Source organism: Ruegeria sp. CDSB022 (genome assembly GCF_059611145.1).
The window spans coordinates 1-56749 of record NZ_JBXWOZ010000011.1; the positions used below are offsets into that span (position 1 = coordinate 1).

The 56749-nt window shown below is 57.2% G+C and carries 57 protein-coding genes and 1 riboswitch (1 of these 58 cut by a window edge); of the genes, 17 read left to right on the forward strand and 40 right to left on the reverse strand.

Translation table 11 applies throughout. The annotated features are described in order from the left end of the window. Positions 1-167: 167 nt before the first annotated feature. The gene (locus AC2FIZ_RS14970; RefSeq protein ID WP_142637291.1) at positions 168-470 is read right to left on the reverse strand and encodes an SH3 domain-containing protein; all 303 of its coding nucleotides are present in this window, start codon (positions 468-470) and stop codon (positions 168-170) included. Between the two features lie 310 nt (positions 471-780). On the opposite strand from AC2FIZ_RS14970, the gene AC2FIZ_RS14975 reads away from it, so the two are divergent. After that, positions 781-1110 carry an arsenate reductase family protein gene (locus AC2FIZ_RS14975; protein ID WP_281973422.1) on the forward strand — a complete coding sequence of 110 codons (330 nt, stop codon included), beginning with the start codon at positions 781-783 and terminating at the stop codon, positions 1108-1110. Positions 1111-1248: 138 nt separating this feature from the next. Here AC2FIZ_RS14975 and AC2FIZ_RS14980 read toward each other — a convergent pair whose 3' ends face one another. Continuing rightward, positions 1249-2163 carry an NAD(P)-dependent oxidoreductase gene (locus AC2FIZ_RS14980; RefSeq protein ID WP_281973421.1) on the reverse strand — a complete coding sequence of 305 codons (915 nt, stop codon included), beginning with the start codon at positions 2161-2163 and terminating at the stop codon, positions 1249-1251. 75 nt (positions 2164-2238) lie between these two features. Between AC2FIZ_RS14980 and AC2FIZ_RS14985 the strand changes: the two genes are divergently transcribed. Further along, on the forward strand, positions 2239-3132 hold the full coding sequence (locus tag AC2FIZ_RS14985) for a LysR family transcriptional regulator (protein WP_496729335.1): 894 nt from the start codon (positions 2239-2241) through the stop codon (positions 3130-3132). A gap of 198 nt (positions 3133-3330) precedes the next feature. Here the strand turns inward: AC2FIZ_RS14985 and AC2FIZ_RS14990 are convergent, their stop codons facing one another. The 3 genes from AC2FIZ_RS14990 to AC2FIZ_RS15000 are packed head-to-tail and all read right to left on the reverse strand — an operon-like array spanning position 3331 to position 5607. Beyond that, the gene (locus AC2FIZ_RS14990) at positions 3331-3819 is read right to left on the reverse strand and encodes a DUF8737 domain-containing protein (RefSeq protein WP_142637299.1); all 489 of its coding nucleotides are present in this window, start codon (positions 3817-3819) and stop codon (positions 3331-3333) included. A gap of 55 nt (positions 3820-3874) precedes the next feature. Beyond that, on the reverse strand, positions 3875-4447 hold the full coding sequence (locus AC2FIZ_RS14995; RefSeq protein WP_142637301.1) for a carbonic anhydrase: 573 nt from the start codon (positions 4445-4447) through the stop codon (positions 3875-3877). Positions 4448-4494: 47 nt separating this feature from the next. Next, a complete protein-coding gene (locus AC2FIZ_RS15000) occupies positions 4495-5607 on the reverse strand; it encodes an NmrA family NAD(P)-binding protein (protein ID WP_496791267.1) in 1113 nt (370 codons plus the stop codon). A gap of 81 nt (positions 5608-5688) precedes the next feature. Here AC2FIZ_RS15000 and AC2FIZ_RS15005 point away from each other — a divergent pair, with 81 nt between their 5' ends. Continuing rightward, positions 5689-6276 (forward strand): TetR/AcrR family transcriptional regulator, encoded by a 588-nt coding sequence (locus AC2FIZ_RS15005; protein WP_185956695.1) that lies wholly within the window; start codon positions 5689-5691, stop codon positions 6274-6276. 414 nt (positions 6277-6690) lie between these two features. Here AC2FIZ_RS15005 and AC2FIZ_RS15010 read toward each other — a convergent pair whose 3' ends face one another. From AC2FIZ_RS15010 to AC2FIZ_RS15030, 5 genes are all read right to left on the reverse strand, one after another. Continuing rightward, positions 6691-7710 carry an alpha/beta fold hydrolase gene (locus AC2FIZ_RS15010; RefSeq protein ID WP_496791268.1) on the reverse strand — a complete coding sequence of 340 codons (1020 nt, stop codon included), beginning with the start codon at positions 7708-7710 and terminating at the stop codon, positions 6691-6693. Positions 7711-7713: 3 nt separating this feature from the next. Beyond that, positions 7714-9153: a glutamine synthetase family protein gene (locus AC2FIZ_RS15015; protein WP_496791269.1), complete on the reverse strand. Its 1440-nt coding sequence runs from the start codon at positions 9151-9153 to the stop codon at positions 7714-7716. Between the two features lie 103 nt (positions 9154-9256). Continuing rightward, a complete protein-coding gene (locus tag AC2FIZ_RS15020; protein ID WP_074739464.1) occupies positions 9257-9655 on the reverse strand; it encodes a cupin domain-containing protein in 399 nt (132 codons plus the stop codon). Between the two features lie 4 nt (positions 9656-9659). After that, the gene (gene gloA, locus AC2FIZ_RS15025) at positions 9660-10094 is read right to left on the reverse strand and encodes a lactoylglutathione lyase (RefSeq protein ID WP_085823161.1); all 435 of its coding nucleotides are present in this window, start codon (positions 10092-10094) and stop codon (positions 9660-9662) included. A gap of 19 nt (positions 10095-10113) precedes the next feature. Then, a complete protein-coding gene (locus tag AC2FIZ_RS15030) occupies positions 10114-11205 on the reverse strand; it encodes an aromatic ring-hydroxylating oxygenase subunit alpha (RefSeq protein WP_142637313.1) in 1092 nt (363 codons plus the stop codon). Positions 11206-11687: 482 nt separating this feature from the next. Here AC2FIZ_RS15030 and AC2FIZ_RS15035 point away from each other — a divergent pair, with 482 nt between their 5' ends. Next, entirely contained in the window at positions 11688-12176 is a 489-nt protein-coding gene (locus AC2FIZ_RS15035) for an Lrp/AsnC family transcriptional regulator (protein ID WP_281973425.1), read from the forward strand. A 196-nt stretch (positions 12177-12372) separates the two neighbouring features. Here AC2FIZ_RS15035 and AC2FIZ_RS15040 read toward each other — a convergent pair whose 3' ends face one another. The 5 genes from AC2FIZ_RS15040 to AC2FIZ_RS15060 all read right to left on the reverse strand — a co-directional run bounded on the left by AC2FIZ_RS15040 (position 12373) and on the right by AC2FIZ_RS15060 (position 16324). Beyond that, positions 12373-12933 (reverse strand): tyrosine-type recombinase/integrase, encoded by a 561-nt coding sequence (locus AC2FIZ_RS15040; protein ID WP_345741761.1) that lies wholly within the window; start codon positions 12931-12933, stop codon positions 12373-12375. A 181-nt stretch (positions 12934-13114) separates the two neighbouring features. Further along, positions 13115-13525: an Arm DNA-binding domain-containing protein gene (locus AC2FIZ_RS15045; protein WP_496791270.1), complete on the reverse strand. Its 411-nt coding sequence runs from the start codon at positions 13523-13525 to the stop codon at positions 13115-13117. Positions 13526-13849: 324 nt separating this feature from the next. Then, positions 13850-14248 carry a (deoxy)nucleoside triphosphate pyrophosphohydrolase gene (locus AC2FIZ_RS15050; RefSeq protein WP_142637315.1) on the reverse strand — a complete coding sequence of 133 codons (399 nt, stop codon included), beginning with the start codon at positions 14246-14248 and terminating at the stop codon, positions 13850-13852. Then, entirely contained in the window at positions 14245-15471 is a 1227-nt protein-coding gene (argJ, locus tag AC2FIZ_RS15055) for a bifunctional glutamate N-acetyltransferase/amino-acid acetyltransferase ArgJ (protein WP_496690230.1), read from the reverse strand. The genes AC2FIZ_RS15050 and argJ overlap by 4 nt, the downstream gene beginning before the upstream one ends. A gap of 4 nt (positions 15472-15475) precedes the next feature. Then, positions 15476-16324 carry a peptidylprolyl isomerase gene (locus AC2FIZ_RS15060; protein WP_142637319.1) on the reverse strand — a complete coding sequence of 283 codons (849 nt, stop codon included), beginning with the start codon at positions 16322-16324 and terminating at the stop codon, positions 15476-15478. Between the two features lie 176 nt (positions 16325-16500). Here AC2FIZ_RS15060 and secA point away from each other — a divergent pair, with 176 nt between their 5' ends. The 3 genes from secA to AC2FIZ_RS15075 all read left to right on the forward strand — a co-directional run bounded on the left by secA (position 16501) and on the right by AC2FIZ_RS15075 (position 21827). Then, positions 16501-19218, forward strand: a complete 2718-nt coding sequence (secA, locus tag AC2FIZ_RS15065) for a preprotein translocase subunit SecA (RefSeq protein ID WP_496791271.1) — start codon at positions 16501-16503, stop codon at positions 19216-19218. A gap of 100 nt (positions 19219-19318) precedes the next feature. Further along, positions 19319-20245 (forward strand): hypothetical protein, encoded by a 927-nt coding sequence (locus AC2FIZ_RS15070; RefSeq protein WP_142637323.1) that lies wholly within the window; start codon positions 19319-19321, stop codon positions 20243-20245. Positions 20246-20270: 25 nt separating this feature from the next. Further along, complete coding sequence (locus AC2FIZ_RS15075) at positions 20271-21827, forward strand: phosphate ABC transporter substrate-binding/OmpA family protein (RefSeq protein ID WP_496708265.1); 1557 nt, start codon at positions 20271-20273, stop codon at positions 21825-21827. 3 nt (positions 21828-21830) lie between these two features. Here the strand turns inward: AC2FIZ_RS15075 and radC are convergent, their stop codons facing one another. From radC to dnaK, 13 genes are all read right to left on the reverse strand, one after another. After that, positions 21831-22586, reverse strand: a complete 756-nt coding sequence (radC, locus tag AC2FIZ_RS15080) for a RadC family protein (protein WP_271950544.1) — start codon at positions 22584-22586, stop codon at positions 21831-21833. Between the two features lie 35 nt (positions 22587-22621). Then, a complete protein-coding gene (locus AC2FIZ_RS15085; protein WP_496791273.1) occupies positions 22622-23356 on the reverse strand; it encodes an ABC transporter permease in 735 nt (244 codons plus the stop codon). Beyond that, positions 23353-24081 carry an ABC transporter ATP-binding protein gene (locus AC2FIZ_RS15090; protein WP_496791274.1) on the reverse strand — a complete coding sequence of 243 codons (729 nt, stop codon included), beginning with the start codon at positions 24079-24081 and terminating at the stop codon, positions 23353-23355. The genes AC2FIZ_RS15085 and AC2FIZ_RS15090 overlap by 4 nt, the downstream gene beginning before the upstream one ends. Further along, on the reverse strand, positions 24078-24752 hold the full coding sequence (gene tenA, locus AC2FIZ_RS15095; protein WP_496791275.1) for a thiaminase II: 675 nt from the start codon (positions 24750-24752) through the stop codon (positions 24078-24080). The genes AC2FIZ_RS15090 and tenA overlap by 4 nt, the downstream gene beginning before the upstream one ends. Next, positions 24749-25684, reverse strand: coding sequence for an ABC transporter substrate-binding protein (locus AC2FIZ_RS15100; RefSeq protein ID WP_496791277.1), 936 nt, complete (start codon positions 25682-25684; stop codon positions 24749-24751). The genes tenA and AC2FIZ_RS15100 overlap by 4 nt, the downstream gene beginning before the upstream one ends. A gap of 19 nt (positions 25685-25703) precedes the next feature. Then, positions 25704-26669 carry a ThiF family adenylyltransferase gene (locus AC2FIZ_RS15105; RefSeq protein WP_496791278.1) on the reverse strand — a complete coding sequence of 322 codons (966 nt, stop codon included), beginning with the start codon at positions 26667-26669 and terminating at the stop codon, positions 25704-25706. After that, entirely contained in the window at positions 26666-27262 is a 597-nt protein-coding gene (locus AC2FIZ_RS15110) for a thiamine phosphate synthase (protein WP_282027501.1), read from the reverse strand. The genes AC2FIZ_RS15105 and AC2FIZ_RS15110 overlap by 4 nt, the downstream gene beginning before the upstream one ends. After that, complete coding sequence (locus tag AC2FIZ_RS15115) at positions 27259-28023, reverse strand: thiazole synthase (RefSeq protein ID WP_142637339.1); 765 nt, start codon at positions 28021-28023, stop codon at positions 27259-27261. Before AC2FIZ_RS15115 ends, AC2FIZ_RS15110 begins: the two co-directional genes overlap by 4 nt. Before the next feature lie 2 nt (positions 28024-28025). Further along, positions 28026-28220 carry a sulfur carrier protein ThiS gene (thiS, locus tag AC2FIZ_RS15120; protein ID WP_142637341.1) on the reverse strand — a complete coding sequence of 65 codons (195 nt, stop codon included), beginning with the start codon at positions 28218-28220 and terminating at the stop codon, positions 28026-28028. Further along, a complete protein-coding gene (locus AC2FIZ_RS15125; protein WP_282022161.1) occupies positions 28204-29181 on the reverse strand; it encodes an FAD-dependent oxidoreductase in 978 nt (325 codons plus the stop codon). The genes thiS and AC2FIZ_RS15125 overlap by 17 nt, the downstream gene beginning before the upstream one ends. Further along, positions 29178-29981: a bifunctional hydroxymethylpyrimidine kinase/phosphomethylpyrimidine kinase gene (thiD, locus tag AC2FIZ_RS15130; protein ID WP_282022160.1), complete on the reverse strand. Its 804-nt coding sequence runs from the start codon at positions 29979-29981 to the stop codon at positions 29178-29180. The genes AC2FIZ_RS15125 and thiD overlap by 4 nt, the downstream gene beginning before the upstream one ends. Positions 29982-30028: 47 nt before the next feature. Continuing rightward, positions 30029-30135: riboswitch (TPP riboswitch) on the reverse strand. 166 nt (positions 30136-30301) lie between these two features. Continuing rightward, complete coding sequence (gene dnaJ, locus AC2FIZ_RS15135; protein ID WP_142637347.1) at positions 30302-31450, reverse strand: molecular chaperone DnaJ; 1149 nt, start codon at positions 31448-31450, stop codon at positions 30302-30304. 74 nt (positions 31451-31524) lie between these two features. Beyond that, positions 31525-33432, reverse strand: a complete 1908-nt coding sequence (gene dnaK, locus AC2FIZ_RS15140; RefSeq protein ID WP_281973405.1) for a molecular chaperone DnaK — start codon at positions 33430-33432, stop codon at positions 31525-31527. 211 nt (positions 33433-33643) lie between these two features. On the opposite strand from dnaK, the gene AC2FIZ_RS15145 reads away from it, so the two are divergent. After that, positions 33644-34246 carry an alpha-ketoglutarate-dependent dioxygenase AlkB family protein gene (locus AC2FIZ_RS15145; RefSeq protein ID WP_281995828.1) on the forward strand — a complete coding sequence of 201 codons (603 nt, stop codon included), beginning with the start codon at positions 33644-33646 and terminating at the stop codon, positions 34244-34246. On the opposite strand, the gene AC2FIZ_RS15150 is transcribed toward AC2FIZ_RS15145, so the two are convergent. After that, the gene (locus AC2FIZ_RS15150) at positions 34243-35064 is read right to left on the reverse strand and encodes an ABC transporter permease (RefSeq protein WP_142637353.1); all 822 of its coding nucleotides are present in this window, start codon (positions 35062-35064) and stop codon (positions 34243-34245) included. The two genes, AC2FIZ_RS15145 and AC2FIZ_RS15150, sit on opposite strands and share 4 nt — an antisense overlap. A 122-nt stretch (positions 35065-35186) precedes the next feature. Between AC2FIZ_RS15150 and cysQ the strand changes: the two genes are divergently transcribed. From cysQ to AC2FIZ_RS15185, 7 genes are all read left to right on the forward strand, one after another. Next, positions 35187-35984 (forward strand): 3'(2'),5'-bisphosphate nucleotidase CysQ, encoded by a 798-nt coding sequence (gene cysQ / locus AC2FIZ_RS15155; protein ID WP_142637355.1) that lies wholly within the window; start codon positions 35187-35189, stop codon positions 35982-35984. After that, positions 35984-36784, forward strand: coding sequence for a 3-deoxy-manno-octulosonate cytidylyltransferase (locus AC2FIZ_RS15160; protein ID WP_271950570.1), 801 nt, complete (start codon positions 35984-35986; stop codon positions 36782-36784). Before cysQ ends, AC2FIZ_RS15160 begins: the two co-directional genes overlap by 1 nt. Before the next feature lie 48 nt (positions 36785-36832). Continuing rightward, the gene (gene galE / locus AC2FIZ_RS15165) at positions 36833-37816 is read left to right on the forward strand and encodes a UDP-glucose 4-epimerase GalE (protein WP_281995826.1); all 984 of its coding nucleotides are present in this window, start codon (positions 36833-36835) and stop codon (positions 37814-37816) included. Continuing rightward, positions 37776-38870: a glycosyltransferase family 2 protein gene (locus tag AC2FIZ_RS15170; RefSeq protein WP_282027500.1), complete on the forward strand. Its 1095-nt coding sequence runs from the start codon at positions 37776-37778 to the stop codon at positions 38868-38870. The genes galE and AC2FIZ_RS15170 overlap by 41 nt, the downstream gene beginning before the upstream one ends. Before the next feature lie 146 nt (positions 38871-39016). Beyond that, on the forward strand, positions 39017-40003 hold the full coding sequence (locus tag AC2FIZ_RS15175) for a glycosyltransferase family 2 protein (RefSeq protein ID WP_142637363.1): 987 nt from the start codon (positions 39017-39019) through the stop codon (positions 40001-40003). Next, positions 40000-41700 (forward strand): DUF5927 domain-containing protein, encoded by a 1701-nt coding sequence (locus AC2FIZ_RS15180; protein ID WP_282027498.1) that lies wholly within the window; start codon positions 40000-40002, stop codon positions 41698-41700. Before AC2FIZ_RS15175 ends, AC2FIZ_RS15180 begins: the two co-directional genes overlap by 4 nt. A gap of 6 nt (positions 41701-41706) precedes the next feature. Next, positions 41707-43152, forward strand: coding sequence for a nodulation protein NodH (locus tag AC2FIZ_RS15185; protein ID WP_282027497.1), 1446 nt, complete (start codon positions 41707-41709; stop codon positions 43150-43152). Here the strand turns inward: AC2FIZ_RS15185 and AC2FIZ_RS15190 are convergent. From AC2FIZ_RS15190 to hslO, 8 genes are all read right to left on the reverse strand, one after another. After that, positions 43136-43654, reverse strand: a complete 519-nt coding sequence (locus tag AC2FIZ_RS15190) for a L,D-transpeptidase family protein (protein WP_142637369.1) — start codon at positions 43652-43654, stop codon at positions 43136-43138. The two genes, AC2FIZ_RS15185 and AC2FIZ_RS15190, sit on opposite strands and share 17 nt — an antisense overlap. Before the next feature lie 57 nt (positions 43655-43711). Further along, the gene (locus AC2FIZ_RS15195; protein WP_142637599.1) at positions 43712-44497 is read right to left on the reverse strand and encodes an ion transporter; all 786 of its coding nucleotides are present in this window, start codon (positions 44495-44497) and stop codon (positions 43712-43714) included. Between the two features lie 20 nt (positions 44498-44517). Next, positions 44518-45747 carry a class I SAM-dependent RNA methyltransferase gene (locus tag AC2FIZ_RS15200; RefSeq protein ID WP_281995821.1) on the reverse strand — a complete coding sequence of 410 codons (1230 nt, stop codon included), beginning with the start codon at positions 45745-45747 and terminating at the stop codon, positions 44518-44520. Positions 45748-45785: 38 nt separating this feature from the next. Next, complete coding sequence (locus AC2FIZ_RS15205; RefSeq protein ID WP_281973396.1) at positions 45786-47618, reverse strand: ABC transporter ATP-binding protein; 1833 nt, start codon at positions 47616-47618, stop codon at positions 45786-45788. Continuing rightward, the gene (locus tag AC2FIZ_RS15210) at positions 47615-49453 is read right to left on the reverse strand and encodes an ABC transporter ATP-binding protein (protein WP_281973395.1); all 1839 of its coding nucleotides are present in this window, start codon (positions 49451-49453) and stop codon (positions 47615-47617) included. Before AC2FIZ_RS15210 ends, AC2FIZ_RS15205 begins: the two co-directional genes overlap by 4 nt. Positions 49454-49643: 190 nt before the next feature. Further along, entirely contained in the window at positions 49644-50795 is a 1152-nt protein-coding gene (locus tag AC2FIZ_RS15215) for a CCA tRNA nucleotidyltransferase (RefSeq protein ID WP_425595917.1), read from the reverse strand. After that, the gene (locus tag AC2FIZ_RS15220; RefSeq protein ID WP_142637601.1) at positions 50795-51400 is read right to left on the reverse strand and encodes a CoA pyrophosphatase; all 606 of its coding nucleotides are present in this window, start codon (positions 51398-51400) and stop codon (positions 50795-50797) included. The genes AC2FIZ_RS15215 and AC2FIZ_RS15220 overlap by 1 nt, the downstream gene beginning before the upstream one ends. Beyond that, on the reverse strand, positions 51384-52361 hold the full coding sequence (gene hslO / locus AC2FIZ_RS15225; RefSeq protein ID WP_142637378.1) for an Hsp33 family molecular chaperone HslO: 978 nt from the start codon (positions 52359-52361) through the stop codon (positions 51384-51386). The genes AC2FIZ_RS15220 and hslO overlap by 17 nt, the downstream gene beginning before the upstream one ends. Positions 52362-52437: 76 nt before the next feature. Here hslO and AC2FIZ_RS15230 point away from each other — a divergent pair, with 76 nt between their 5' ends. Then, complete coding sequence (locus tag AC2FIZ_RS15230) at positions 52438-52881, forward strand: NUDIX hydrolase (RefSeq protein ID WP_271950593.1); 444 nt, start codon at positions 52438-52440, stop codon at positions 52879-52881. Here the strand turns inward: AC2FIZ_RS15230 and AC2FIZ_RS15235 are convergent. Beyond that, positions 52878-54212 (reverse strand): PP2C family protein-serine/threonine phosphatase, encoded by a 1335-nt coding sequence (locus tag AC2FIZ_RS15235; RefSeq protein WP_496791281.1) that lies wholly within the window; start codon positions 54210-54212, stop codon positions 52878-52880. The two genes, AC2FIZ_RS15230 and AC2FIZ_RS15235, sit on opposite strands and share 4 nt — an antisense overlap. Positions 54213-54299: 87 nt before the next feature. On the opposite strand from AC2FIZ_RS15235, the gene AC2FIZ_RS15240 reads away from it, so the two are divergent. After that, the gene (locus AC2FIZ_RS15240; protein WP_425595915.1) at positions 54300-54629 is read left to right on the forward strand and encodes an Hpt domain-containing protein; all 330 of its coding nucleotides are present in this window, start codon (positions 54300-54302) and stop codon (positions 54627-54629) included. 125 nt (positions 54630-54754) lie between these two features. Here the strand turns inward: AC2FIZ_RS15240 and ilvA are convergent, their stop codons facing one another. Both ilvA and AC2FIZ_RS15250 read right to left on the reverse strand, forming a co-directional pair. Next, positions 54755-55981 (reverse strand): threonine ammonia-lyase IlvA, encoded by a 1227-nt coding sequence (ilvA, locus tag AC2FIZ_RS15245; protein ID WP_496791282.1) that lies wholly within the window; start codon positions 55979-55981, stop codon positions 54755-54757. A 57-nt stretch (positions 55982-56038) separates the two neighbouring features. After that, on the reverse strand, positions 56039-56749 hold the 3' portion of the coding sequence (locus AC2FIZ_RS15250; protein WP_281973390.1) for a hypothetical protein. 15 nt of this gene lie beyond the right edge of the window; 711 of the gene's 726 nt are visible here — the last part of the coding sequence; the start codon falls outside the window, past its right edge; the stop codon is at positions 56039-56041.

The following is a 56749-nucleotide window of genomic DNA, read 5'->3' on the forward strand; positions in this document are numbered from 1 at the left end:
ATACCCCTGAAACTCACGGGTATGAATCACGCAGGCGGGATGACGGCAACCAAATTAATAGGTCCAGAACCTAAGCCCATGTTGAACGATGCCAATTGAACAGAAAGGGCAATTTCCATCGACATTTCATGGTCGCTGTTAACATGGCAATGCTGATCTCCATTGTATCAAATTTTTCGCAAATATGCCCAGGAGACATACCCTTTGAGCCCACGCGCACGCACCAAAGAAACGCGGCACCAACGAGTGCCACCGGTTTGCTCGCAACTGTGAACACGTAAGGCGGTTCCATTTGGCAGACCAACAATCACATTGTAGCCTGTTCCGGGTCCACCACGCATTTTCAGCATGTCACCGTCTTCGACGCCAAAAACCTCGTATCGTCCGAGTGAGGCGGCCGTTGCTGGTGCAGCGTATATTGTGGCCCCCAGGAACATTGCCGCTACGGGTAAGAAGATTGCACTGCGCATCGCGTTATCCTGCTTGTTGCCTCATCTACAATCGTAGCGATTCAGCTCGCCAAGAGGAATAACCCTAAGACAGGAATGCGCAAATTGGCCAAAGTCTGGTGGCTATGACTGCCACGCCCGGTTCGAAGGGCCGCAACGCAGTATCTCGATTGTCAGGCGATTTACTGGAATGGGTTGATCCAGAAACCTCAAGGAACGACGAACAATGTTCGTAGCGTGGGATACATGTGGGCAGCTATGCCAGATCAAATGGTTGCGTTGGAGGGGTTGATGCGTGAGGTTGCGAGATGGCTGCAAAAGAGACCGCGACATGATGATCTATGGATTGAACACCTGCGCGATTTGCCAGAAGGCCCGAAAGGCGTTGGAGGCAGAAGGCAAGGAAGTCACTTTCCGCGATGTCAGGGCGGAACCTCTGACCGAAGCGGAGCTGGCTGAGCTGATTGCAGAATTCGGGGACTTGCTGGTGGACCGAAAATCGAACGATTACCGAGCGCTTAATGACTGGCTAAAAAATTCGGAAGTAGAGGCACAGATTTCGGCCCAACCCAAGGTGATGGCGCGCCCGGTAATACGCGATCGGGATGTGTTGTATCTTGGCTGGGATGAGACGATTCAAGTCGCTTTGCTACAGAGCTGAGTTTTTAAAAAAAATGCATAATTAGCTTAACGAAACCCGCTGAAATGCTGCACATGGCCGAATGCCCGCTCTCGGAGTGCCGTTCGGTAGATCGTGGTAGCTGCAGAACGTCTGCAATGGGCGGAGAGCCTTTTTGCATCAGGCATCGGTCATATGCTGGACCAGTGAGGTCAGCTGTCTGTCGCCATGGCCATCGTCCCAAGCCGTCTTGGTTCGGTCATGCATCAACCGGATGAAATCAGCGGGAGCATTAAGTGAGAGATAGGTCTTCAACGCATCCTCTTGCGCCATCGCGTAAACCTTCAGAGAGGCTTCTGCATTGTCGTAGTCCTCGGTCGGAACGGTTCTGGCAAAGAGATCATGGTAGTCCTTGACCAATTTGATCGTGGCAGGAAGTTGGTCGGCATAAACTTGCATCGGGATGCCCGCTTTCTGACAAACAAGTGCACCGTATATCATTCCGAACATAAACCCCTGCCGAACCGTGAAGAGGCCGGCGAAGAGCGCGGCAAGCGCCGCTGGCTTCTCTCCAACATGGGCGGACTTTCCACCCAAGTTTCCGATGACGCTGCCATAACGGTCCCAGGTACCGGCACTGCCGACCGTCAGGATTGTGGTTTCGTCACCGCCAATGCCAGAAGGGTAGGCATTGATCATGCCAAGCATGTAGCCAGCCCCCTGTTTCTCCAGGATGGCGACCAGTCTATCGGCATCCGAGGTATCGCCTGTGCTCATGTCGCAGATAGTCTTACCCTCTAGCGAAAGACTCAGCCCGTTGACTAGTTCAACTGTTTCCGTGTGGCTCTTGATACAAATGATGACAAAATCAGACGCCGCGATGGCATCATTCGGTGAGGAGCAGATGGTGGCGCCAACCTCAGCGAAAACCTCTGCCTTTTCCGGCGTGCGGTTCCAAACGCTGACATCGTGACCTGACTTGAGCAGGCAATGCGCCAGCGCTGACCCCATGTTGCCCAGTCCCAATACAGCAAGTTTCATGATCTTAGCCTCCTGTGTCCGCCAATGAGTTCCAGCACCAGCATGCGCCGGCATGGGGAGATGACATAGTTGTAAATTTTTCTATATTGTTAGATGGTCTAACTTATGGATTGGCGCACGCTTCCCTCGTTGACATCTCTCAGAGCTTTCGCCGCCGCCGCCGAGTTTCAAAATCTGACCCGGGCGGCAGAGGCACTGAACGTGACCCATTCCGCAGTCAGCCAGCAAATCCGCGGGCTAGAACAACAACTCGGCACCCGGCTTATCACTCGTACCCGGCACGGTATTTCTCTGACATCGCAAGGCGAATTCCTGTCGGCTGGTTTGCTTGAAGCCTTCGCTGAAATGGCCTCTGTGACCGAGAGGGTGACGAGTGCAGAGTCGGTTCGACCGTTGGTGGTCAGCGCGACTCCGATGTTTTCAAGCGCGTTCCTCATGGCGCGGCTGTCGACGTTCATTGATGAATTCCCCAATATCGAATTGAGGATCGATTCAACGATCCAGGCTGTCGATCTCAAGCCGGGCGGAATTGATATGGCCGTCCGATACGGAACAGGTCGCTGGTCAGGGCTTGTCTCGCAGATGCTGCTACCTGGTTGTCTGACGGTCGTCGCGTCCCGCGAACTGATCGGAAACAGGGTGCTCAAAAACCCTGTAGAATTGCTTGATTTCACACTTCTTCAGGAACAGGCGTCGGTCGAGTTTGATCTGTGGCTGGAAAAGGCTGGCATCCCGCCCGAAGCGGAACGGAAAGTGATCCGCATGCCGGGCAACATGCTGTTGGATGGCATCCGCCGAGGTGACGGTATCGGGGCGACAGTACCGGCCTTTGTCTCTGACGAGTTGAAGTCAGGACAACTCGTGGCGCTGTTTGATGATCCAATACCACGGATCGGCTATTACCTTGTCACGCTGTCTGGTCCGGTTCGGCCAGTGGCAAAACTGTTCATACAGTGGCTTTCAAAATCAATTACCGAATATGAGAAAAGCCTGTTCCGATGGCCGCCCGCTCACCTGTTGTAGACGATAAAGAGCACCGGTTAGAGTCAAATAGGGTCTGGCTTACAAGGTAACGACCCGACAATGCTGCGCTACGACTGAAGGTCCGCTCTGTGGATGCCGCACCGCTGCGTTAATGGCAGGGGCGAAGGTCCGGTGTGGGCCGTGAGACTCAGTGGGGCAGGCAGCAGCACTGCCTGCCTGAGAAGCACATTTGTTCTGTCATGCCGACGCCGCCTTGGGCCATTCTGCCTTCAACAGCCGTGCAAAGATCATCACATGCGTGACCAAAAGTACCGGGACAAAGAATGTTGGAATGAACCAAGTGGGGCCAAAGTAGTTAATTGCCTCGGCTTGGCGCAAGGCGTTCACCAGATCTACAGTACCTAGGATGTTGAAACCCCACACCAACGGAAGGGCGGCCACTGATCCCCATCGCAAAGCGATAAGCGCGGCGATTGCCAGAAACGCCGAGAGTAAATCGCCATAGCTGGCGCTGGTTGCGAACGCCTCGGGCAACCCTCCGTTGTTGAGATTTGGTACCAAGAAGCTCATTCCGATGTGTCGGAAAGCATGCGGCAACAGCAGGATTGAGAGCGCTGCCGCCGCCGACAGCCGTGCAAGCCAGGGTGCAACGTACCACGCCGCGATCAGAGCAAAGACAAAGAGACTCATCGCGAACTGAAGAAGGAATATCACTGTGGGCGTCATCTGATCGGTCCTTTCGATATGCGTTTGTTTACGTGAATTGGAGGTAGGCAGACCTTCACCCTCGAACCGCAGTTTGCGATACGCTCACCTCGGCCCGGATCGCCCCCAATGATGCGGCCGGAGCAATCTCGTGGGCTGTTCCAGTGGCGACATCATAAAGCAAGGCTGAGACGGTGATCGCGTCCGGTACCTCCGGTGCTACCGCTAGGCGCTTGATGTCTGCGAAAAGGTCGCTTTCCTGATCCGTGATCGCGTACTCGGACACATCTATCCCAAGCTTTTTCAGCAGCGCGTCCTGAAGGTCTGGATTGGACAGCCGCTGGGCTCCACATTGTGTGTGCTGCATCAGGATTACGTTGAACGCCTGTTCGCGGCCCTCCGTCATGACGCTCACCAGAAAGGCGAGGGTGGCGATTTCTTCGATTGCAGCGCGTGTAACCCGTCCGCCATTGTTTCGGATTACAACCGCATCACCAAGCTCCAGTCCGAGGATGTGCGCGGGATCGACCCGGGCATCGCCGCAAGTCAGCACAACCGTTCGCAACTTTGGCAGGATCGGCAGGTTAGCACTGTCAAAGCCCGCCGCGAATTCTTGGTTTCGAGTGATAAGTTCGTCCTGAATGTTCATTCAGAGGTCCTTTCGTCTTGGGGGACAATCCTTCGTCTTGCGTAGTGTCAGGCGACACGCATCGGTGCGGTCTTTCTGGCGGTGGGCTGGTGACTTTCCGCCCACGCGGCGTCGTCTTGGCAATACGACGGGGAAGAAAGCTGTACATAGTCTCGCTGCATCTGGGCGCGATCAAGATCGAAGGGGCGCGTCGTGAGGATCTTTAGAAAGCTGCCGATCGCGCCAATGCTGCCTGGTAGGCTGCGCGCCAGGCCCGGTTGATCAGCGACCTTGCGCCGTACAATGCTTTCGAAGGCTTCAGGTTCGTGCCCGCTGACTTGGAACACGTCTTCGGTTGGGGCGTTCACCGCGAAGGCGCCTCGCCGGTACTCTTCTGAATAGATTGCAAGCTGGGTGACTGCCGCTTCCGAATAGTTTGCTGGGCGAAGGGCTTTCAGCGCCTTGACCATCATACGCTCGGAAATGTCGACATAACGTACCCGCCGCCCCAGCGCCCGGCCCATTGCTTCAGCGATCTCGTTGGGTGACAACAGCGTTGGGCCCGTGGGACGATATGTCTTGCCTGCATGGTGTGCCGGATCCGTCAAGGCACCGACAACTACGCTGGCAATGTCTTCGTTTGAGGGGGCGGCATTCTTCTTCACGTCGCCGTCGCCGAGCGGCATCGTGAACTGCCCAAGATGGGCCGCCATGCCCAGTACCATCAGGTAGTTTTCAGCAAACCAGCCGACATTCACCGTGGTTACGGACATCTCGGGGCGCATGCCGATCAGGATGTCGCCCAAGTAAACTTCGCGTGTAAACAGTGATGGGTGATCTACGCTCGAAAGCCATTGGCTAAGTGTAACGACATGTTCAACCTTTGCTTCGTAAGCCGCAGCGGTGAAGACTGCGTTGAAGTGCAGCCCGTTGGGTGCCGTCGGGGCGCATTGATACGCCCGCTGCACGCCTTTCATGGCTTTGCGCATGTCGCTCAGCGAATACTGGTCACCCACGAATAATTCAGCGCCCGCGCGATCTAGCATGTCAGAACGATGATCTCTCTGTCGTATGAACGCACGGACTTGGTAACCCTTGGCTCTGAGCTGATGTGCAACTTGCAGTCCGGTCTTACCGCTTGCACTTGTGACAAGGATCTTGGGTTTGGTAGGCACGGGCACGCTCCTTTAGATGATGCTTGCAATCTATAATTTAGATGATACATATAATCTTAAATGTCAACCCCGTCTGGGAGCGCGAAAATGCCGAGGATGTCGGAAGCGGAGAAACAGCGCAGTCACAACAGGATACTGGATGCTGCAGCGCAGTTGTTCCGCGAACGCGGGGTCGAAGCGACCAGCGTCGCTGACGTCATGAAGGCAGCCGGAATGACACATGGCGGTTTCTACCGGCACTTCGAGTCGAAAGAGGATTTGATCGCGACAGCCTTCTGGCACGCAGTCGACGATGTGGTTTCCGACATGGAGCGCGAAGAAACCAGCGAAGGGCGAAAGAAGGAGCGCCAAGGCTACATAGCTAAGTATCTTTCCCAAGCTCACGCTCAAGATAGTCGGAACGGATGCCCGTTGGCGGCGATGGGAACAGAGCTTGCCCGCACAACGGGCGCGCCCCATCAAGTGGGCGCACAGGCGTTAGATCGCATGGCGGCCCTTTTGCAGGACACGTCGGAAACCCGTTCGGGTCAGGGCTTAGCTGCGATGGCGCTCTTGATGGGCACGATTACCCTGGCTCGTCTGACGGAATCCGAAGAAGAGGCAGACCGAGCGCTGGAAGCAGGGCGCACAGCCATAGGTTTGCTTCAGGATTATTGGCCGAAAGAAAGATCCTAACTATCGCAGAGTATCCCGAGAATTTGACGGCTATGTTGTGGTTTGCCGTCACCCGCTGTTCGACAATGCTGCAAGGTGCACGAACGGCAGCAATGCGCAGGCTGCGCTGCAGCGTCGAGTGGTGAGGCAAACGGCTGGTTTGGGCCGTACAGGACAGGGTTTATCTTGGCTTGGCGAGTCATTCTGCGCCGCATCCGACGGTAGCAGTGAGTCCAATGTTTCGAATGCCGCGACTGGCATCGACGTCTGTTATGCGCAGTAATGCGGACTTGGCAACATCGAACGAATTACCCAGAGCGTAACTATAGCTAATCCACTGCGATTGCAGTTCTGTTGCCGAATTGCTGCCCTTCATTTGAAGGAATGTACCAGTCGCTAATGAATGAGTACAATCTCTCATTTATTTACAAGGTCTTATTCTTCTAAGAGCTCGCGGATATTAACGTCCAACTGTGCCGCAAAGCCTTTGTCGTTACCAGGATTGGCGGCGCAATGACCCCATGGCGAGTCGTAAGGACGGAAGATGGCGTTAGGCATGTGGTGGGCCTCAATTTCATTGTCTTCAGGAGGGAAATAGAGGTCCTGAGTGCAGGGCATCAGGATGGCACGCGCCTTGATGGCACCCAGCGCCAGTTTGTAATCCCCATTGTAAAGTGGCCCGGCAGAGATGTCGCCAGCCTGCCAGGTGGCAAGCTTGGCCAGTAGATTGTTGGCATCCCAGCTTTGTACATGGTCCTGTTCCCAATCTTGCATCAGCTCTTCAATGGATTGGAATCCAAGCTGCTCATAAAGCCCCTCGCGGTAAAAGGTCTGAGAGAAAGCCCAGCCTGCGTAGACCCGACCGAAGGCTTTGAGCCCGGCCTCGGGCGGGCTGTCATAATTGCCGCCGTTCCAATTCTGGTCCGCGCAAAGGGCGGCCTTGACCCCTTCGAGGAAGACGAAATTATGCGGTGAGGTTTTGGCCGAGGCGCAGAAAGGCAAGATCGCTTGTACCATATCCGGGTATTGCGCCGCCCATTGATAGGATTGACAGCCCGCCATTGACCAGCCGGCGACCAGCGCGATCTTTTCGATGCCGAGGTGATCTTGGATCAACCGATGCTGCGCCGCGATATTATCCCACATCTGCACCAACGGAAATCGCGGGCCGTCTTGAGGGGAGGGCGTATTCGAGGGCGAAGACGAACGGCCATTGCCGAACAAATTTGGACTGACGATGAAGTGGCGGCTTGGGTCAATAGCGCGACCGGGGCCGAAGAACCCTTCGTTCCGAGTATTTGTCCCCGTGTAGAAGGTCGGTAGGACGATGACATTGTCTCGGGTGGCCGACAACGTGCCGTAAGTTTGATAGGCAAGTTTGGCGTCGCGCAAAACCTGACCCGATAGAAGCGGGAAGTCTCCAAGGTCGAATGTCCTAAACTCATCCACGACCATCTTTCAGTACAGCCTCAGATACTCTTGCACTTCCCAGTCAGTGACCGATTGGTGATAGCGCTCCCATTCGTCGTTCTTGTACTCGAGATAGGAGTTGCGCATCACGCGCCCCATCACATGTTCGGCCATCTCGTCATGACGCAGAGCCTCAATAGCGTTGAACAAAGTTCGCGGAAGCCTGCGTATACCGAGCTCGGCAAGCTCGGATTCAGTCTTTGAGTACAAATCAAAATCTGTTGGTTTGCCCGGATCGATCTTGTTTTTGATGCCTTTTATTCCGCAGCTCAAGTGCATCGCCATCGCGAGATAGACATTCATTGTCATGTCACAGGCGCGATTTTCGATGCAGTGGCGGCTTTGCGGAAGGCGGAACTGGGCGGATCGGTTGTTGAAGCCGTAGGTGATATTTGTCGGGGCCCATGTGACCGTGCCGCCTTCAAAGCCGCCAACACGTGGCACCAGACCGTTATAGGAATTCACCGTCGGACAGGTGATCGCGGTGATTGCTTCTGCATGCTGCATCAGTCCGCCAACTGCCCAGCGGCTTTCGTCACTCCAATCGCCATCCGGCGTTTCGAAAATGTTCTCGCCCGGACGGCTTTCATGCTGCATCGACATGTTGATATGCGCGCCAGACCGCCAATCGCCCACTGTCGGTTTCGGCATGAAAGTGATGAACATCCCGTGCTTTTTTGCGACTTCTTTCAGGGTGATGCGCAGGAATGCCAGCCGATCAGACATTTCCAGCATGTTGGTGTAGTGGAAATCCAGCTCGAACTGCGAATACGCACCCTCGGCCACCACGTCATGCAGGTTCCAACCCAGACCCTCGATGATGTCGATCATGTCTTTCAGAAACGCCATCGAGTCGATCGAGTATTCAACGTCATAGCCAAACGCCTGACGGCGGGGCCGAAGGCCGCTTGCAGGGTCGTCGTCAAACGCCTTCACCGGCTGACCGGCGTCGTCGTATTTCATCACAATGAATTCGGGCTCGACCCCAGCATAACCTGTGTACCCTTCCTGCGCAGCCTCGTGCATGGCACGTTTCAGGGCCTGACGCGGGCAGACATTATAAGGCGCATCTTCCCAATAGAGATCCGAGAAAATAATCGCCATCGATGTGTCCCACGGACAGACGTAGACGGCATCGAGATCCGGAACCACTACCTGATCGCTGTCGGCGGGGCTTAGCTCGGGCACGTACGAAATCGAATGCACCGCGAATTGTGGCCCTTTCCCAAGGCATAGCGGTTCAAAATCACTCATCGGTACGGGTTTGGTTTTTGGAATACCGTGCAGGTCAATCCAGGCAGCCATCACGTATTTGACGCCAGCCTCCTCCAGACGTTGCCGTACCTCTGCGATACGCGGGCGGTTACGCTCGACAGCTTCATGGAAAGTCTCGTAGTAGATGCGGGTGCTGGCATTGTCCTTGGGCATTCGGCGTCCTCCCATCGAATGGCAATCAGATTTGGTTCACCGAAGGTGATCCCTCAGTGTTGGTGCTGGTTTCGGTTGTTCTGTCGCTCAGCGGTTAAGATGTTCAGCCAGGGACAAAATCGTCAGGGTCGATGCCCGGAACCTGCGTGATCCCGGCAAGCTGTTTCCAGTTGTGAGGGTAGGCGGCATAGAAGATCACGCATTTGCCATCCGACTCGTAGGAAATGTGGTTGTCCTTGGGGACAAACAGCACGTCACCGCGATTGCAAACATAGCTTTCGCCATCGCAAACCAACCGGAAAGTACCTTCAAGGCAATAAATGATTTCGTCGCAGGTCAGATCCCACGGCACCTTGATGTTGTTCAGGACGTTGATACCGCCGCACATGGACTTGCTGAATTCGCTGGTCACCATTGGTTTGATGTAAGTGTCGCTGTCGCCCATCGAGTCGTAGCGATTTTGAACCAGATCGAATTTGAAAAGTTGAGGTGTGTCACCCATTTGGTCAGCCTTCCTGTGCCAGGTGTTTCAGTATGGATTCGTTCAATTCGACCTTGTAACCGTCAGGGTCCTCGCAAAAGGCGATGACCCTTGTGCCGTTTTTCATTGGCCCCGGTGGGCGGGTGATGTTTACCCCGGCCGCAGCCAGCTGTTCGCACGCGGCATAAACATCTGGCGTTTCGATGCAGATGTGACCCCAACCGTCGCCTTTGTCATAAGGCGTGCCCTGATCCCAATTGGCGGTCAGCTCCAGCGTGGGAAACTCGGCCTCGGGCCCATAGCCGATAAAGGTATTGGTGAATTTGCCTTCGGGGTAGTCCGTGCGCCGCTGCACTTCCATACCCAGAATTCCGCAATAGAAATCCAGTGACTTCTCCATGTCGGTGACCCGCATCATCGTATGGGCCAGACGAAACCCTTTGGATATGGACTTGTTCATCGATATTGTTCCTTCTTGCTTAAGTACCGGCCACGTCGCGCTCGATCAGATCCTGAAAGGCGCGGACGCTGTCCTCCCAAGCGGGCGACAACAGGCCCCCATCCTCGGCGACCGGGGATTTGCGGCCCTCAAACATGCGTTCAACCATCTCGTGATCTTCCTTGTGGACATCCCACCAAAGGTTTCTGAGGGCTTGTACTTCCTCGGCGCTCAGTTCCTGGCCTTCTGTCGTGTAAAGTGCTCGGTACTGGCGCATCTTTCCGGGACCAATGGGCACGTTCAGATATACGCCCAGCTGATCCGGAAAATAGCGGCCCAGAATAAAATTGGGGTACAGGGTCAGATAGCGAGAGCTGACCCCCAGACTGCCGGATGTGCCCAACTCTTCGTTCAGATCCACCGCGCTGCCGATGCAGGTGCCATCGGTGATTGTATAGTGGTTTTCCAATGGTTGATCAGTGGTTGAGGCATGGACAAACTGAACGTGGTAGGGCTCAATAAAGTTCTCCATGATCAGCTTCCAGTTGGTGCTAATCTCACCAAAGTCGAGCAGGCCAATTGGTTCCACTCTGGTGAAATCCATCCCCTCCAGCCGGCTGATCAAAGGCGCGGCATAGTCTTCGAAATCAGGCGCGTTCCCATCCAGATTGACGAAGATCCAGTCATGCCAGACATGGGTGCGTACAGGCTTGAGGCGATGATTTTTGATGTCAAAGCCGTCGAACTCCTGCTTGCCGGTTCCGGCAAAATGAGGTGCAGCCCGCAGGCGGCCATCCAGGTCATAAGCCCAGGCATGATAGGGGCAGCGGATCAGCTTGCCGACATTCTTGGGCTTGTCGACCAATGTCATACACCGGTGCAAGCAAACATTGTGAAACACCTGGATGTCGCCGTCACGACCGCGCACCGCCAGCAGTGGTAAGTCTGCGCAGGTAACCGGATGAGCATCACCGGGGTTAGCCATCTGATGGGCAAACCCGATGAACACCCAGTTCTTGGCCAGGACAGTCTGGCATTCCCGCTGCCAGAACTCTTCGCTGCGATACGCCCCGGCGGTCAGCCCGTGCTGAGGCCCTCCAATGGCCTGAGTTCTATCCTCGGCAATTGTCATTTGTCCTCCCTTCGACACTGCCACCTGTACCCGTCGGTCCAACGACAGGCGCATGGTTTTACCGTTTCTCGCGGTCTTCCTACTTGCGGACTCTGTCCCGCCGCGCCGGGAATTGAAGTTTCGACTGCGAATATCGCATTAGCCGCCTAACATTCTTTCGATTTTCGCGAATATTTTGGGATTTTGGGGCACGAATCAGAAATAATCTGGTCAAAAAACGGCATGGAAGTGCGAATTTCGAATAACCAGGTCGTGTGGATTGCGAGAGCCGCAATTTCAGCGGGATTTTACAGAAAATTTGGCAATAGGCCCGCGTCACGGTCCTTGGAAGCTGCGGTGTCGAGGGCAAAAGATGTCGTTTTCTGCACTTCCTGCCACAGAATTCTTAGGAGAGAATTGCGAATTTCGATGTCCTCACCTAGTCTCAGCTACGAATGCAGCAATCGAGCATCGGGTATATGGCAGTCAAAAAGCAATCAAACGTGCGCGCCTCCGCACAGAGCATTAGGTCCCCAAAGGATGACTTGAACCAGCAGATCATCCGGCTATTGCAGCAAGATGGTCGGATGGCTTTTTCGGAAATTGCACAGCAGTTGAATGTGTCCGAAGGAACCATCCGCAACAGGGTGAGCGGTCTGCGAGACAACAACATGTTGCGGATCGTTGCGATGTCGGATCCGGTGGCCACAGAATACACAACCGACGCGATGATCGGGTTGAATGTGGCCGCTGGCGTGACCCCACGCCAGGTGGCGAAGCGCCTTGAAAAGAACCCAAGGGTTGTTTTCATCCTGTGGGTCGCGGGACGTTACGACCTGATCATTGAACTGGTCAGTGACCACGGTGACGCATTGAAGGAATTTCTAGAGCATGAAATCCATGCGAGTGACGATATCGCCAATGCCGATGTTATGCCGGGGCTGAAGAATTTCAAGAATCAGTTTCTGCTAAAGCAGGATGTGAAGGAGTGAAGAGGAAGAAGCCGATCGCTGACGTTTCTAATGCGAAAGGGTTTCAACAGGGTTTTTGGGGAGATGTTCAGCGCCGATCTTAATGCCGACCCCGACAGCCATCCGTCTTCCGAACTGCGCGAACGATGTTGTCTAATATTTCGCTTTGAATGTCAGATCCTGCAGCGAGTTACCGCTTGGGCTTCGGGCGGACGGTTCAGAAATCATCATGGATGCTTTCTTCCTCGCCAGTTACATAACGAGCCCATTCGTTCATGATTAGTCGACGTTGCTCCAGATAATCCGTCCTGCGATACGCCCTTTCGACCTGACTTCCTGCAACATGGCCAAGGCTGGTTTCTGCGACTTCCCTTGGCGCATTGGTTCGGTCCGCCACCCAATCCCGAAAGCTGGATTTGAACCCATGAGGCCTATATGGCAAACCTGCCTTGCGCATATGTTGCCCCATCGTCATATCCGAAATCACTCCTTTGCGAAGGCCGGGGAAGAGAAAACCATCACGGTAGAAGGGTTTGGTGAGGTCAACCACGCGCTGGGCTTCGCCGGACAAAGGCACGCGAAAATCCGCCGTTTGGCCTAACCGGCCCTTCATCTGATGCGCAGGGATTGTCCAAATGTCATCTTCAATTTGATCGTATCTCATAAAGCGGAGTGGACCTGAGCGGGCTGCCGTCAGGATCAGCATCCGCAGGGCCAGATTGGTTGTCGTGGGCACTTCTAGGGTTCTGTAGAATTCTGGAACGTCAATCCACGGCATGGCAGCAATGTGTTGTGGCGTATGCCTAGATTTACCAAGAAGCGCTTTGGCTTTTTCGGTGGCTTGCAAATCTACGTCCAACCCTAGCGCCGCAGCGTGCCTTAGAGCGATGCTGAGGCGATTAATGGCTTTCCGGGCAGTTTTCCCCCTTTGGAGTGCCAAATGGGCCTCAGAGCGTCTCTTATGTCGATCTGATCGATATCTGAGCCGGGGATCTACCCAGTTTGGGTAAGACATGTAATTCTAGAGGAGAAAACCAGCGCCCAGCTTTACCGTCGCCTTTGAGTTCGGCCTTCCGACTTTCGAACGCGTCCAATGCGACATCCGCCAAACAATGTAAATTGCGTTCAGCCTCACGCCGTTGTTTTTCGCGTTCTTTGATTGGATCAAGACCCTTCCGGGCAAAGGCGCGCCACTGTTCCGCGTGTTCTCTTGCTTCTTTGAGCGATACATCTGCAATGGACCCAAGGCCCATTTCACGCCTGCAACCGTGTACCGTGATCCTGAGGAACCATTGCCCGCCGCCATCTTGGCGCTTGTGTAACCACAATCCGGCACCATCGTTGTGCTTACCGGGGCCTGCTGCCTTCACCGCTGCGGCCGAAAGTTTATGGATAGGCCGCGCCATCCGTCCACCCTTCTATCCGCCTTATTGTCTGCGGTATCCTGCTATATCCTGACACATAACGGAATAGCTAAAGTCTTAGGGTGTTGGTTTTTATAAGAAAGTGGAATGTCGTGGGGTATGGTGGTGCAAGGTCTAAATGCCGTGTGGGGGCACCAAACTCCAAACATCTCCCTACTTTTCAAGCGATTGCACTCGTGCGCTTTTCCGTTTCTTGCCTGCGCCTAAGCGCTGCAATATGTTTAAATCGCGCGCTGAATTCCAGCGTCCAGACAAGATCGAACCGGGACCCTAAAGCCAATCCCGCAAAATCGGGATCAACGGCACATCTGCCGCAGGCATCGGGTAACTGCGCAGATCATTCGCACGCACCCATTTCAGCGCCTGTCCTTCCTTCGATTGTGGAATGCCTTCCCATTTGCGGCAGGCAAACAGCGGCATCAGCAGGTGAAAATCATCATAGCTGTGGCTGGCGAAGGTCAGCGGCGCAAGGCAGGAGGACCATGTGTTGATGCCCAGTTCTTCGTACAGTTCGCGGATCAGGGCGACCTCGGGCGTTTCGCCGGGTTCGATCTTGCCGCCGGGAAACTCCCAAAGTCCAGCCATGGATTTGCCTTCGGGGCGCTGCGCCAGCAGCACCCGGCCCTCGATGTCTATCAGGGCGACCGCAGAAACCAGAACTGTTTTCACGACCGGTAATCCGCGTTGATCTCGATATAGCCATGGGTCAGGTCGCAGGTCCAAACGGTGGATTTACCCGCGCCCAGCCCCAGATCGACGCCGATTACAAGGTCCTGAGCTTTCATGTATTCGGCGGCGTCTTCCTCGCGGTAATCGGGACTGACCCAGCCTTTTTCGGCCACAAGGATGTCTCCGAAAGAAATGCTCAGCAGGTCACGGTCGGCAGCTGCACCCGATTTTCCGATGGCCATGACGACGCGGCCCCAATTCGGGTCTTCGCCCGCAATGGCGGTTTTTATCAGTGGTGAATTGGCAATCGCCAATCCATGCACCTTGGCGTCGGCATCGGTGACAGCCCCGGTCACACGAATTTCTACGAATTTCGTGGCGCCCTCGCCATCGCGTACCACTTGTTGGGCAAGGTCCAGCATCACGGTTTCCAAAGCCTCAGCAAAGGCGGCATTGTCTGTCGCATCCACCCCCGAAGCCCCAGTAGCACACAGCAGCAGGCTGTCCGACGTCGAAGTGTCGCTGTCGACAGTGATGCAGTTGAAAGTGCGGTCAGTCTGCGTACCCAGCATCTGCTGCAACGCGGATTGCTCGACCTGGGCGTCGGTGAAGATATAAACCAGCATCGTCGCCATATCAGGCGCGATCATGCCAGAACCCTTGGAAATCCCCGCAATAGAGACTGTTCTTCCATCAATCTCGACCTGCGCCGAAGCTCCTTTCGGAAAGGTATCCGTGGTCATGATGGCCCGCGCTGCATCTTCGATTGCGTGGCGACTGAGGCCGGATTTCAGGGCCTCAAGCTGCGCCACGATGCGGCCATGCGGCAAGGGTTCACCGATCACACCAGTTGACGAGGTAAAAACCCGTTCGACCGGCACGCCTGTGGTCTCGGACACTGCTTGCGTCACCTCGGCGACCGAGCTTTGGCCATAATGCCCGGTAAATGCATTGGCATTGCCCGAATTCACAAGGATCGCCGCCGGCCCGTCACTTGGCCCGCCGATCTTGTCCTGACAATCCAGCACGGGTGCCGCGCGTGTGGCCGAGCGGGTAAAGACCCCAGCCACTGAAGTGCCTGGATCAAGGACCGCCAGCATCACATCAGTGCGGCCTTGATAGCGTACGCCGGCTTCGACGGTCGCAAAGCGCACACCGTCAATCGCGGGCAATTCGGGAAACGCCGCCGGGGCCAGCGGAGAGACTTTGGTGATCGAGGCCACGGGGTTACTCCTGAATCAAGTCCAACTGACGCACGATGCCCGGGGTCACATCTTCGAGCGCAGGACGTTCGATCTGTGCAGCCTGGGTCAATTCGCCGATACGGGCCTGAATAGCTTCACTTTGCAGATCCTGTGCCAGCTCGTCGCGTACCGCATCAAGTGCGGGCGCTTCGGATTTGCGCTTGTCATTTAGAATGATCACGTGCCAGCCAAACTGTGTCTGCACCGGGTCCGACACCTGATCCTTCTCAAGCGCGACAACGGCGGTTTCAAACTCGGGAACCATCTGCCCCTTGCCGAACCAACCCAGCACCCCGCCATTCGGGCCGGAAGGACCGGTTGATTTTTCTTTGGCCAGCTCGGCAAAGTCGGCGCCATCATCCAACTGAGCCTTAAGGTCTTTGGCCTCATCCTCGGTCTCGACCAGAATATGGCTGGCATTAAACTCATCTTCGCCTTCAAACTCGGCAAAGCGCGCATCATAGGCGGTCTGAATGGTTTCTGCCGTTACAACTTCGTCGATCAGGGCATTTACGGTCTGAACCGCCAGCAACGACCGCGTCTCGTTCTCGATGGCCAAGGCGTTCAGATTGCTCAGCCCTTCTTGCTCCTGGCCCAGCAACTGCTGCTGAATCAGCTGCTCGATGATGAAATCATACAGAACATCATCTTCGACCTGCTGGTAGTTGGGGGGCAGTGTCGCAACTGTTGCGATCACATGCGCCAGAGTGATTTCTTCACCGTTTACGCGGGCGACCACCGTGCTGGCATCGGGCTTGGTTTCGGCGGCCAATGGCAGCGCCATCACCGTTGCAAGGGCCAGCGATGGCAGAAAAGTGAGGCCTTTGGGCATGGAATCATCCTATTTCTTTGCCACGGCAGGGCGCAGCGTTGACACTCTGGAACCTGCCGCTTACATCGCTTTGAAGCCTTGGACAGGGCCGCCTTTCACCCACCGTATCTATGGGTTGCGCGCAAGGTGGGCAAGCCTGTCAAAACCAAGACAAGAACAGATCCGCTGGAGTGAACATGCTGGGACTCGGAACGCTCGCCAAAAAGGTGTTCGGAACACCGAACGACCGCAAGATCAAGGCGACCCGCCCCCTGATCGAACAGATCAACGCGCTGGAACCCGAGTTCGAGAATCTGTCGGATGAAGGCCTGATCGCAAAGACCGCCGAGCTGCGCAAACGTGCGCTGGAAGGCGAAAGCCTGGATGATCTGCTGCCCGAGGCGTTTGCAAACGTACGCGAAGGGGCAAAACGCGCGCTGGGCCTGCGTGCCTTTGATGTGCAGTTGATGGGCGGCGCCTTCCTGCATCAAGGCAATATTTCCGAGATGAAAACGGGTGAAGGCAAGACATTGGTTGCGACCCTCCCCGCCTATCTGAACGCGCTGACCGGTAAGGGCGTGCACGTGGTCACGGTGAACGAATACCTGGCCAAGCGCGACTCGGAATGGATGGGCAAGGTGTTTGCCGCCGTGGGCATGACCACCGGTGTCATCTGGTCAGGGCAGCCCGATGCCGAGAAAAAGGCTGCTTATGCCTGTGACGTGACCTATGCCACCAACAATGAGCTGGGTTTTGATTACCTGCGCGATAATATGAAGGCGGAACTGGATCAAATTTACCAGAAACACCACAATTTCGCGATCGTGGATGAGGTCGACTCGATCCTGATTGACGAGGCGCGGACGCCGCTGGTCATTTCCGGGCCCTCCGAGGACCGGTCGGACCTGTATACCGCGATTGATGCGCTAATCCCGTCATTGGGAGAAGATCACTTCACGCTGGACGAAAAGTCCCGGAACGTGACCTTCACGGATGAGGGTAACGAGTTTCTGGAGCAACAGTTGATTGCCAACGGCCTGATCCCAGAAGGCCATTCGCTGTATGATCCTGAAAGCACCACGGTCGTTCACCACGTGAACCAGGGCTTGCGCGCGCATAAGCTGTTTACACGTGACAAAGATTACATCGTGCGGGACGGCAATGTCGTTCTGATTGATGAGTTCACCGGTCGCATGATGCCAGGTCGTCGCCTGTCGGAAGGTCTTCATCAGGCCATCGAAGCCAAGGAAAACGTGCAGATCCAGCCCGAAAACGTAACATTGGCCAGCGTGACGTTCCAAAACTATTTCCGCCTGTATGACAAGCTGGGCGGCATGACCGGCACCGCGCTGACCGAGGCTGAGGAATTTACCGAAATCTACGGTCTGGGCGTTGTCGAAGTACCAACCAACAAACCGATCGCGCGTCTGGATGAGGACGATCAGGTCTTTCGTACCGCAGCCGAAAAATACGGCGCCATGATCGACGAGACAAAGGAAGCCCAGAAAAACGGACAACCGGTCCTTCTGGGCACCACTTCCATCGAAAAGTCCGAATTGCTCAGCCAGATGCTCACCAAAGAGGGTATCCAGCACAATGTTCTGAATGCCCGCCAACACGAGCAAGAGGCGCAGATCGTTGCCGATGCGGGCCGATATGGCGCAGTAACCATCGCCACCAACATGGCCGGTCGCGGTACTGATATTCAGCTGGGCGGCAATGTGGAAATGAAGGTTCTGCAGGCGCTGGAAGAAAACCCCGATGCCGACCCGGCCCAGTTGCGCGCCACCGAAGAGGCGCGCCATGCCGAAGAAAAGGAAAAGGTTCTGGCCGCAGGAGGCCTTTACGTCATGGCCTCGGAACGCCACGAAAGCCGCCGTATCGACAACCAGCTGCGGGGCCGGTCCGGCCGTCAGGGTGATCCGGGCCGCACCGTGTTTTACCTCAGCCTCGAAGACGACCTAATGCGCATCTTCGGCTCGGAACGGTTGGACAAGGTTCTGACCACGCTGGGCATGAAAGAAGGTGAGGCCATCGTCCACCCTTGGGTGAATAAATCGCTGGAGCGGGCGCAATCCAAGGTCGAAGGTCGCAACTTTGACATGCGCAAGAACGTCCTGAAATTCGACGATGTGATGAACGACCAGCGTAAGGTGGTATTCAGCCAACGGCGCGAAATCATGTCCGCCGACGACCTTTCCGAAATCGTATCAGACATGCGCGAACAGGTGATCGACGACCTGATCGACGAATATATGCCGCCGAAATCCTATGCCGATCAGTGGGATACCGAGGGTTTGCACGCAGCGGTCAAGGAAAAATTGACCATTGACGCCCCGGTTCAGGATTGGGCCGCTGAGGAAGGCGTAGATGACGAGCAGGTGCGCGAACGGCTGATCAACGCCGCTGACGAAATGATGGCGCAAAAAGTGGCCGCGTTCGGCCCCGAGAACATGCGCAACATCGAAAAGCAGGTCTTGCTGAACACGATCGACAGCAAATGGCGCGAACATCTGCTGACGCTGGAACATCTGCGCTCGGTCGTGGGCTTCCGCGGCTATGCCCAGCGCGACCCGCTGAACGAATACAAGAACGAAAGCTTCCAGCTGTTCGAATCCATGCTGGATTCGTTGCGCGAAACCGTGACCCAGCAGCTGTCCCGCGTGCGACCGCTGACCGAAGAGGAACAGCGCGAAATGCTGACCCAGATGCAAGCGCAGCAGGCACGGGCGCAGCAGGCGGTAGATCAGGCCGCTGGTCACGCCGAAGCGGTGGCCGAGGCCGAAGCCTCGGGTGATGCGCGGCCTGGATTTGTCGAAGACGACCCGGCAACTTGGGGAAACCCGTCGCGCAACGACAAGTGCCCCTGCGGTTCAGGCAAGAAGTTTAAGCATTGCCATGGCCGATTGACCTAACGTCACCACAATCGAGACACAATGAGTCCGCCTCACGGCCACATATTAGCCGTGATTCAACTGCAGGGTGCGAATCGCTCCTTCAACTGGGGAGGGTGTCTTGTTTGTAATTAAGAACTACGTAACCACTGGCGGCACCGTTGCTTGTGCATTGGCCATTGGCTACCTCATGCAGAACGGAACCCCTGCGCAACCGCGAGGGGAGCGGGCTTCTGTTGATGTGGCATCAGTTACAGATCAGGCTTCAATCATCCCCGGGTTAAGCGAAGTCGTTCTGACCTCATCTGCACCGGTTCACGGAACAAGCAAAGAGACTGGGTCCGACAACCGTTTTATCGAATCCAGTCGATCAGAACCAGTCAATCCCATTGACTGCACCCTCAGTGCGCGCGCTACTGCCGTTCCCGGTGCTGCCGCCCGGCTGGTCGTCAACGCCCCCTGCCACAGTAATGAATCTGTGGAAATTCACCATAGCGGTCTGACAGTCACACAGCGCACCGACGCAGTAGGGCGCATGGACATGACAATCCCGGCCCTGTCAGAATATGCGATCTTTCTGATCTCGTTTGAAGACCAGCATGGAACAGTCGCAACCACCCATATCGCTGACATTGCCAATTACGAACGCATTGCACTGCAATGGCAGGGTGAAACTGACCTGCAAATTCATGCGCTGGAATTCGGGGCCAGCTATGGCGGCAATGGCCATGTCTCGGCCGAGACCCCGACCGAAGGCGCCGGACAGGTAGTGCGTCTGGGCAATACCGGAACCGGGGACATGAAAAACATCGAAATCTATTCGTTCCCTGCTGGTCTTTCCAACCAAAACGGGTCGATAGAAATCACTGTCGAAACCGAGGTGACTTCGGAAAATTGCGGGCGCGACCTGAACATCCAGTCGCTTGAATTGCGGGATGATCGGTTGAGATCAAAAGACAGGACGCTGAGTTTTCCTGAATGCTCCCGCACCGGAGAGTTTCTGGTGTTGAATAATCTCTTCCAAGACCTGACAATCGCCGCAAACTAAATCCGCAGGCAGGCTCGGGCATCTTATGACATTCTTTCGTGTGGCAGCGGCTGCACTGGCTTCCGTTACAATCGCGTCGGGCGCACAGGCGCAAGACATCTCGCTTAGATCGCATGACGGCAAGGTCGAAGTCACCGGTGACCTGCTGGGATTTGACGGCGAGTTCTATCGTGTGGCAACACAATTCGGCACGCTGACAGTTGATGGGTCCGGTGTGACCTGTACCGGACCTGCCTGCCCAAGCCTGACCGATTTTGTGGCTGAAATCCGATTTGCCGGATCTTCGGTCATGGCGGAAAAGGTTCTACCAGCGCTGATTGTTGGCTTCGCACAGCAGCAAGGGTTGTCGGCGACTCCAAACAGGCTGACCGCCAACACATTTTCTTACGAACTGCACCAACCCGGGAGGGCAGCACCGCTGGGTCGGTTCTTCTTTGACGCAGGGAACACTGAGCGCGGATTTAGGGCGCAGGCAGAAAACCAGGCTGATATTGTTCTGGCGTTGCGCGAAATCCGACCCGAAGAGGAGCAAGCCGCACAAGCGGTAGGCCTTGGCGATCTGACCCGCACCCGCCGGGCCCGCGTCATCGCGCTTGACGCTTTGGTACCAATCGTTGCCAACTCGAACCCGTTACAGCAAATCTCGCTTGCGGAATTAACCCGGGTGTTTTCGGGCGAGATTACGAGTTGGGCCGAGTTGGGCGGACCCGATGCGCCAATTTCACTGCACCTTCCGGAAGCCGGTTCGGGTCTGGCCCAGAATGTCGAAGACAGGCTTCTGGCACCCTCCGGCACAGCCCTTTCCGAGGCGGCCATTCGGCATGACCGCAGTACTGATCTGGTACGTACCGTTGCTGCGGATCCCTTTTCAATAGGTGTGGCAAGCCAAGCCGAAGCCAGCACCGCGCGTGCCCTGCCTTTGACCGGCGGGTGCGGTCATGCGCTGGCGGCTACTCGGCAGTCAATCAAGACCGAAGATTATCCGCTGACCTCACCTATGTTTTTATACCTGCCGGACAGGCGATTGCCGCGTTTTGCACGTCAATTCCTGGCCTACACCCAAGGAACCGAGGCGCAGATGGCAATACGCGAGGCTGGCTTTGTCGATCAAACCCCCGAGACTATGGGTCTTGGGGTGCAAGGGGATCGACTTGCCAATGCTATCGCGTCGGGCGGATCAGAAGTTGGTTTGGAGGAACTTCAGCGGCTGGTCGAGATTTTCAGACCCATGTCCCGCCTGTCACTGTCCTTCCGGTTCGAGCCCGGTTCCTCGCGCCCGGATGCGCAGTCACGGTCCAATATCCGACATCTTGCCCTTCTTTTGGAATCCGGGACCCTCGATGCCCGAAAGCTTAGGTTTGTCGGCTTCAGCGATGGCGAAGGGGCAGCGTCAACCAATGCGCGGATCGCATTGTTGCGGGCAAAAACCGTTCGCAATGCCGTATTGGCCGAGATTGAAACCGCTATCGGGGACAGCATCGAAATCACGGTCGACGCCTTTGGCGAGGCCATGCCAATGGCCTGCGACGACACGGAATGGGGCCGAAAGGTCAACCGCCGGGTCGAGGTCTGGGTTCAATAGCAGCTACAGATAACCCTCGGACCTAAAGCTCAGCTCGTTCGACTTTCCAATGATCAGATGGTCATGCAGCGTCAGGCCCAGTGCCAGGCAGGCATCCTGAATTCGGTTGGTCATGTCGATATCCGATTGCGACGGGGTCGGGTCACCTGACGGATGGTTATGCACAAGTATCAACGCCGAGGCATTCAGCTCCAGCGCCCGTTTGGCAACCTCACGCGGATAGACAGGGACATGATCCACCGTGCCCTTGGCCTGTTCCTCATCAGCGATCAGCACGTTTTTGCGATCCAGATAGAACACACGGAATTGTTCGGTCTCACGATGGGCCATGGTGGTGTGGCAATAGTCCAGCAATGCGTCCCATCCGGAAATCACATGTCGCCTCATCACCCGTGCGCGGGCCATGCGATGGGCGCAGGCCTCAAGGATTTTCAGATCGGTGATCACGCTATCCCCGACGCCTTTGATTTGGCGCAGCCGTTCCTCGGGCGCGGTCAGCACCCGATTGAAATCGCCGAACGTTTCCATCAGCGCACGCGCCAGCGGTTTCACATCCTGCCGGGGGATTGAACGGAACAGGACCAGTTCCAACAGCTCATAATCCGGCATGGCGGCGGACCCGCCAGACAGGAACCGTTCGCGCAGCCGCTTGCGATGATCTTTGATGTAGGAGGGTAACCGACCCGTCGGCAGCGGCTGCGCGGGGGCTTCGTCTGTATCGAATAGCATTGGGGCTTCGGAAAAGGCGTCCTGTGTCATGCTCTCAGCCTGACGCAGAATCGGTTTCCAGATGGTTAACGCACCTCACCTGCCATGCGGGCAGTGGCGCGGCGGACAACCATATGCAACACGATGGAAAACACTCCCAAGGTCAGCATCGCGGCGAACATCAGATCGGTCTTTGCACGGCCATTGGCCAACAGCATCAAATATCCCAACCCTTGCGACGAGCCGACCCATTCACCAATCACCGCCCCGATCGGCGCATAGACGGCGGCCAGCCTCATCCCCGACGCCAGCGAGGGCATCGCCGCCGGAATGCGGATATACCACAGCACTGCACGCGGACTGGCCTGCATCGTGCGCGCAAGGTCCAGATAGCCCTGCGGCGTCCGCATCAGCCCATCGAAGAAAGACGAGGTGATCGGGAAATAGATGATCAGCACCGCCATCGCGACCTTGGACCAGAGGCCATAGCCCAGCCAAAGCGTCAACAACGGGGCCAGCGCAAACACCGGCAGAGCCTGCGTGAACACCAGCATCGGCTGTACCAGCACGCGCGCCGCCCGCGAATTGGCCAGTTGCAGCGCAGTGACCACACCCAGAACCGTCCCAAAGGCCAATCCAATCACCACTTCGACCGCAGTGATCCAAGTGTGTTCGGCAATCAGCCAACGGTTCTGCCACCAGATCTCGGCCACCACGGCGGGGCTTGGCAGGATGAACTTAGGCAAGCCGGTCGTCCAGACGATCCCCTGCCAGATGGCAATCGCGAACACGGTGGCTGCAAGGGCTGAGAGATATTTCATGCGACCGCCTCGCGCAGCAAGCGCAACAGCGCACCTTGCGTTTCCAGCGTCTCAAGGTCGTCCACATGGCGCGGGGCCGGGGCATGCGGCGGCTCACAGGGGGTCAGGCCCTGCTGTGTCATCACCATGATGGACTGGCCCAGCCGGGCGGCCTCACCCGGGTCATGTGTCACCAGCAAAACGGTCCGGCCCTGCAACGCCTCGACTGCAAGATCCTGCATATCGGCACGGGTGCGGGCATCCAGCGCCGAGAACGGCTCATCCAGCAGAACAATCGGGCGATCTTCCATCAGCGTGCGGGCTAAAGCGACGCGTTGGCGTTGGCCGCCCGACAGTTCGGCGGGTTTCTTGGTCATATGATCCTGCAATCGCATGCGCTGAATCAGACGGTTGCGCCGCTCCAGATCGACCGACTTGCCCCGAAGCCGCGCACCTAACGAGACATTTTGTGCGACCGTTGCCCAGGGCAGCAGCAAATCATCCTGCGCCATATAGGCCACGCGGTCCTGCATCGGAGCACCGTCGCCTGCGGTGATCTGCCCGGTGAACACGGCACCTGTATCAAGCCCGGCAATCAGACGTAGAATTGTGGTTTTACCAACGCCCGATCCGCCCAACAGGCAAGTCCACTGCCCGGCCCCAAGGGTCAGGGTAAGCGGCGCGAACAGTGTCGCGCCGTCAATCGTGGCCGTGCCTGTGATGCTCAGATCGGGCGCCGGGGTCATGGGGTCAGGCCCATTTGCCAGAAGTTGACTTCTAGCTCGGTTGCCGTGCGGAAGGTCTGGCACAGGCGGTCCCAGCGTGGGGAAGTCTGAATATCCGCACCAATGCGCCTTGTTAGAGCCTGATCCAGCAGATCTCCGACCGCTTCGCACGCGCCTTGGTAGTCGTCACTGGCATAGGTATCAATCCAATCAAGATAGACCTCGGATGTAGCTTCAGCGGCCAACCGCGTGCCGATTTCGCCATAGCCCATCACACAAGGGGCCAGAGCCGCCAGCAGGTCGAGCAAATCACCGCTATACCCGGCCTCAAGCACAAAGCGCGTATAGGCCAGGTTTTCGGCGCGTTCAGGGGTTGCGAACAGCTCCTCATGGGAGATCCCAGCCGCCTCACAGATACCGATATGCAGCTGCATTTCCTCGGCAACCAGCGCATTTACCGTGGCTACGGCGGTCAGCATTTCCGAATGAGTCTCGGATTTGACAACCGCCAGTGCCCAAGCACGGGAAAAATGGATCAGGAACACATAGTCCTGTCGCAGGTAATGCAGGAACGCCGCGCGCGGCAGCGTTCCGTCTTTCATCCCTTCCACAAAGGTGTGGCGAGTGTAATCCCGCCACGGCCCCTGCGCGGCATCCCGCATCAATGCGAAAGCTTTGCCGTAATTGCTCATTGCGCGGTCACATCGATGGCAATGTCGCTGACCGGGTTCAGGCTGTCGATCATGCCGCTGTTCTTCAGGAACTCCTCGAACCGCGCATAGCGACCCGCATCAAACGCCGCCGGACGCAGTGCGAACCGGGGCAGCGTGTCGATCCAGGCGCGGGCATTAAGCTCATCCTTCAGCTCGGTCGAGGTGGCCGCGAAGATTTCCCAGCTTTTTTCCGGGTTGTTGACGATATACTGGGTCGCTTTCTCGGTCGCGGCCAAGAAACGGGCGATTTTGTCGGCATCCATCGTATCGGGATTGGCGACATAAATCAGCTCGTCATAGGGTGGGATGCCTTCCTCTTCGATATAGAAACAGCGACCCGCGACACCTTCGATATCCATCTGGTTCAGCTCAAAATTCCGGAACGCCCCGATAACTGCATCCACCTGACCGGTCATCAGCGACGGCGACAGCGAGAAGTTGACGTTGACCATCTCAATCTCATCCAGACCGATATCATGCTGCCCCAGCAGGGTTGTCAGGATCGCCTCTTCGACACCGGCGACCGAGAAACCGATTTTCTTGCCCCGCAGATCGGCCAGCGACTTGATCGGGCCATCATCCAGCACCAGCAGGCAGTTCAGCGGGGTGGCAACCAGCGTGCCGACCCGTTTCAGCGGCAAGCCCTCATGGATTTGCAGATGCAGCTGAGGCTGGTAGGACACTGCCAGATCGGCCTGACCAGCGGCCACCAGACGCGGCGGCGCGGAGGGGTCCGCGGGCGGAATGATTTCAACCTCAAGCCCCTGGTCGGCGAAATAGCCGTTTTCCTGTGCGACGATAATTGGACCATGGTCAGGGTTTACAAACCAATCCAACAAGACGGTCATCTTATCCTCGGCCCAGGCCGGCGCGGCAGCCAGCAGGGCGATTGCAGCGATCAGTTTCTTCATGTTTCGCGGTTCCTTCTGTTCACGAAGTTGAGGCTGCGACAAGAACAATCTCGCCCGGCCAATTCGGTTGAATTCGTTCGGCAGCGCGCCAGGCGCGCAATCCGGTAGCACAGCACAATGCCAGTCTTTTGCCCTTATTAGGGTCGATATCGCTCAGATCATCCGGCGATATCCGTTGCGCGTCAGGATGTACCGGGCGCGGGGATTCCTCGGGGCTGCGCAGCTCGATGATATGGTCATCTGTCGTCAGCTGCCCGGCCGAGAGAAACCGGAAACAGCTGTTCGGTTCGGGCGCATTATCAAAGCGGAAGGCCGTGCTGCGGAGTGTCCGACCATCGTACTGAACCATCTGACCCAGCACCGAGGGCGTCAGCCCAAGGATCAGGTTCAGCGCCATCTGTGCCTGCATCGCGCCGACCGTCCCGACGACCGAACCCAGAACACCAGCGGTGGCGCAGCTTGCCCCGCTGTCCGGCGCATCCGGAAACAGCGCCCGCAAAGACGGAGCGCCGCCGCAGAAACCGCCGACATAGCCCGACAGCCCAAGCACCGAGGCGCTGATCAGCGGCTTGCCCTGCGCCAAGCAAGTGTCCGAGAGGATATAGCTGGCCGAATAGCTGTCTGCACAATCCAGGATCACATCCGCCTGAGCAACCAAGTTGCCAGCATTTTCGCTTTTTAGAGCCTGTTTTTTGCCGCTGACGTCTATGTCCCCATTGATCGCCTTGCACCGCACCGCCGCACGCTCGGCCTTGGGGTGTCCGCAATCCGTCTCAGAAAACAAGGTCTGCCGATGCAGGTTGGACAGCTCAACCTGATCCCTATCCAGGATCGTGATCTGCCCGATCCCAGCCCCGGCCAGCAATAGCAGGGCCGGAGCAGCCAACCCGCCTGCCCCTACCACCAACACACGTGCCGAGGACAGGCGCGCCTGCCCTTCGGCCCCAACCTCTGGCAACAGCGTCTGACGAGCATATCGGCTCATCTGGTGACCTCGATCCATTGACTCAAACGCGCCTCGGGGTTGGTATTCAGGGTAATATCGGTCACGACCGAGACGATATCCGCCCCAGCCTGCAGGACACCTGGTGCACGCTCGACGCTCATCCCGCCGATGCCAACCAGTGGAGTATCACCAACGCGCGCTTTCCATTCTGTGACGCGGGGCAGACCCTGCTGCTGCCATTTCATCTTTTTCAGGATGGTGGGATAGACCGGGCCAAGCGCCACATAGTCGGGGTCCATGGCCAGCACGCGCTCTAACTCATCATCATCATGGGTGGACACGCCCAGTTTCAAACCCGCCTTGCGGATGGCAGTCAGATCGGCCTCGTCCAGATCCTCTTGCCCCAAATGCACCCAGTCACAGCCGGCGTCGATGGCCGCCTGCCAATAGTCATTGACCACCAGAACTGTCCCATTTGCGCGGCACAGGTCACGCGACTTGGCAATCTGGTCACGCACCATATCCATGGGCTGGTCCTTGACCCTCAGCTGTACCAACTTGATGCCCAGCGGCAGCATCCGGCGCAGCCAGTCCGAATGATCGAAGATCGGATAAAACCGGTCGAGTGTCATGACAGAAATGCCTTTCCAATAACCGGGGTCGAAGGTTCCGCCATATCGCGCGCCTCGATCGGGTCGGCCTGATGGGCCAGTTGCCCGGCCTCGATCGCGCGGGCCATTGCGCGGGCCATCAAAACGGGGTCCCCGGCGCGGGCCACAGCAGTGTTCAGCAGTACAGCGTCATAACCCAGCTCCATCGCGTGGGCGGCGTGGCTGGGCAGGCCGATGCCCGCGTCAATCACCAAGGGCACATCCGGGAACTCTGCCCGCATCGCCCGCAGGGCATATTCATTGTTCAGCCCCCGCCCTGACCCGATCGGCGCGCCCCATGGCATCAGCACCTCACACCCGGCGGCAAGCAGCCGTTCGCCAACAATCAGATCGTCGGTCGTATAGGGAAAGACCTGAAACCCGTCGCTGGTCAGAATGCGCGCGGCTTCGACCAGCTGGAACACATCCGGCTGCAGGCTGTCGGTATGGCCGATCAGTTCCAGCTTGATCCACTTGGTATCAAAGACCTCACGTGCCATATGGGCGGTGGTCACCGCCTCTTTGACCGTGTGGCATCCGGCGGTGTTGGGCAGCACCAACACGCCCAGATCGCGGATCATCTGCCAGAATGCTTGCCCCGCCCCGGATTCACGGCGAAGCGAGACCGTGGCAACACCCGCCCCGCTTTCGCGAAAGGCCTGCTCCAGAATAGCTGGGCTGGGATATTGCGCCGTGCCCAGCATCAGCGGGTTGGCCAATGTGGTTCCGTAAAAGGATTTCATCCTCAGCCCCCCTGCATCGGCGCGACGATTTCGATCCGATCCCCTTCAACCAAAGCATGGGCAACACGCAGCCCCGAGGGCACGAAATCTTCGTTCACCGCAGTGGCGACACGGCCCGAGTAGCCGCATTCCATCAGCAATTCCGATAAGGTCTCGGCCCGCACCTCGCGCGGCTCGCCATTAAGCACGATCTTCATCGACCATCTCCGAATGTTTGTGTTCAAGCGCCAGATCGGCAACGCCCTGGGCCAGCGCCGGTGCCAGCAGATACCCGTGGCGGTACAGCCCGTTGGCGTAAATCGTCCTGCCCCGACGCCGGATCCGAGGCAGATTGTCGGGAAAGGCCGGGCGCAGATCGACGCCGATCTCTAGCACCTCGGCCTCGCCAAAAGCGGGGTTCAACGCATAGGCCGCGCTGAGCAGTTCCAACATCGAGCGCGCGGTGATGCGGGTTTTATCCTCGGATTCAATCATCGTCGCGCCCAGCATGTAGATGCCATCGCCACGCGGCACGATGTAAAGCGGCATCCGGGGATGCAACAGGCGCACGGGCCGGGTCAGCGTCACATCAGGGCAGCGGATCACCAGCATCTCACCCTTTACGCCCCGAAGATCAGACAAGGCGTCCCGCGCCTGAAGACCACGGCAGTCAATCGCGTTCTCCAACCCAGTAGGGGCGGGTTCGCGATGAAAGGCAACGCCCCGCGCGATAAGATCGTCGAACACATCCTGCAGCGCCTTGCGTGGGTCTATATGGGCTTCGTCCTTGAAATACAGACCGTTGCCGAAACCATGTAGATCAGGCTCTAATGTGGCTAGTTCCTGCTGATTTACCTCATGATACCCCTGCGTTCGACGACCAAACCGACGCAAATCCGGCAAGTCGCGCGCACCGCAAACGACCAAAGTACCGCGCTGATGAACCTTGGTCCGGGTCGCCCACCAGTCAAAAGCACCCTGCCCCAGGCGCAAGACCGGCTCTTCGGCATTTTCGAACTCGCACCACGGGGCCAGCATTCCCCCGGCCCACCAAGAACAGCCATGCGGACCCGGCAGGCCGGCGGGGTCAAAGACCTGCACCCGTGCGCCGCGATGGGCCAATTCGGACGCAACAGCCAAACCGGCCACGCCTGCCCCTATGACAGACCAGATCCTCACGCTGGCCAGACCCGATGGAAATGATGCACCGGACCATGGCCCCGGCCCACGCACAGCCCATCAGCCTGGGCGATAGCGCCTTGCAAATAAGCATGTGCCTCTGCCACGGAATCCCGCAAGCTCAGACCTTTGGCCAGCCCGGCGGATATGGACGAGGACAAGGTGCATCCGGTCCCATGGGTGTTCTTTGTATTCCGGCGCTGCGCCGTGAATTCATCCACCAAACCCGAGCCGTCGACCAACAGATCATGACATATCTCGCCCTTACCGTGCCCGCCTTTCATCAAAACCGACGCGGCACCCTTTGCGCAAAGGGCCAGCCCCTGAGCCACCATTTCATCCGGAGACTGCGCTTCGTTCTGCTCAAGCAGCCGCCCAGCTTCGGGCAAATTGGGTGTCAGGACGGTCGCGCGTGGTATCAGAAGGTCCATAAGGGTCCGGATTGCGTCACCCGCCAGCAATGCATCCCCGGATTTCGCTATCATGACAGGGTCCAAAACTATGGGCCCGGCATAGCCCGACAGGGCATCTGCAACGGTCTCGATAATCTCGGGGGTTGCCAGCATGCCGATCTTGATCGCCCTGACATCCAGATCGTTCAGCACGGCGTCGATTTGCGCGCGGATCACACTCAGAGGAATGCCATGAACGGCTGTCACGGCCAGGGTGTTTTGCGCAGTCACCGCCGTAATAACGCTGGCCCCATAAACGCCCAGCGCAGACATCGCCTTGAGGTCCGCCTGAATTCCGGCCCCGCCTCCGCTGTCGGACCCTGCAATGGTCAAGGCAATAGCTGCCATGTCGTTGCTCCATCTTCTAGGGGCAACAACGGAGGATGGAAAACGTCTGTATTCATAAGACCGTTCCCTCCGCCGGAATTGCCCGGATCAGGTTCGATGGGTTGATGCAGCTGCACCTCTCAGCCTTGCGAACAAGGCACCCCAACGGTTGCGCGGACCATCTCAGGAGCGGCGACAATAATCAAGCGGAGATTTGCGAGGCTCTGCCTCGCGCTCCGAGGTATTTTTAGCCCGATGAAGAGCGGATCACCTGCTTCATCTGGCCCTAAATTCCTCGGGGGAGTCGCGGGGGCAGCGCCCCCTTTTTTTGGGAAAAGACTTCAGCCCTTCATCCCGTCCCAGAAGGATTTGACGGAGGAGAAAAAGCTGTTGGATTCCGGGTGATTGTCTTCACCCAGGTCGTCGAACTCGCGCAGCAGCTCTTTCTGGCGGCTGGTGAGGTTTACCGGAGTTTCCACGGCCAGCTCGATGAACATGTCGCCAACACCGCCGCCGCGCAGGGCTGGCATGCCCTTGCCGCGCAGGCGCATCTGGCGACCCGATTGGCTGCCCGCTGGAATCTGCACACGCCCGCGGCCACCGTCGATGGTCGGAACTTCGATCGAACCACCAAGCGCGGCTTTGGCCATGCTGACCGGCACGCGGCAATAGAGGTTCACGCTGTCACGCTCGAACAGCCTGTGATCTGAGACCTCTACAAAGATGTATAGATCACCCGGAGGGCCACCGCGCATTCCAGCCTCGCCTTCACCGGCCAGACGAATGCGCGTGCCGGTTTCGACACCGGCTGGAATGTTAACTGACAAAGCGCGTTCTTTTTCAACACGGCCCGCACCCTGACAGGATTTGCAGGGGTTCTTGACGATTTGACCCAGGCCCGAACAGGTCGGACAGCTGCGTTCTACTGTGAAAAAGCCTTGTTGCGCACGCACCTTGCCCATACCCGAACAGGTCGGACAGGTGGTGGGCTCAACACCGCCTTCAGCCCCAGATCCGTCGCAGGACGAACAGGCAACCGCTGCCGGGACATTGATGGTTTTCTGCTGACCTGAATACGCCTCTTCCAGCGAGACGCGCAGGTTATAGCGCAGATCCGAACCGCGTGCGGCACGACGTCCACCGCCCCCGCCCCGTTGGCCGCCCATGAAATCGCCGAACAGGTCGTCGAACACATCCGAGAATGCACTGGAAAAGTCGCCCTGACCAAAGCCAGCGCCAGGTCGGCCACCGCCGCCCATGCCATTTTCGAATGCAGCATGACCGAACCTGTCATAAGCCGCCTTGCGTTCAGCATCTTTCAGGACGTCATAGGCCTCGTTCGCTTCTTTGAACTGTGCCTCTGACTCCGGATTGTCCTTGTTGCGGTCGGGATGCAATTCTTTGGCTTTCTTACGAAAGCCTTTCTTGATCTCGTCCGCTGATGCACCCTTGGATACGCCGAGCACATCGTAATAGTCGCGTTTTGACATCAGTATTTCCTTCTGCCTCAACGTAATCGGGCCGGCCCGGTGACCGGACCGGCCCGAATTGGCCCGGTTACCCGTTAGCTACGCTTGTCGTTGTCCAGATCTTCGAACTCGGCATCGACGATGTCATCCTCGCCAGGTGCAGCATCCGCAGCGGCAGGTTCATCTTCGCCGTCTTCAGCTTGCGCTTTGTAGATGGCTTCGCCCAGCTTCATGGCCGCTTCGGTAACGTTCTGGATGCCCGACTTGATCTTGTCGGCATTCTCGGTTTCCAGCTCGTCTTTCAGCGCGGCAATCGCCAGCTCGATGGCTTCGATGGTTGTTGGATCAACCTTGTCGGCATGTTCTTCCATCGACTTTTCTGTCGAGTGGATCAGGCTTTCCGCCTGGTTCTTTGCGTCGACCAGCTCGCGGCGTTCTTTGTCGGCCTCCGCGTTCTCTTCGGCGTCCTTGACCATCTTTTCGATGTCCTCGTCGGACAGGCCGCCCGATGCCTGGATGGTAATCTTCTGCTCTTTGCCAGTGCCCTTGTCCTTGGCCGAAACCGAGACGATGCCGTTGGCGTCAATGTCAAAAGTCACCTCGATCTGCGGCATGCCGCGCGGTGCTGGCGGGATATCTTCGAGGTTGAACTGACCCAGGATCTTGTTGTCCGCAGCCATTTCACGTTCCCCTTGGAAACAGCGAATGGTCACGGCGTTCTGGTTGTCTTCGGCGGTCGAGAAGACCTGAGACTTTTTCGTCGGGATCGTGGTGTTGCGGTCGATCAGTCGGGTGAACACACCACCCAGCGTCTCGATCCCCAACGACAGCGGTGTCACGTCCAGCAAAACAACGTCTTTGACGTCACCCTGCAGAACACCGGCCTGAATAGCGGCGCCCATGGCAACCACTTCGTCCGGGTTCACACCTTTGTGCGGCTCTTTACCGAAGAATTTAGTGACCTCTTCGATCACTTTCGGCATCCGGGTCATACCACCGACCAGAACAACCTCATCTACATCGCCAGCCGACAGGCCAGCATCTTTCAGAGCAGCCGCGCAGGGCTTCATCGACTTCTTGATCAGATCACCAACCAGCGATTCCAGCTTGGCACGGGTCAGTTTCATGACCATGTGCAGCGGCTGGCCGTTGGCGCCCATCGAGATGAACGGCTGGTTGATTTCGGTTTGTGAGGTCGAGGACAGTTCGATCTTGGCTTTTTCCGCAGCTTCTTTCAGACGCTGCAGCGCCATCTTGTCCTGGGACAGATCGACACCGTGCTCCTTTTTGAACTCATCCGCCAGGTAGTTGACGATGCGCATGTCAAAGTCTTCACCACCCAGGAAGGTGTCGCCATTGGTCGATTTAACCTCGAACAACCCGTCGTCGATTTCCAGAATGGTTACGTCGAAGGTACCGCCACCAAGGTCATAAACCGCGATGGTTTGGGTTTCTTCCTTGTCCAGACCATAGGCCAGAGCGGCAGCTGTCGGTTCGTTGATGATCCGCAGCACTTCCAGGCCGGCGATTTTACCGGCATCTTTGGTCGCCTGACGCTGTGCGTCGTTGAAATAGGCCGGAACGGTGATGACGGCTTGTGTGACTTCCTCACCCAAGTAGCTTTCAGCGGTTTCCTTCATCTTGCCCAGAGTGAAGGCCGAAATCTGGCTTGGGGAGTACTTTTCACCGCGGGCTTCGACCCACGCGTCGCCATTGCCGCCATCAACGATGGCGTATGGTACCATTTTCTTGTCTTTTTCGACTTCGGCATCATCCACACGACGACCGATCAGGCGTTTGACGCCAAAAACCGTGTTGTCGGGGTTGGTGACCGCCTGGCGTTTCGCAGGCTGACCGACCAGTCGCTCATCTTCGGTGAAGGCGACGATCGAGGGCGTGGTCCGCGCCCCTTCGGCGTTTTCGATGACCTTCGGCTGCGAACCGTCCATGATGGCAACGCACGAGTTGGTGGTGCCGAGGTCAATCCCGATTACTTTTCCCATATGTTCAATCCCTTTCTCTTCAAGGCGATGTCCCGAGGCCCGACCCGTTATGGCATCTGGCCCCGATCTGATTTGCGCAATGGTCCTACACCATCGCGCGTCCCGGCGTATATAAGGACGGGAACAGGGGCCTGCAAGCATTCACAAATGCAGGTTTTCAGGAATCTGCAGCCTTTTTAGCAAGGTTTTGGCAAGGATTGAGGAATCTAGAATGGCGCGGCTGCTTTTACGCGGTTTTGAAATCAGGAAAGCTTACCTTGACGGAGCTGCCCAGGCACAGCTGATCACGCTGTTGCGTCCGATTCTGAAATCAGCACCTTTGTTCCGCCCGACCACCCCTTCGGGCAAGGAAATGTCTGTTCGCATGACCTCGGCCGGGGCGCTGGGTTGGGTCACTGACAAGAACGGGTACAGGTACCAGCCGCACCATCCAAAGGGTATGGAATGGCCCGCCATTCCAGACTGCATTCTGGATATCTGGCGCGATCTTGCCAGCTCCGAACGTGACCCCGACTGTTGCTTGGTCAACTACTATGGCGAAGGGGCGCGAATGGGCCTGCATCAGGATAAGGACGAGGCCGATTTTTCCTGGCCGGTCCTTTCGATCTCATTAGGTGACGACGCGTTGTTCCGCATTGGCAACACGACCCGAGGGGGCAAAACGGAATCGATCTGGCTTGGCTCGGGCGATGTTGTTGTGATGGGCGGACCCGCGCGCCTAACCTATCACGGGGTAGATCGCATTCGTTTCGGGTCTTCAAAACTGTTGCCAAAGGGCGGGCGGATCAACCTGACCTTGCGCGTGGCGGGTTAACGGCGTGCGCTCCAGCTTTGCGACACATGCTGGCGGGTAAAGAAAATTCCAAGCAAGCCGATCAACAACAGAGCCAACCCGACCCAGACAGGATATTCCCAGTTGGTATTGCGCGGATAGTAATTCCGAAAAACGAAACCCCGACACTGGTCGATAATGTGAAACAACGGATTCCAGGCGAACATGGTCAACATGAACCCGCCCAGCGCATTGCCGACGAACATTTTTCCCGAGAACACCATATTCAGGCGCCGGTAAATTGTGCTCATGATCGTGGCAGTGGTCGGAAACCAGGGCTTGATCGCCATGAACACCACGCCGACCGCACAGCCCGTGAACCAGGCCAGCATCAGCATGGCAAAGGCGCCACCGGGCTCCTGAATTTCCAGCGGAGCAACCGATACGCTGTAGACAAACAGGATGATGACGATTGTCAAAACCTGAGTATACAGCGACCCGAAAGCGGCAGCCATAAGCACGACCATCATGTTCATCGGCGAATGCAGCATCATCGGGTTATTACCCGTGTCCAATCCGGAAACCGAACCGACGGCTTTAATGTGCGTCAGAAACAGGAAAACCCCAGACAGCAGATACAGAATGAACTCACCCCGGATTTTGGCAACGCGCGCGCCAAGAAGGGACATGATCACGTAAAACACACTCACCAGCACCAGAACCTGGAAAATATTGATAAGCACCGAAAGCACAGCATTGCTATGTTGAGATCGGACATTCCGGACGACGGCGTGAAACACCAGTTCCGCCGTCGTAAACGCACCGCCTATAAGCGACCGGTTTCGCTTGTAATAAAACACCCGAAGCGTCTTTCCTGTATTATTGCCTGCAATCTGGCACGAAATTCTTGCCGTTCCGTAACCAGCACAGCATAAGGCCGTCAGGTTATTCGATCAACAAATCACAGGAACGGAGCTTTTTTGTGACCTATGATGCCCTCATCCCCGTCATCCGACGTCTGGCCCTGGAAGCGGGCGATACGATCATGGACATCTATAACTCGGATGGGTTTGACGTGAAGGTCAAATCCGATGCCAGCCCCGTGACCGAAGCAGATGAGGCCGCCGATGCGCTGATCTCGGCCGGTCTGCGTGCGGCGTTCCCCAATATCCTGCTGGTGACTGAGGAACAGGCCGCCTCGCATTCTGAAAAAGGCGATACGTTCCTGATCGTTGATCCGTTGGATGGCACCAAAGAGTTCATCAACCGGCGCGGCGATTTCACCGTTAATATCGCGTTGGTCGAAAACGGCACCCCAACGCGTGGCGTGGTTTATGCGCCAGCCCGCGGCCGGATGTTCTATACTTTGGCCGACGGGCAATCGGTCGAGGAAACCGGCGCGCTGGACAAGGATCAACCCGGTGCCGTGACTCCGATTTCGGTCTCTGATCCAGACAATTCCGCGCTTTTGGTCGTGGCCTCGAAGTCACATCGTGACCAGGCGACCGACGATTACATCAACAAATATCAAGTGCAGGACAGCAAAAGCGCGGGCTCGTCGCTGAAGTTCTGCCTGATTGCGACGGGAGAGGCAGATATCTATCCCCGCGTTGGCCGCACGATGGAATGGGATACGGCAGCAGGTCACGCCGTGCTGACAGGTGCGGGCGGCAAAGTTGTCCGGTTCGACAATCATGCGCCGCTGACCTATGGCAAGGACGGCTATGCAAACCCGTTCTTTATCGCCTACGCTCCGGGTGTAGACCTGAAGGAGGCCTGATGTCCGTTCTGATCGCCATTCCCGCCCGCTATGCCTCGACCCGCTATCCGGGCAAACCTCTGGTGCCGCTCACCGGAGCCAGTGGCAATGCAATGACTCTGATCGAGCGGTCATGGCGCGCGGCCAGTTCGGTCTCGGGCGTGGACCGCGTTGTGGTTGCCACCGATGACGACCGCATTCGCGAGGTGGCCGAAGGGTTCGGGGCCGAGGTTGTGATGACCTCGCAAACCTGTGGCAATGGCACCGAACGCTGCGCCGAAGCGCATGATGTGCTGGGCGCAAGCTATGACATCGTGGTGAACCTGCAGGGCGATGCACCGCTGACCCCGCATTGGTTCGTCGAAGATCTGATCACCGGTCTGCGTGCCGCACCCAAGGCTGGGGTGGCCACTCCGGTTCTGCGCTGCGACGGCGATGCGCTCAACAGCCTGCTGAATGACCGCAAACACGGGCGCGTCGGTGGAACAACCGCCGTTTTCGCCGCTGATCACGGCGCGATGTATTTCTCGAAAGAGGTCGTGCCCTTTACTTCACAGGCTTATGCGGGCGGGGAGGAAACGCCGGTGTTTCACCATGTCGGCGTCTATGCCTACCGCCCTGACGCGCTGGCGGCTTATCCGTCCTGGCCTGTCGGTCCATTAGAGCAACTGGAAGGGCTGGAACAGCTGCGTTTCATGGAAAACGGGCGTAAGGTTCTGTGTGTTGAAGTCGAATCCAAAGGCCGCCAGTTCTGGGAACTAAACAATCCGCAGGACGTTCCCAAACTTGAAGAGATGATGGCCGCGATGGGGCTGGACTGAGTGCCGCAGGCTGTCGCACCCTGAAAAACCGGAATAACGGGATCTGATATGACACATATCCTTGTAACCGGCGGTGCCGGATATATCGGATCCCATGCCTGCAAGGCACTGTCTCGTGCCGGGTACACACCTGTCACCTATGACAACCTGATCACCGGTTGGCAGGACGCGGTCAAATTTGGCCCGTTCGCACAGGGTGATCTGCTGGACCGGGCGCGCCTGGATGAGGTTTTCGCCAAGTATCAACCCGCCGCCGTGATGCATTTCGCAGCGCTCAGCCAGGTGGGCGAGGCGATGTCGGAACCCGGAAGATACTGGTCGAACAATGTCACTGGTTCGCTGACCCTGATCGAGGCCGCGGTGGCGGCTGGATGTCTGGATTTCGTGTTCTCATCGACCTGCGCCACCTATGGCGAACATGACAATGTGGTGCTGGACGAGAACACGCCACAGCAGCCGCTGAACGCTTACGGCGCCTCCAAACGCGCGATCGAGGATATCCTGCGTGATTTCCAGGCCGCTCACGGGATGAACCATGTGATTTTTCGCTATTTCAACGTGGCTGGCGCCGATCCGGACGGAGAAGTAGGCGAATTCCACCGCCCCGAGACCCATCTGGTTCCGCTGATGTTGGATGCGATTGACGGCAAGCGCGACGGGCTGACTGTGTTCGGAACCGACTATGACACGCCCGATGGCACCTGTATCCGCGATTACGTGCATGTCTGCGATCTGGTTGACGCGCATGTTCTGGGGCTGCGATGGCTGGAACAGGGCAAAGACAGTCGCGTTTTCAACCTGGGCACCGGGTCCGGCTTTTCAGTCATGGAGGTGATCGAACAGTCGAAATCCGTCACCAATCGCGCAGTGCCCTATACAATCGGTCCACGCCGCGCCGGAGATTGCACCAAGCTGGTTTCGGGCTCGGACAGGGCCGGGCAAGAACTGGGCTGGTCCCCCAAAAGATCCGTGTTAGAGACGATGATTGCCGATGCCTGGCGCTGGCATCAGAACGGGCATTACGACAGATGAGGGCCGCGTGAGCGATACCCTGCCGCCAATCGGATGGGTGCAACGCTATCGCTTGCGCCTGAAACGCAGGCGGCTGTTGTGGCGATCCTTTCGCAGCCGCCATCAGTTAACCCAACTGGTCGACCGAACCGACCAGATACGCCCGGGTGCGATACTGGTCTTTACCACCCTGCGAAATGAAATCACGCGCCTGCCCTGGTATTTCCATCACTACCGGTCGCTGGGCGTTGATCATTTTCTGATCGTGGACAACGGCAGCGATGATGGCTCGATCACATATCTGAAAGATCAACCGGATGTATCCTTGTGGCAAACCGATGCCAGCTATCGCGCCTCACGATACGGGCTGGATTGGTTGACCTGGCTACAGATGCGATTTGGTCACGGCCATTGGACTTTGATGGTGGATGCGGATGAGTTGCTTATCTATCCCGAATGGGACAGCCATCCGCTGCAGGATTTGACCCAACGGCTAGAGGTGCAGGGGCGCGACGCTTTCGGGGCGCTGATGCTGGACCTCTACCCCAAAGATCAGCTCGGCACACAGCCCTATGACCCCGGAACCGACCCGACCGAAGTTTTGGGCTGGTTTGATCCAGGCCCGTTGCGCGCCAAACGGCAATCGCCGCTGGGCAATCTCTGGGTTCAGGGCGGTGCACGGGAACGCGTGTTTTTTGCTGACCGGCCCGAGCGGTCACCAACTTTAAACAAAATACCGCTGGTACGCTGGTCGAGGCACTATGCTTACGTGAACTCCTGCCATTCCGCCCTGCCCCGAGGTTTGAACGCCACATATGACGGACCGGGGAGCAACGACCCTTCAGGCGTGCTACTGCACACAAAGTTCCTGCCCGAGGTGGTCATCAAATCAAGAATCGAGAAAACCCGAGCGCAGCATTTTCACGACCCGGCGGAGTTCGACAACTATTATGATGGCATAATTAACCGCCCGATCATGTGGGATCCACAATCGGTGGAATATATCGGATGGCGCCAACTGTGTGAGCTTGGCTTGATGGGTAAAACTGACTGGAAAAACAACGTTTCGGACTAACTACTTTTAAATGCGTTGCTTCATTAGATGGTAAAGTGGCATAAAATGGCATTCGCCCGGCTCCACTCTGGCTTGTTCAGGCTCCGGGTATGCTCGCGTATAAACAAAGGTTGGGCAGTCGCGTGAGCCTGTTGGATTCATACCGAATGAGATTGCGGCGCAAGCGCCGCCTGTTGCGTTGCGTTCGCAAACGGCGCGAATTAGAAGCGGTTTCCGACAAAACCAACGCCATTCAACCCGGTGACATCCTGTTGATGAGCGTGGTGCGAAACGAAAAAATCCGCCTGCCCTATTTTCTGGAATATTACCGAAAACTTGGCGTTGATCGCTTTTTGTTTGTGGACAACAACAGCGACGACGGCACACGCGAGTTTCTGAGTAGTCAGCCGGACGTATCGGTCTGGCAGTCCAACGGCAGCTATAAGCGGGCCACATATGGCACTGATTGGTCGAACTATCTGCTGCGCAAATACGCCGATGGGCACTGGGTTCTGACGGTCGATCCGGATGAGTTCTTCATCTATCCGTTCTGCGACACGCGGCCCATTCGTGCCCTGACCGACTGGCTTGATGGCTGTGCCGTCCGCAGTTTCGGCACCATGCTGATCGACATGTACCCGCAGGGCCCGGTAGATGCCGAACCCTATCGTGAGGGGCAAGACCCCTTCGAGATTGCCCGTTGGTTCGATGCCGGGAATTATGTGATCAGCAAAAACCCTGAATACGGGAATCTCTGGATACAGGGTGGGCCGCGCGCCCGTGTCTTTTTCCGCCAGGCTCCGGAAAAGGCGCCTGCGTTGAACAAGATACCGCTGGTCAAGTGGGACCGTCGATATGTCTATGTCAGTTCGACCCATTCGCTGCTGCCACGCGGGCTGAACCAAGTCTATGACGATTGGGGCGGCGAAAAAACCAGCGGGGCGTTGCTGCATGCCAAGCTGATCAACACCCTGGGTGACAAGGCACATGAAGAGATGGAGCGGCGTCAGCACTATCGCGGGTCCGGCGAATATCGCGCCTATGCCGAAGGGCTGAACGACCGTCCGGTGTTTTGGTGCGACCGGTCCGAGGCTTATATCAACTGGCGACAGCTTGAGATTCTTGGCCTCATGTCGAAAGGGAACTGGGCATGAGCAGCCTTGGCGTCATCATGCTGGTGCATGCCGCGCTTCCAAGGGCGCAACAGGTCGCGCGCCATTGGGCGGCATCCGGCTGCCCGGTGGTGATCCATGTCGACCTCAAGGTTGCGGACACTGTTTTTGATGGCTTTGTAGCCTCCTGTGCGGACGAACCTCTGATCCGGTTCTCGGAGCGCCACACCTGCAACTGGGGCGGTTGGGGCATTGTTGCAGCCTCGCAATCAGCGGCTGAACTGATGCTGGAGGCCTTTCCCGAGGTACACCATATCTTTCTGGCCTCGGGCGCCTGCCTACCGCTACGGCCCGTCGATGAGCTGGTCACATATCTAGCGGAACGGCCCCGTGTCGACTTTATCGAAAGCGCGACAACAGCTGATGTAAGCTGGACGATTGGCGGACTGGATCAGGAACGATTTACGCTGAGATTTCCGTTCTCGTGGCGTAAACAGCGCAAATTGTTCGACGCTTACGTAAAGCTACAGCGGACAATCGGGATCCGACGGTCGATACCCGAAGGTCTGGTGCCACATATGGGCAGTCAATGGTGGTGCCTGACCCGTCAAACGCTGTCGGCCATTCTGCAAGATCCCAAACGCAAAACATATGACCGCTATTTTCGGCGCGTCTGGATTCCAGACGAAAGCTATTTTCAGACCCTAACCCGGCTTTATTCAACACATATCGAAAGTCGCTCTCTGACGCTGTCCAAATTCGATTATCAAGGTCGCCCGCATATTTTTTATGACGATCATCTACAGCTATTGCGACGGTCGGACTGTTTTGTAGCACGCAAGATCTGGCCCCAGGCCAATCGGCTTTATCAGGCGTTTCTGACCAACCAGGCACAGGCGATGAAGCCTACTGAACCCAACCCGGGCAAGATCGACCGGTTATTCTCGAAAGCGGTCGAGCGCAGGACTCGAGGCCGGGATGGCCTGTATATGCAAAGCCGCTTTCCCCGCCACGGCAGCGAGAACGGACTGACGTCGTTCCCCTATTCGGTATTCCAGGGGTTTACCGAACTGTTCGCAGATTTCGAGCCCTGGCTATCGGAAGCCACCGGAACAAAGGTCCACGGTCACCTCTTCGGTCCCGAACGTGCGGAATTCGCCGGCGGAGCGCCTTTGGTCAACGGCGCACTAAGCGATTGTGCCAGCCTGCGGGACTATAATCCTACGGCGTTTTTGTCGAACTTGATCTGGAATACTCGGGGCGAGAAGCAGTGCTTTCAATTTGGCCCCACGGATACGCAGGACATCAACTGGTTTCTGGCGCGCGACAGAAATGCGCAGATTTCCGTTGTCACAGGCGCCTGGGCCATTCCACTGTTCCGTTCGAATGGAAATTTCGCGGATATCCGTAACGAAGCCGCCCGCCTGCAACAAATCGAGACCAAACAGCTTGAGGTTTTAACTTCGGTCTGGACCAAGGCCAAAGTGCGCACCTGGTCGCTGGCCGAGTTTGTGGAATCTCCGATGGAGCCTCTGCAATCAATTCTGGAAGAAACCGGATCCCAGAATCCCAGCCACCTGACCCAAGCCCCTACAATGGTCGACCTGTCCGGGTTCGGGAAGTTCCTGCAAAACCTGAAGAACCAGGGTATGCACCCTTATCTTATGGGAGATTTTCCAGCCGATGACATTTTTGGCCGGCAACTCAGGCCTTATCGAAAACCATATCTGGTGCAATAGCGTTTCATGTCATCCAAATTCGACTATTTCGTAATACTTGCCGCCATGCGGACCGGATCGAACCTGCTTGAGGCAAATCTGAACGCATTGGAAGGTGTCTCCAGCCATGGTGAGGCCTTCAATCCTCATTTCATTGGCAGGCTAAAGGGGGACAGCCTGCTGGGCGTCACTCTCGAAGAACGCGACAATGACCCTAAAACCCTGCTGAACGCCATCCGATCAGCTGACGGTGAAATGAACGGGTTTCGCTTTTTCCAGGGCCACGATCCGCGTGTGTTAGAGCCTGTTTTGGATGACCCGAGTTGCGCCAAGATCATTCTGACGCGCAACCCTCTGGACAGCTATATCTCATTGAAGATCGCGCGCGAGACCAAGCAATGGCAGCTGAAAAACGTCAAACGGCGGCGCACCGAGCAGATCGCCTTCAACCCTCGTGAGTTCGAAACCTATCTGGACCAGCAACAGGCCTTTCAACTGACTTTGCTGCATCATCTTCAGGCCAGCGGGCAAACCGCCTTTTTCATCGCTTACGACGATCTGAACCGGCTCGAAAGCCTGAACGGCCTGGCGGCCTGGCTTGGGGTATCGGGCCGGTTGACCACGATCGACGACACGCTCAAACCCCAGAACCCTGAGCCGGCCTTGTCCAAGGTGACAAACCCTGATGAGACCGAACAGGCCTTGTCGCGCATCGACAGCTTCAGCCTGCACAGAACTCCGAATTTTGAACCCCGGCGTGGCGCGGCCGTTGCGACCTATGTCGCCACGCCGAAAACCCCGTTAATGTATCTGCCCGTGCGGAGCGGCATCGAAGGGGTTGTGAAGCAATGGATGGCTGCGCTTGATTCAATCAGTGCGGATGACCTGATCACTGATCAAAACCGCAAAAAGACCCGCCAGTGGTTACAGGATCATCCGGGGCATCGCAAATTCACCGTGGTGCGGCACCCGCTGGTACGCGCACATTCGGCCTTTTGTTCCTATATCCTCAGCACCGAGCCCGGCGCCTATCTGAAAATCCGCAATATGCTGCGCAACCGGTTCAAGCTTCCGATCCCCGGACAGTTACGCGCTGAAAACTACCCCATCGAGCAGCATTATGAGGCATTCTCGGCTTTTCTGACCTTCCTGCGGCAAAACCTGGCGGGACAAACCCCTGTGCGCGTTGACGGCGTTTGGTGCAGTCAGGCGCAGGTGTTGGAGGGCGTAGTCGGTTTTGCCCTGCCGGATCTAATCCTGCGCGAGGAAGAAATTGCAACTGCCCTGCCGAATCTGGCGCGGCGGCTGGGTCATGACAGCCCGCCCGCGCCCGGCAATACCAGACCAGATATCCCGTTTTCACTGAGCGATATCTATGACACCAAACTTGAGGCGCTGGCGGCCGAAACCTACCAGCGCGACTATATGCAATTCGGGTTTGACGTCTGGAAGCCGGCTACGGGCGCAGCGTAATCACTGTGCCGCGATTCACCATCGCATAGATCTCTTCGATCTCTTCATTCTTGACAGCGATGCACCCTGCCGTCCAATCCGATTGCTTCTTGGCTCGCTTTTTCTCGGACCGGGTTTTCGGCTCGCCGTGGATGAAAATGTCACCGCCCGGATCAACGCCCGCAGCCTTGGCCTCTGCGATATCCTTCGAATCCGGATAGGAAATCCCCAGCGACAGGTGATAGCGGCTTTTGGGATTGCGCCGGTCGATCAGATAGGTGCCTTCTGGCGTGCGGCCGTCGCCGCGTTTTGTTTTGGTGCCATTGGGGGCAAAGCCAAGATCGACCTTATATTCCTTGAGGACATGTTCATTGTGCAGAAGATAAAGCTTCCGCGCGCTTTTGTTGATGACCATAGAGGTCACCTCGGGGCCATCATAGGCCAGAAATCTGGGGTTGGCCGAGGCGCAGGCCGAAAGACCCAGCGTAGCCACAGCACCCATTCCAAATGCTCGACGATCCATGTTTAATGCCTGCTTCTGCTTTTTTTGTGATTATGCCAGAAATCCAGAAAACTGAAATCACTTTTTGCTGTTCGACTGCTCAAGCAAACGGCGTTCGATGGATTCCAGCCTTTCCAGCACCTCATCACGATAGGCATCGGTTTTCACCTCATCCTCGGCGTGATGGGCATCCTGCATTGAATTCACGATCAGACCGACCAACAGGTTCACCACGGCAAATGTCGTAACCATGATGAAAGGCACAAAGAATACCCACGCATAGGGATAAACCTCCATCACCGGGCGCACGATGCCCATCGACCAGCTTTCCAGCGTCATGATCTGGAACAACGTATAAGCCGACAGGCCCAAATCGCCGAACCAGTCCGGGAATGTGCCCGAGAACAGCTTGGTCGAAATTACCGCGCCGATGTAAAACAGGATCGCCATCAGCAGGAAAACGCTGGCCATGCCCGGCAAGGCCGAGATGAAACCCTCGACCACCCGGCGCAGCCGTGGTGCGACCGAGATCACCCGCAAGACCCGCAGGATCCGCAAGGCCCGCAGCACCGACAGACCGCCGGCGCTTGGGATCAGAGCGATGCCAACAACGATGAAGTCAAACAGGTTCCAGCCATTGGTAAAGAACCGCCGCCCCGTTGCGACCAGCTTCATCGCAATCTCGGCCACGAAAATCGTTAGGCAGAGGCTGTCCAACACCACGATCAAAGGGCCCGCGGCCTCCATCAGCGTCGGTGAGGTTTCCATGCCGAGCAGGATGGCGTTGAAGATGATGACACCAGTGATGAACCGACCGAAGGTCGGGTTTTCAGTGATATCATGCAGGCGCTGGGCAAGCCCCATTCTGAAACTCTCCTGTTTGGTCATGATGCGGGGTTCAGTGCAAACCGCGCGGCAAGTTCCGTGTGTGACGACCATCGAAATTGGTCAACCACCTGTACCCATTCAAGGGTATAGCCTGCGTTAATCAGATTTTTTGCGTCCCGCGCGAAGGTGACCGGATTGCATGAGACATAGGCGATCACTGCCGGTTGCGCCTGCGCCAGCTCGGCCACCTGCGCCTCAGCCCCGGCGCGGGGCGGGTCCAGGACAACCGCGTCAAAGTTCTTCAGCTCATCAGGCATCAATGGGCGGCGGTACAGGTCGCGCGCCTCGGTCGTGACCCGTTTCAGACCTTGCGCGCGACGCCAGCCTTGATCCAGAGCGGTGGTCATCAGGGCCTCACCCTCAACCGCGTGTACTTCGGCGTCCTCGGCCAGTGGCAATGAGAATGTCCCGCAACCCGCAAACAGGTCCACAACCCGCTTGGCGCCCTTGGTTGCCTGCAGAACTGCCTGTAATAGAGCCTGTTCTCCGTCCTTCGTGGCCTGCAGGAATGCCCCCGGAGGCGGCACGACAGCCGCCACGCCAAATCGCTGAACCGGGGCGTGGCGCGAGGCGATCACCTCGCCATCCCAGCTGAGCCGCGCAAGCCCATGTGCCTCGGTCGCCTGTGCCAGGGCCAGTTCCAACGGACCGTCCAGCGGTTTGCCGCCTTTGACGGCGACATCCAAACCGCCCTCGGAAAGGGTCAACGTAACGGCCAACGCCCCCTTTCGGCTACCGCCCAAAGGGGCAAGCGCCTCGGCCACGGGAACAGCTGCAATCAGGGCCGGATCAAGCAGATGACAATCAGAGATTTCGGTGATCGTGTCCGAGGCGCGGCCATGGAACCCGGCCATGGTGCCTTTTTTGGTCCGCCGAACCGCAATCGTAGCCCGTCGCCGTGATCGTTCCGGCGAGGTATAGATCGGCCGCATCGGGGCCTCGAGCCCCTGCGCGGCCAGTGCGTTGCGCACGACCTCAACCTTCCAATCAGCGACGAAATCATCTGCGGCATGCTGTAGCTGACATCCGCCGCAGGCTTTGTAGTGCCGGCACGGTGCTTTGACCCGCTGGTCCGAGGGGGTCTCGACCCGTATGTCGCTCAGCACTTGACCAACCAATGTCCCGCTGACCACCTCCCCCGGCAAGGTGCGGGGGGCGTAGATCGGTCCGTCGGCGATGCCGTCGCCCTGATGACCAAGGCGTAAAATGCTGTAATGCTGCGTCATGAGGGCCTGATAGCTGGGCTTTACCCACAACAAAACCCTTATTCGGCGGCGGCGGCCTGAATAAACCCGCCCGATTGGCGATCCCAGAACCGGGCATAAAGCCCGCCTTGTTCCAGCAAGTCGTCATGGCTTCCCATTTCAACGATCTGCCCTTGATCCAGAACGACGATCCGGTCCATCTCGCTTAGCGTCGACAGCCGATGTGCAATCGCCAATACCGTTTTGCCCTGCATCACCCGATGCAACGCGGTCTGAATCGAGGCTTCGACCTCGGAATCCAAGGCCGAGGTCGCCTCATCCAGCACCAGAATCGGCGCGTTTTTCAGGATGGCGCGTGCAAGCGCAATCCGCTGCCGCTGACCGCCGCTCAGCTTGACGCCGCGCTCGCCCAGATGCGCATCATAGCCCTTGCGGCCATGGGCATCCCGCAGGCCAAGGATAAACTCATGCGCCTCGGCCTTTTGCGCAGCCGCGATCATATCATCTTCTGAGGCGTCGGGGCGGCCATACAAGATATTCTCGCGCGCCGAGCGGTTGAACATCGCCGTTTCCTGCGTGACCATCCCGATCTGACTGCGCAAACTGTCCTGCGTCACCTGTGACACATCCTGCCCATCAATCCGAATTGCGCCGTTTTCCCCTTCATAGAGCCTGAGTAGAAGCGAAACGAGCGTGGATTTCCCCGCACCGGATGCGCCCACGATGCCCAGCTTTTCGCCGGGATGAGCGGTCATGTGCACGTCGGTCACGCCGCCGATGTCACCGCCATAGGCAAAGCTGACATGGTCAAACTCGATCTGACCTTCTGGCACGCTCAGCCTAGCTGCCCCTGCCGCATCCTCGACCCGGTCGCGCTTGGCGAGCGTCTTCATGCCATTCTCGATCTCACCAACATTGGCATAGAGCCCCATCAGCGTGAAACTGACCCAGCCGGTCATCTGCGAAATTCGCACGGACATCGCGCCCGCCGCAACGATATCGCCAGCGCTGGCCATCCCGGACCGCCACAGCAGCAAGGTCACCCCCAGCAACAGCACGGGCAACACCCCGGCCAGAACCATCAGTATGAACCTAAAACTGGCGGAGAGCTTGCCAAAGGCCAGCATCTTGTGGCGCAGATCGACCATCGAGTTTCGGGCCGCCTGATCCTCGAACTCGGAATGGGCGAACAGCTTGACGGTTTTGATATTGGTGATCGTGTCGACCACCTGCCCCGACACCATCGCCCGCGCCCCGGCCCGCGCCGCTGAGCGTGCCCGGATGCGTGGCAAATACCAGCGGATCAGCAGGAAATACACCGCCAACCAGGCGGCGAAGGGCAGCATGACCAGCAGATGAATAGACCCTAACAAAAGCAATGTCCCTGCCAAAGACGCCAGCGCAAATACCATTGCGCTTATCGTCTCGGACACGACCGAGGCCATCGCGTTCGAAGTTTGCATCTGTTTCTGAGCGATCCGCCCGGCAAAATCGTCGTCGAAATAGCTCACAGACTGACCCAAAGTCCACCGGTTCAGCTTGGCCAGAACCAGGGGCGGGATATTGGGCATGACAATATAGTTGTTGGAAAAGGCCGAAAGACCAAACAGCGCCGGTCGCAGCAGCATGAAAAATGCGGCGACCCCTCCAATTATCCAAAGATTGCCCGCCGTCAGAACCCCATCCGGCCCGCTTTCGTTTGCCATGTCGATCACCAGACCCAGCATCCAGGCGGTTCCGGCCTCCATCGCCCCGGCAGAGGCCGAAAACACGGAGGCGACAAGGATCATCGGCCAAGCTCCGGACAGGCACCAGCGAATGAACGCCCCCAGCCTTTGCGGCGGGGGCGTTTCGGTGGGTTTGAACGGATCTATGAGATCGGCAAGTTTCACTCAGCTGCCTCCGTGTTCAGGAAGCCTCCAGATTGCCGTGCCCAGAACTGGGCGTAAAGCCCGCCGTGTGACAGCAATTCGGAATGGGTGCCCTGCTCGACGATCCGGCCGCCATCCATCACCAGGATGCGATCCATTTGGGCAATGGTGCTGAGGCGGTGGGCAATCGCGATCACGGATTTGCCCTGCATCATGCCATAGAGCGTTTCCTGAATCGATGCTTCGACCTCGGAATCCAGCGCCGAGGTCGCCTCATCCAGCAACAGGATCGGCGCGTCCTTCAGGATCACCCGCGCCAGCGTCACCCGCTGCCGCTGACCACCTGACAACTTCACGCCCCGCTCGCCCACATGCGCATCATAGCCGGTACGCCCCTTCGGGTCCTGCAGGTCAAGGATGAACTCATGCGCCTCGGCCTGTTTGGCCGCGGCAATCATCTGCTCTTCGGAAGCCTCGGGGCGGCCATAGAGGATATTGTCGCGCACCGAGCGGTGCAGCAACGCGCTGTCCTGTTGCACCATACCGATATGGATGCGCAAACTGTCCTGAGTGACCCGGGCAATGTCCTGATCGTCGATCAAAATGGCCCCCTGCTCCACATCGTAGAACCGAAGTAGGAGCTTAACTAGGGTCGACTTACCAGCTCCCGACCGTCCGATCAGACCGATCTTTTCGCCCGGCTCGATGGTCAGGTTGATATGGTCCAGCCCGCCGGTCTTGCGACCGTAATGATGCGACAGATCACGAACCTCGATCTTGCCGTTGGACAGATGCAGGAGTTTGGCCTGCGGCGCATCCAACAGGTCGATCGGCTGAGCGATCGTCTCCATACCTTCGGCAACGACACCAAGCTGGCGGAAAAAACTGGTCAGCGCCCACATGATCCAGCCGGTCATCGCGTTCAGGCGCAGGGTCAGGGCTGTGGCCGCCGCGACCACACCGACCGTAGCACTGCCCTGCATCCACAGCGCAATCGCCCAGCCAACCACACCAACGATCAGCAACCCGTTCAATGCAACCAGAACCGCATCCATGATGGTGAAAATCCGCATCTCAGCCTGAAAGGTACGGCGGGTTTCCTCGATCGCTTCGCGCGCATAATCCAGTTCCTGTGCCCCATGGGCAAACATCTTTACGGAATGGATATTGGTATAGCTGTCCACAACCCGGCCCGTTACGGCCGAGCGCGCGTCTGAGGCCGCCTTCGAAGCCGGCCCCACCCGCTGCACCGTCCAATGCACCAGAAACCCATACAGCACGAGCCAGATCAACAACGGCAACAGCAGCCGGGCATCAGCCGTCATCAACAAAATGGCTGCGCCGATCAGGTATGCCAGCGAGAAGGAAATCGCATCAAACACCTGAAACACGGCCTCACCCGCAGCGGGCGGCGTCTGCATGATCCGGTTGGCAATGCGGCCTGCAAAATCATTCTCGAACCAGCCCACCGATTGCCGCAACACGTGCTTATGCGCGCGCCAACGGATCAGAGTGCCAAAATTCGGCAGGATCGTGTTGTTCAGCAACAGCACGTCAACGACATGCAGCATGGGTCGCAGCAGCAGCACAAAAAGCGCCACCAGGATCAGTTCCGTACTATGGGTCTGCCAAACTTCGTCCGGCGGGGCGGACAGCAAGTCAACAACGCGACCCATATAATAGATCAGACCGACCTCAACCGCGGCCACCACGACCGAAATCAATCCGGCCCAGAAGAACACCCGCATAAAAGGGCGGGAATAGTTCAACATAAAGGGCCACAGCCGTGTCGGCGGCGTGTCGGTTTCTTCGTAGTCGACAAAAGGGTCGACGAGATTTTCGAAATAGCGAAACATAGAGAGTGCTCCGATTGAGCAGATAACAAGTCATGCGAAAAAAGATGGCGCCAGAACACCACCCCTACGGGTCAAGTGTTATGGCTTTAGCCGAACCAGATCCCGTAATACATTCGCATCCCTCCATTCATGTTACAGGCGCAAGAAAACACAAACGATCAGGCTTGTCATCCCCTTTTGAGACTTCAATTTACTCGACCAGCAACTCGGAGCGCGTCAGGGTGAAACCCGAGGCGATCCAGCGCGCCTCAAGCTCGGCCAGTTTCTTGCCCAGCGCCGGGCCGGTAAAGTCAGGGATCAGGTCAGCGGCCCGCACGGGAAAATCCGCTGCTGCCCCGTCCCGGAGCGCTTGCCGCTTATCCTCGGACCAGGGCTGTTCCAACAAAGCACAACGCAGCAGAACTTCGTGCAGGCCGTCCTTTTCGCCATAACGGAACCCAAGCTCGGCAGTGCCCGCGGTTCCCGCGGCCTCATCCCGCATCCGTGTCAGGCGTTGCATCTGGGCCTTGCTCAGACGCAGGGTCTGGGCAATCTCGGGCGTGGCGATGGAGGAAAGTCGCCGGACCGGCTCGGGCTTTGCCCCAGCCTGCTGTTCCAAGGCGATCAGCGGGGCAAGTGATCGATCCTCAACCCCCGGCAATATCTGTGCCAGAACGCCCGTGCTGCGCATGGCAGCGACCGAAGGCGCAGGGTCAGGCGCGGTCAGCAATTTCATAAACTCGGCCCCAACCCGTTCGCGCGACAGGCCTGCCAATCCGTCCAGATTGGTTGAAATGGCCGACAGCGCTTCGGGATCAAACCCGGCTTCGGCATCCCCATACCAGGCGTGAAACCGAAAATAGCGCAGAGACCGCAGATAGTCTTCGCGGATGCGATGCTGGGCGTTGCCTATGAACCGAACCTTTCGGGCCTTTAGATCGGGCAGTCCGTTCAGCGGGTCCAAAAGCGTCCCATCCGGGCGGGCATACAGCGCGTTCATGGTGAAATCGCGCCGGCTGGCATCTTCATCAACATTGTCCGAGAATGCCACAACAGCCCGACGGCCATCGGTTTCGACATCTCGCCGGAAGGTCGTGATCTCATGCGGGATGCTTTGGCTGACAACGGTTATCGTGCCATGCTCGATCCCAGTTGGAATGGCCTTCAACCCCGCCGCCCGCATCAAATCCAGTACCTGCTGGGGCGGAGCGTCCGTGGCAATATCCAGATCCGAGACCGGCGCCCCCAAAAGCGCGTTGCGGACGCAACCGCCGACGAAAAGCGCCTGAAAACCGGCATCGATCAAAACGGCGCAGACTGTCTGGGTTGCCGGATTTGTAACCCAGCTTTCTGATAGCTTCATCATTCACTCACCCGCGCAGCCAAGCCCCGCAACATCCGGGCCGTAGCCCCCCAGATGTAATAAGGGCCATAGGGCACGGTGAAATAATACCGCCGCTGGCCCCGCCAGCGACGCGACTCAACGATATAATTCGCAGGGTTTAGAACATGCGCAAGTGGGACTGAAAAAACTTCGTCAACTTCACCCGGCTCAGGAATTGGGTCGAACCCGTCTCGTAGGATCGCGACAACCGGGGTTACGACAAAAGACGTCACGGTTTCATGGGTAGGCAAATGCCCGAGAATTTCAGGCATATCCGAGGAAAGGCCAATCTCTTCCTGTGCTTCCCGCAGGGCGGTTGCGGTTACATCCGGATCAGTCTCATCCTGTTTTCCGCCGGGAAAGGCGATCTGGCCGGGATGGTGTTTCAGCGCCGATGAGCGCTTGGTCAAAAGCAGGCGCGGGGCCTCATTCGTCACAAGAATCGGAACCAGAACCCCGGCTGGACGCAGCTTGCGCCCCGCTGGCAAAACCGCATCAGGGTTCAGATCGAAATCACTGGACCCGTTGCCGGGGTGGCTCAAGGCCGCCCGCAGCAGTTCTGTTGGATCAGGCCTCACCGGCATCGAAGCCAACGGTGACGGGGTCCAATACGTAATGGGCACCACAGAACTGACAATCGGCGGTGACCTGGCCCTCGGGGGTTGTCATCTTTTCGATGTCGCGCGCCGAATAGATCGACAGGCTTTGGCGCACGCGCTCTTCCGAGCAGGTGCAGCCGAACTGAACCGATTGCGCATCATAAACCCGTGGCTGTTCCTCATGAAACAGCCGGATCAACAGGTCGGTTGGCGCAATCGAAGGGCCGATCAGTTCAAGGTCATCAACAGTATCCAGAAGGATGTTGACGCGCCCCCAATTTTCACCTTCTTCACCGTCAACCAGATCATCCGCCGACAGAATCTGACCGTCACCCTCTGCATTGGCTACAAATGGTGACGCTTTGGGCATGTGCTGCAGCATGATGCCGCCTGCGCGCCAGTGCTCACCGACGCCAGGTTCAGTTGATTTGCCGAAACTCAGTGAAAACCGCGTCGGCAACTGTTCGGACTGTGCGAAATACGCCTCAGCGCATGCGCTGAGAGAGCCGCCAGCCAGCGGTGTGATCCCCTGGTAAGGCTGCGTGCCCTCGCCCTGGTCAATCATGATGGCGAAATAGCCTTCACCCACCTGATCAAACGGTGTGGAATCGGTCAGGCGGTCCGGGTCAAAACTGGCATAGGCGCGGATGCGGGCCAGTTCGCCCTCGGCCTGCGGAGCGTAGTAATCGGTTGCGATCATCCGAACGGCGCCTTTGGACTGAACCTGAAGCGACAGCTTCCAGCGCAGCGAGACGGTCTGGCCGATCAGAGCAGTCAGCAAGGCCATCTCGGCCACCAAAGCCTCGACCTTTTCGGGATAGTCGTGCTGTTTCAGAATGCCGTCCAACACTCCGTCCAGCCGCGCCACGCGTCCGCGCATATCCGGTATATCAAGTTGAAAGGGCAGGACGGTGTCGTCCCACGCGATTTTTGTTCCAAGAGACATGGGGTTTCCTTAAACGCCACAGATTGGCATACCGCCAGCATATAGGTCGAAGATTTCGGGTTGTAAGGGGCCATACATGATCAGACGGTTCGGTGAAACCCCACAAGCGGGGCGCAAATACACACGACGTGTGGGTGTATACGCATTGTTGCCTCGAGGACGACATCTGTTGCTGACCTGCCAGACCGAGCCCGGCCCTGATCTGCAGTTGCCGGGTGGCGGTATTGACCCGGGCGAATCGCCCATCACCGCCCTGCATCGCGAAGTCTTTGAAGAAACCGGCTGGTTGATTGCCAGCCCGCGGCGGGTCGGCGCCTTTCGCCGTTTCACATACATGCCCGAATATGACCTGTGGGCCGAAAAGGTCTGTTTGATATATCGAGCCCGCCCTGTGCGCCGCATAGGTCCACCTTCAGAGCCATTCCACGAAGCCCTTTGGCTGGACAGTGCGGATGCCGCGCAGATGCTGGGCAACAGCGGCGACCGACATTTCGCTTCGGGACACCTGATGGGGCTTTAAGGCCCGCTGTATTCAAAGAAAACCGCAGATACGTCATCATCCATACCCTGGTCCGGATCCATGGCCTGTGTCAGCCGCCAGAACATATCGTCCAGAAATTCGGGCCCGCTGAGATCGATGGCACAATCCGTCACCATTCTGCACAGCCCCTCTTCTTCCAGCAGGGATCCATCCGCCATCCGGCATTCCGTGAACCCGTCTGAATATAGCAACAGCTTGTCACCGGGCTTCATGTAGGTATCGGTTCGCTGAAACGTGACATCCGGCAACAGTCCGATGGGCAAACCACCTTGCCCCAGATACTCGGTCCCACCATCCTGTCGCAACAACAGCGGATGCGGATGCCCTGCTTGCACCATCTTGAGATGTCCGTTTCGCAGGTCGATAATGGCATAGACCATGGTAAAATACTCTTCGACGCCAGCATCGGCCATAAGGCGGGAATTGAGCATCTCTGCCACCTGATCAGGTGGTAGCAATGCGTAAAATTTATCGAACCGCTTTTCCATCGCCACGTTCTGATCGAAATGTTTGCTGGACAGATACCCGCCCAGCCGTGCTGTCATCATCGCCGAGGTGATGCCGTGGCCGGACACATCGATGCTGTAAAACCCCACACGGTTGACCCCCGGTGAAAACATTCCCACCAGATCGCCACCGATATGCCCACAAGGTTTCAGCAACATGCTGATACGCGACCTACCGAAATCACGCGTGAGTTCGGGGACCAGAGATTCCTGTATCTTACGCGCCTGAATCAGGTCCTTGTCGATCGCATCATGGACCACTTTCAGTTCTTCGAGCGCGGTCTCGATCATTCGGTTCTTATCAGACAGCTCACGCTGCATATCCAATATCCGTGCGCCCGCAGATATGCGCGCCCGCAATTCATCGGCCTCAAGAGGTTTGATCAGAAAATCATCCGCCCCGGCATCCAGTCCGCGCGCAACCTCCTGCTTTTCGCTTTTTGAAGTCAGAAGGATGAAATAGCTGTATTCGTCATTCTCCAGCGCCCGAAATGCTTGACAGAATTCCAGCCCGCTCATCCCCGGCATGACCCAGTCGCTCAGGACCAGATCGGGGGACATGGCAGCACAGATTTCGATGGCGGCCTCTCCGCTATCGGCCTCGAGCACCTCATAGCCCCATTTCTTCAGCGAGGCCACAAGGATGCGACGTTGCAGACGACTGTCATCAACGACCAGCACCTTGCGAATCGCACCAAAATCCAGCTCTGCCTTTGTTTCTGCCTGACTGACCTCTGCCACCTGACCCTCAGCTCTGCCACATAATGCGGAACGGGACGACCCTAGCGCACGGCTGTTTAACATCCTGTGAAGGTCGTAAATGCATCCATCTTAACCACGGATTTACCAACGGCCTGTAGTGATAATCGGGTCGTTATCTTTAGGGAAAGGATGGCCATGATCGACTGGTCCAGGGTCAGACAGCTGCGGGACGAGGTCGGCGCCGACGAGTTTAACGAGGTAGTGGAAATCTTTCTCGATGAGGTGCAACAAGGCCTGGAGCATTTGCAGGTCGATGATGATCGGTCTGACTTCGAACAGCATCTACACTCCTTGAAGGGCAGCGCGCTTAGTCTGGGATTCAGGACATTGGCCAGGCTCTGCCAAGATGGTGAGCGCCATTCGGCACAGGGTCAGGCCGCAACCGTCGATATCGCCGAAATAGTCGGCACATTCCGGACCTCAGCAACGGAGTTTCAGGCAGGATTGAACGAGCTCTGAGCGGCGGCGTACAGGCAGCAAACAGGTACACTAGCGATGGGTGACAACCCGGCCCTGTATATTGTGTGTTTCAAACGCAGCTGATCCATCGCCGCGACAGACAACTTTGCAGTCTGGTCATTTTCTCAGATCACAAACTGGGCGAGGGTCTCGTCCTCGGTGATATCCGTAAAAGTGAACCCGGCTTCATCAAGATGCGCGAACAGACGGGCAAAGTTTTCGGGCTTGCGGGTTTCGATACCAATCAAAACCGAGCCGAAGTTACGTGCCGATTTCTTCATGTATTCAAACCGCGCAATGTCATCCTCGGGGCCAAGGATGTTCAGGAACTCTTTCAATGCGCCAGGGCGCTGTGGCAAGCGCAGGATGAAGTATTTCTTCACCCCCAGATAGCGCTGCGCGCGTTCCTTGACCTCGGGCAGACGTTCGAAATCGAAGTTGCCACCAGAGGTTAAGCAGACAACAGTTTTCCCTCGGATAAAACTCTGAATATCGCTCAGCGCCTCAATCGCGAGGGCCCCGGCGGGTTCCAGAACGATGCCTTCGACATTCAGCATCTCGATCATGGTTGTGCATATGCGGTCTTCGGACAGGACCAGAGCATCCGACAGATGACGGGATTTCAGCAATTCGAACGGTTTTTCACCGATCCGACCAACCGCAGCACCGTCAACGAAATTGTCCACCTGATCCAATGCCACCGGATGTCCTGCTGCCATTGCCGCGTGCAGACAGGCACCTCCTTTGGGTTCCACAAACAGGCAATGGGTTCGATCGCCAAACCACGTAGCCACGCCCGCAGACATGCCGCCACCGCCTACTGGCAAAAGGATGTGGTCCGGCAACCCACCCAACTGCGCTTCGATCTCAACCGCAAGCGAGGCTTGCCCTTCGATCACATCAACATCGTCAAAGGGCGACAGAAAATGGCCGCCCTGTTCGGTGCACCACGCCTGCGCGGCGGCCAACGTGTCATCGAAATAGTCGCCGGTCAGATGAATCTCGATATTGTCGCCGCCGAAGATACGAGTTTTCTGGATTTTCTGCTGCGGCGTCGTCACGGGCATGAAGATCACACCCTTCACATCCATGTGCTTGCACATAAAGGCCACGCCCTGCGCATGATTTCCCGCGCTGGCGCAGACAAACAGGTTCTGCCCCTGCTGTTTGCGCATGGCGTTGAACGCACCGCGGATCTTGTAGGACCGCACCGGGCTGAGGTCCTCACGTTTCAGCCAGATATCGGCCCCGAAACGATCAGACAGATGGGCATTGCGCTGCAGAGGCGTCACCGGAAACACAGAGCGCATCGCCTGTTCGGCAGCGCGGGCGCGGGTCATGAAATCATTCATGCCGGTTTCCCTGCCCCATCATCGCTGAAAGAGCAAGGAATACATATGTGTACGAGTTCAGGTCAGCTGGCGTTTTTCAACGAACACGCCGTACATGGTGGTCAAGATACTGACATTGATCAGCGGCAAAACCAGAACCCCAAAGAACAGTGAGAGTAAAACACCCAGAACCGGGATGAAAGCGAGCGCTGTAAAGACCAACTGGACCACTACCTGGAACACAAAGCTTACAAGCAAAAGAACGATGATCGCACCACCCGCACCGGCGGTGTTGTTCCAAGCTTGCCCAAGTGTCAACGGTTGCCCAATCGCTGCTGCGGGCAGGATTATGGACAAACGGTAGAAGCCGATGATGAGGAAGACGACAAGGACAATGACAAACACAACTGACAATGCTCCACCGCCCAGCGCTGAAAGTACCGCGCCTGCCGGCAGGAACGCGATGGCCATCAGGATACCCAACAGAAGAACCCGCCCGAAATAGGCCAGAATTCTATCGAACCGGAAGGTTGGGAATATACCTCTTGGATATTCCTCAAGCAGGACAAAGCGGTGCCACGACACCACAATCCAGAACATCGTCACAAATATCACGACCATAAAGCCCACCAGGAAGCCAATCGCCGATCCGCTCGAAACGCCTGCAGGCAACTCTCCGGTGGTTGTATTGAGTTGATCCAGCGGAACGTCCAATACAAAAAACAGGGCGACAATCACCGCTGTCGCAACCAAAGATGGCCCGAACGTAATCTGCAAAACCTGTTTGAG

Excerpts from the sequence above, each read along its gene's own strand:
- AC2FIZ_RS14995 (WP_142637301.1), bottom strand. The coding sequence starts at position 4,447 with ATGAACATTCAGGACGAACTTATCACTCGAAACCAAGAATTCGCGGCG.
- AC2FIZ_RS15175 (WP_142637363.1), top strand. The coding sequence starts at position 39,017 with ATGAGATTGCGGCGCAAGCGCCGCCTGTTGCGTTGCGTTCGCAAACGG.
- thiS (WP_142637341.1), bottom strand. The coding sequence starts at position 28,220 with ATGAAGATCGTGCTTAATGGCGAGCCGCGCGAGGTGCGGGCCGAGACC.
- AC2FIZ_RS15215 (WP_425595917.1), bottom strand. The coding sequence starts at position 50,795 with ATGAAGCTATCAGAAAGCTGGGTTACAAATCCGGCAACCCAGACAGTC.
- AC2FIZ_RS15180 (WP_282027498.1), top strand. The coding sequence starts at position 40,000 with ATGAGCAGCCTTGGCGTCATCATGCTGGTGCATGCCGCGCTTCCAAGG.
- AC2FIZ_RS15015 (WP_496791269.1), bottom strand. The coding sequence starts at position 9,153 with ATGCCCAAGGACAATGCCAGCACCCGCATCTACTACGAGACTTTCCAT.
- hslO (WP_142637378.1), bottom strand. The coding sequence starts at position 52,361 with ATGTCTCTTGGAACAAAAATCGCGTGGGACGACACCGTCCTGCCCTTT.
- AC2FIZ_RS15185 (WP_282027497.1), top strand. The coding sequence starts at position 41,707 with ATGTCATCCAAATTCGACTATTTCGTAATACTTGCCGCCATGCGGACC.
- dnaK (WP_281973405.1), bottom strand. The coding sequence starts at position 33,432 with ATGGGAAAAGTAATCGGGATTGACCTCGGCACCACCAACTCGTGCGTT.
- AC2FIZ_RS15085 (WP_496791273.1), bottom strand. The coding sequence starts at position 23,356 with ATGAAATATCTCTCAGCCCTTGCAGCCACCGTGTTCGCGATTGCCATC.
- AC2FIZ_RS15005 (WP_185956695.1), top strand. The coding sequence starts at position 5,689 with ATGCCGAGGATGTCGGAAGCGGAGAAACAGCGCAGTCACAACAGGATA.
- AC2FIZ_RS14980 (WP_281973421.1), bottom strand. The coding sequence starts at position 2,163 with ATGCCGGCGCATGCTGGTGCTGGAACTCATTGGCGGACACAGGAGGCT.
- thiD (WP_282022160.1), bottom strand. The coding sequence starts at position 29,981 with ATGGCAGCTATTGCCTTGACCATTGCAGGGTCCGACAGCGGAGGCGGG.
- AC2FIZ_RS15105 (WP_496791278.1), bottom strand. The coding sequence starts at position 26,669 with ATGAGCCGATATGCTCGTCAGACGCTGTTGCCAGAGGTTGGGGCCGAA.
- AC2FIZ_RS15160 (WP_271950570.1), top strand. The coding sequence starts at position 35,984 with ATGTCCGTTCTGATCGCCATTCCCGCCCGCTATGCCTCGACCCGCTAT.
- AC2FIZ_RS15235 (WP_496791281.1), bottom strand. The coding sequence starts at position 54,212 with ATGTTAAACAGCCGTGCGCTAGGGTCGTCCCGTTCCGCATTATGTGGC.
- AC2FIZ_RS15220 (WP_142637601.1), bottom strand. The coding sequence starts at position 51,400 with ATGCCGGTGAGGCCTGATCCAACAGAACTGCTGCGGGCGGCCTTGAGC.
- AC2FIZ_RS15115 (WP_142637339.1), bottom strand. The coding sequence starts at position 28,023 with ATGAAATCCTTTTACGGAACCACATTGGCCAACCCGCTGATGCTGGGC.
- AC2FIZ_RS15110 (WP_282027501.1), bottom strand. The coding sequence starts at position 27,262 with ATGACACTCGACCGGTTTTATCCGATCTTCGATCATTCGGACTGGCTG.
- secA (WP_496791271.1), top strand. The coding sequence starts at position 16,501 with ATGCTGGGACTCGGAACGCTCGCCAAAAAGGTGTTCGGAACACCGAAC.
- AC2FIZ_RS15075 (WP_496708265.1), top strand. The coding sequence starts at position 20,271 with ATGACATTCTTTCGTGTGGCAGCGGCTGCACTGGCTTCCGTTACAATC.
- AC2FIZ_RS15190 (WP_142637369.1), bottom strand. The coding sequence starts at position 43,654 with ATGGATCGTCGAGCATTTGGAATGGGTGCTGTGGCTACGCTGGGTCTT.
- AC2FIZ_RS14990 (WP_142637299.1), bottom strand. The coding sequence starts at position 3,819 with ATGACGCCCACAGTGATATTCCTTCTTCAGTTCGCGATGAGTCTCTTT.
- AC2FIZ_RS15230 (WP_271950593.1), top strand. The coding sequence starts at position 52,438 with ATGATCAGACGGTTCGGTGAAACCCCACAAGCGGGGCGCAAATACACA.
- AC2FIZ_RS14970 (WP_142637291.1), bottom strand. The coding sequence starts at position 470 with ATGCGCAGTGCAATCTTCTTACCCGTAGCGGCAATGTTCCTGGGGGCC.
- AC2FIZ_RS15210 (WP_281973395.1), bottom strand. The coding sequence starts at position 49,453 with ATGTTTCGCTATTTCGAAAATCTCGTCGACCCTTTTGTCGACTACGAA.
- AC2FIZ_RS15145 (WP_281995828.1), top strand. The coding sequence starts at position 33,644 with ATGGCGCGGCTGCTTTTACGCGGTTTTGAAATCAGGAAAGCTTACCTT.
- ilvA (WP_496791282.1), bottom strand. The coding sequence starts at position 55,981 with ATGAATGATTTCATGACCCGCGCCCGCGCTGCCGAACAGGCGATGCGC.
- AC2FIZ_RS15090 (WP_496791274.1), bottom strand. The coding sequence starts at position 24,081 with ATGACCCCGGCGCCCGATCTGAGCATCACAGGCACGGCCACGATTGAC.
- AC2FIZ_RS15195 (WP_142637599.1), bottom strand. The coding sequence starts at position 44,497 with ATGGGGCTTGCCCAGCGCCTGCATGATATCACTGAAAACCCGACCTTC.
- dnaJ (WP_142637347.1), bottom strand. The coding sequence starts at position 31,450 with ATGTCAAAACGCGACTATTACGATGTGCTCGGCGTATCCAAGGGTGCA.
- AC2FIZ_RS15170 (WP_282027500.1), top strand. The coding sequence starts at position 37,776 with ATGCCTGGCGCTGGCATCAGAACGGGCATTACGACAGATGAGGGCCGC.
- AC2FIZ_RS15060 (WP_142637319.1), bottom strand. The coding sequence starts at position 16,324 with ATGCCCAAAGGCCTCACTTTTCTGCCATCGCTGGCCCTTGCAACGGTG.
- galE (WP_281995826.1), top strand. The coding sequence starts at position 36,833 with ATGACACATATCCTTGTAACCGGCGGTGCCGGATATATCGGATCCCAT.
- radC (WP_271950544.1), bottom strand. The coding sequence starts at position 22,586 with ATGACACAGGACGCCTTTTCCGAAGCCCCAATGCTATTCGATACAGAC.
- AC2FIZ_RS15040 (WP_345741761.1), bottom strand. The coding sequence starts at position 12,933 with ATGCCGTGGATTGACGTTCCAGAATTCTACAGAACCCTAGAAGTGCCC.
- gloA (WP_085823161.1), bottom strand. The coding sequence starts at position 10,094 with ATGAACAAGTCCATATCCAAAGGGTTTCGTCTGGCCCATACGATGATG.
- AC2FIZ_RS15010 (WP_496791268.1), bottom strand. The coding sequence starts at position 7,710 with ATGGTCGTGGATGAGTTTAGGACATTCGACCTTGGAGACTTCCCGCTT.
- AC2FIZ_RS15200 (WP_281995821.1), bottom strand. The coding sequence starts at position 45,747 with ATGACGCAGCATTACAGCATTTTACGCCTTGGTCATCAGGGCGACGGC.
- AC2FIZ_RS15100 (WP_496791277.1), bottom strand. The coding sequence starts at position 25,684 with ATGAAGAAACTGATCGCTGCAATCGCCCTGCTGGCTGCCGCGCCGGCC.
- tenA (WP_496791275.1), bottom strand. The coding sequence starts at position 24,752 with ATGAGCAATTACGGCAAAGCTTTCGCATTGATGCGGGATGCCGCGCAG.
- AC2FIZ_RS15030 (WP_142637313.1), bottom strand. The coding sequence starts at position 11,205 with ATGACAATTGCCGAGGATAGAACTCAGGCCATTGGAGGGCCTCAGCAC.
- AC2FIZ_RS14975 (WP_281973422.1), top strand. The coding sequence starts at position 781 with ATGATGATCTATGGATTGAACACCTGCGCGATTTGCCAGAAGGCCCGA.
- AC2FIZ_RS15020 (WP_074739464.1), bottom strand. The coding sequence starts at position 9,655 with ATGGGTGACACACCTCAACTTTTCAAATTCGATCTGGTTCAAAATCGC.
- AC2FIZ_RS15240 (WP_425595915.1), top strand. The coding sequence starts at position 54,300 with ATGGCCATGATCGACTGGTCCAGGGTCAGACAGCTGCGGGACGAGGTC.